Source organism: Bacillus sp. FSL K6-1338 (genome assembly GCF_038006965.1).
Classification (GTDB): domain Bacteria; phylum Bacillota; class Bacilli; order Bacillales; family Bacillaceae_G; genus Bacillus_A; species Bacillus_A thuringiensis_S.
In genome coordinates this window covers 465,515-523,185 of the sequence record NZ_JBBOWI010000001.1, presented here as the reverse complement: position 1 = coordinate 523,185, position 57,671 = coordinate 465,515, and the positions used below count along the sequence as shown (strand labels likewise).

The following is a 57,671-nucleotide window of genomic DNA, read 5'->3' as shown; positions in this document are numbered from 1 at the left end:
AAGGACACTTTCTTGTTGAAGAGCTTTCGAAACACAATTTAAAGGTTTCAGTTGGTCCCACTCTGACACGCCGTTCTAAAATCGAACTAAAAAACAAGACATGGGATACTTACCATATATTATCCAAAAATGGTGTGGAAGTTTCTATAACGACAGACCATCCTTATACACCCATTCAATATTTAAATATTTGTGCTGCTGTTGCAGTAAGAGAAGGGTTAGATGAGAAAACAGCACTAGAAGGAATCACCATATTCCCAGCGCGAAATTTGCGTTTAGAGGATAGAATTGGAAGTATCGAGGTTGGAAAAGACGCCGATCTCGTGTTATGGACTCATCATCCTTTTCATTATTTAGCCAAGCCTGTACTAACTATGATTGATGGAAAAATAATTTACAAAAAAAATAAAAAAAACTAGTTTATTTTTTTGACTAGATAAAGTATTATACGATTATAAACTGAATGAAACCATAATCAATTTGTGTCGTGATTATCATTTTCAAATTGATGAATGGGGAAGGCAAATGGTGCGCCACCAGCGTTAGAAACTGGTTCTAGTGGGTTCGATTCCCACCCCGAAATTTTTTAAAGATTGATATAAAAATTTCGAGGGTGGGGTGTTTTTTCGTCATGCTACCCTCGTGTGAGGAGGAGTTAGTATGTTGAAAAAACGCGACTTACACGACAGCCACGTTCTATACGAGTTAATGGTGGATCCAGCTGTCTTCCCTTTTGTGCGTCAAAAGGCTTATTCTTATGAAGAATATTTATTCTTAACGAAACAAACAATTGAAGCTGAAGAGCGTGGTGAATTAATTTCACGCACAATTTTAGATGAATGGGGTAACCCCATCGGAACAATTACTTTATTTGATGTGCAAGAAAAAGCTGGGTTTCTCGGGACATGGCTCGGCAAACCATATCATGGAAAAGGCTATAATAAATTAGCAAAAGATTCATTTTTTAGTGAACTTTTCTATGAATTAGATATTGAAACAATCTTCATGCGTATTCGTAAAATAAATATTCGTTCTATTAAAGCTGCAGAAAAACTGCAATATGTAAATCTAGCAAACGAAACAAGAAAAGCCGTATATGATGAAATTAACGCAAACGAAGAAGTATATAACTTATATGAAATTCCAAAAGATCAATACACACTTGCTACAATGCGAGATACAACCTTCCAAGATGCTCATCAATTAAAAGAAGCATAATCTAAATTTTCTGAAATGATAATCAATCATTAACATTTTCCATATGCGTATATCCCCTCATGTCTTTGGAAACGATAAATAGTAACTTTAAGACACGAGGTGATTTGTAATGGATAAAAAGAAACGTGATAAAGCAAAAAATACATTATCTAGTACACAAGAAGTTCTCTATCAACGAGAATTTCAAAAAGCAGATCGTGCAGCAGGATATCGCTCGAAAAGCATTTAAAGTGAAAATGAATAATTAGAAGTTTCCCCCCTAATTATTCATTTTCATTACATAATTTTCTCGACTGATAGAAGTAAGCAAAAAGGACCCTTATACATAAGGGTCCTTTTTGCTGTGGACAACTTTATCCACAAAACCAACGAAATTGTTAGTAATTTTCAAAAACATTTAATATTTTTCTATATTAAAGTATATATCAGCTGTTTTAATTGTGGATATTTTTCTAAAAATTGTGGGCAATGTGGATATAGTTGTTAATATTCCGACTTTACTGTTTAATGAAAGCGCAATCCTTTTGTGGATAACTAGCTGAATTTTCTTTGAAAATAATAAAGAACCCTCTTTACATATACAAAGAGGGTTTCATATTAAGTAAAAGATTGTGCAAGAGCAGGTGATTTAATAGGTATATGCCGCGGTTCTGCATGATTTTCTGCCAAAATTGCATCTACAATATGACCAGCTGGCTCTGGAAGATAGATGCTTTTCATTGCTTCTTTCATTTGAAGAAGCTTCACATCATCTTGTAATAATGCCTCTGTTTTTGCAAAAACCTCACTATCATCGCGAATGACAACTGCTGCTCCTTTTTTTTCAAAGTACATCGCATTTTCATTTTCTTGTCCTGGAACAGGTTTATATAAAATGACAGGTACTTGCAACGCTGCTGCTTCACTTAATGTTATTCCGCCTGGCTTCGTAATCATACACGAAGTAACTCGGAATAATTCATCAATATTTTCAACATACCCAAACACTTTTAATGCATCGGAATTTTGATTCTGTAAACTTAATAAATCCTGTTTTAAAGCTTCATTTTTCCCACAAACGACAACTACTTGTAAATTAGGCACTGACATAAATGATTGGCATAGTTCTTTTACATTTCCTAATACCCCATGAGCACCTGCTACAATTAGTAAAATCTTTTTATTCTTACATAACTGATATTTATTATATATGATGTCTGGATTTACCTTTAACTCAAAACTACTCCGAATTGGAATTCCTGTTTCAACAATTTGTTCCGCAGGTACACCGATATCAACCATCAATTCTTTCACGTGATCCGTTGCAACAAAATAACGATCTACTTCTCGATGAATCCATATTTTGTGCACGCAAAAATCAGTTAATACGTTATAGACAGGAATTGAAATCCCTGTTTGTTTCTTCAATTCTGGTACAGCGATAATTGGAAATGTATTAATTACAATATCTGGTTTCTCCACCTGTAACAGTGTTTTCAAACGTTTTCTTCCAAAGTTCGCATACCAAGATGCTATTTTCTTATCATAAATTTTTTCTACCCCGTAATAAAACAAACGATATAATTCTTTTCCTATTGTATAACTTTTTAAATATAAATATTTTGTAATGTCAGTTATAAATGGATGTGATTCTCCAAACAAGTCGCATACAATAACATCTTCAATTCCTTTTTGGCGAAATGTTTGTTCTAATGTTTTTGCTACTTGCACATGACCATTACCGTAATGTGCAGTTAATATTAAAACCTTGGGGTTTTTTATCAAACAAATCCACTCCTAGCTTTTTGTTTCTCCATATTGCATATACGACAATAGGAAAAACATTTTCCTTAAAAATTACATAAACAGATTCTAATAATTCCCTTTTCAGCTATGTACCTGTCGTGGATATGCAAAGCATATAAGATTGACCCCTTAATCCTATCTGTGCTCATATCTTTACATTATACTTTCCTATAAGAGCTTTCGCAATAACTTACAAATGTTCTCTATTCCATGATACTCACTCTTTTACTTCTTAATTCTTTTTACTATTTTGATTTCCCTTTACAATTATGTAAATTTCTCCACTTATTCCGTACAAAATTATGGATATTCTACTTTCAGTATACTCTTTTATCAATATATACTCTAGATTTTATTGTAAAGAAAGCAAAAAGCCTAATCCAATATTTGGATTAGACCGCTTGTAAAATATGTTTAGCATGTTCTACATTTTTCTCAGTAGGTGGTTCTACATTTGCGAGTGGATACTTATGTCCAAGCGCCTCCCATTTATATACACCAAGCTTGTGATATGGTAACACTTCAACTTTTTGAACATTAGACAGACTTTGAATAAAGCTAGATAGTTTTTGTAGATCCTCTTCATTATCCGTAACACCAGGAACTAATACGTGTCGTACCCAAATCGGTTTATCCTTATTCGATAAATAACGAGCGAATTGTAAAATATGTTCATTTGGTTTCCCTGTTAATTTACGATGCTTTTTGGAATCGATATGTTTCAAATCCAATAAAACTAAATCTGTATAATCCATTAAAATATCTAGCTTACTTTGGAATTCTGGTTCCTCAGAATAACAACCACCCGAAGAGTCGATTGTTGTATGGATACCAGCCTCTTTACACTTTTTAAACAACTCAATTAAAAAGTCTAGCTGTAATAATGGCTCTCCACCGCTAACTGTTATACCGCCTCCGGAGGCTTCAATAAATGGAAGGTAACATGTCACATCCTGCATCACTTCTTCAACTGTTATTTCTTTACCTTTACCGATTTCCCAAGTATCAGCATTATGACAATATTGACAACGTAATAAACACCCTTGTGTAAATATGACATAACGAATCCCTGGGCCATCAACAGTACCACAAGACTCTACAGAATGTATTCTTCCTTTTACCATGTTACTTCCTCCTTTATTGAAACAGCCTCCCTTCGCTATATATTAAGAGCGAAGGGACACTTTTTTCATTTACATGCTTTCATGCATTGTACGGTTAATTACATCAATTTGTTGTTCACGAGTTAATTTAATAAAGTTTACAGCGTAACCAGATACGCGAATTGTTAATTGTGGATATTTCTCAGGATGTTCCATTGCATCCATTAATGTTTCACGATTAAATACGTTAATATTTAAGTGATGGCCTTCTTTTACTGCATAGCCATCAAGCATAGATACTAAGTTACGTACTTGTACATCATCTTCTTTACCAAGTGCTTTTGGAATAATAGAGAATGTATTAGAAATACCATCTTGTGCATCTTCATATGGTAATTTAGCTACAGATAATAATGAAGCTAATGCACCTTTTGTATCACGTCCGTGCATTGGATTTGCACCTGGTGCAAATGGTTCTCCAGTACGGCGTCCATCTGGAGTGTTACCAGTTTTCTTACCGTATACAACGTTAGATGTAATAGTTAAAATTGACATTGTATGAACGGAATTACGATATGTTTTATGTTTACGAAGTTTATTCATAAATGTTTTCACGAGATTTACAGCGATTTCATCTACACGATCATCATTGTTACCGTATTTAGGGAAGTCTCCTTCAATTTCGAAGTCCACTGCAATACCGTTTTCATCCCGGATTGGTTTTACTTGTGCGTATTTAATTGCACTTAATGAGTCTGCTACTACAGATAGACCCGCGATACCTGTTGCCATTGTACGAAGAACATTCGTATCATGAAGTGCCATTTCAATACGTTCATAGCTATATTTATCATGCATGTAATGGATAACATTTAGTGTGTTTAAATATAGACCCGCTAACCATTCCATTGTCATATCAAACTTATGCATAACTTCTTCGTAATTTAATACTTCAGAAGTAATTGGTGCGTACTCAGGACCAACTTGTGCTTTTGATTTTTCATCTTTACCACCGTTAATCGCATATAATAATGCTTTCGCTAAGTTTGCACGAGCTCCGAAGAACTGCATTTGCTTACCGATTCTCATTGCAGATACACAACAAGCAATTCCGTAATCATCGCCGTAATCAGCACGCATAATGTCATCATTTTCATATTGAATTGCTGATGTTTTGATGGACATTTTCGCACAGTAGTTTTTAAAGTTCTCTGGTAATTGTTTAGACCAAAGAACTGTTAAATTCGGTTCTGGAGCTGGTCCTAAATTATCTAATGTATGCAAGAAACGGAATGAGTTCTTTGTTACTAATGGACGACCATCTAATGCAATACCACCGATAGATTCAGTTACCCAAGTTGGGTCACCAGAGAATAATTCATTATAATCAGGTGTTCTTGCGAATTTCACAAGACGTAATTTCATAATGAAGTGATCTACAATTTCTTGTACTTCTTCTTCTGTTAAAGTACCATTTGCTAAATCTCTTTCAATGTAAATATCTAAGAATGTAGAAGTACGTCCAAGACTCATTGCAGCTCCGTTTTGCTCTTTAATCGCCGCAAGATATGCGAAGTATAACCATTGGAACGCTTCTTGTGCATTTGTTGCTGGTTTAGAAATATCGAAACCATGAGAAGCAGCCATTTGTTTTAGTTCTTGAAGTGCACGCATTTGCTCAGATAATTCTTCGCGTAAACGCATTGTATCTTCGCTCATTACACCGCCAGTTAAATTTAAATCAGCTTTTTTCGCTTCAATTAAATGATCAATACCATATAATGCTACGCGTCGATAGTCACCGATAATGCGTCCACGACCGTATGCATCTGGAAGACCAGTAATAACGCCTGATTTACGTGCATTTCTCATTTCTGGTGTATAGGCATCGAATACACCTTGGTTATGAGTTTTTCTCCAATCTCTAAAAATACGACTAAGTTCTTTGTCCATTTCGTATCCATAAGATTCACAAGCTTGCTCCGCCATACGAATACCACCATATGGTTGTAAAGAACGTTTAAATGGTTTATCAGTTTGGAAACCGACTACCTTTTCAATATCTTTATTTAAGTATCCTGGGTCATGTGATGTAATAGAAGAAACAATTTTTGTATCCATATCAAGAACGCCACCGTTTTCACGTTCTTTTGTTGTTAAATCCATTACTTGATCCCAAAGTTGTTTCGTTGCTTCAGTTGCTTCTGCTAAGAAAGATTCGTCTCCTTCGAAAACGTTTACATTATTTAAAATGAAATCGCGAACATCAATCTCTGCTTTCCATTTTTCACCTTTAAAGTTTTCCCATGCGTTTTTAACATTTTCTAATACTTGAGTCATCCTAATCTCCTCCATTTTTGATTAGTACAGGACTAAGATTTTTTATATAACAGCTTACACACTTAGAATACTACTTTTTTAAGAAAGTGAACGAAATAGTTGTGACATGTTTGTGAAAAGTTGAGCAAACCACTATATATATAGTGGTAACTTCATTTAAAAGTCTTTAAAATTAACCCTTTCCTTAATTGTATTTTTTTGGTATTCTTATATACGAGTCCTATTTTGTAATATAAGAACAATACCCATTGTAGAGCTGTAATACTCTTATCTCCTAATCTGTTATAGTTTTTATAACAGAACAAAAAAGTGTACACATGTTGTACACTTTTTTGTTACTTCTATAAAACATCTCTTTTTCTATTGCCATCATAGAATCCGCCACGATTGTCTGTTAATGCAATTATTTGCTCTAGTCCCTCTATATGATCACCTATAATTCGAAGTACAGCTGGAGGATGACCTATTTTTGCAAAATGTTCACTGGGACGAATACGGTTCATCTTATCAACCTCAACACGATATACACACGCAATTTCAAATCCAGAAAGAAGAGCCTTCACTTGTGCTACACAAGGTGACAATAAAGATTTATACCCAATTGCTTTCAAACACTTGTGGCTAAATGCATTAGGTACCGCAATAAGTGATCCTACCCCTAAATCCTTTCTATCACAAGCTAAATTTAGTGCATACTTAAACGCAGTTACAAGATGAAGTGGTACTCTTAGATCTAAATAATGATTTAAATCATTTAATGCGACGTCCTTTCCATCTGCAATAGCTTTTGCAAAAGGATATAGCTCCCTAGCTGGAATAACAAAATCACCATCTATAAATAACACAATTTCTCCTTTTGCAAAATAAGTTCCAAGTGAACGCCCTACATCGTTTCCAAGGGCTTCTTTATATACAATTGTCGTTGCGCCCTTGTCTTTTGCAATCGTTGCTGTTTTATCTGACGAACCATTTACGACGACGATGATTTCAAAAGGTTCAATTTTACGAAGCTCTTCTATAACGTTTCCAATTGTTTTCTCTTCATCTTGTACAGGAATAACAACCGATAGTTGCTTTCCTTTATACAAATTGGATGTAACGCCCCATCCTTGATAAAAATCTTCGAAATTTAAAGTATGATAGACGCTATTCCTTTTCCTATTTCCATCATAATATCCCCCGCGTGTATCACTGCTTACTATCCGTTCCGCAACAGCTTCTATATGATCACCTATCATTCTTCTTTCAGATTGAGAAAGGCTCGTGCCATATGCAGCATGTTCAACCGGTCGAAATTTATTCGGCGTAATAACATCAATAGCACAATGACGGCTAATTCTCCATTTACTTTGTGCTATACGTAAATGAGCTACAATAGGATTAACTAAACATTCGTATCCAATACTCTGGACGACTTCTTTCGTCAACGCATGAGGTACAGATAATAAAGAATCTATTTTTAATTCTTCACGCTCTAACATTGCATTTAATATTTGACGCCACACTGTAACAGAATGGGGTTTTTGTTTCTTTAAAAACAATGCGTCCAAATTATTTAAAACGATGTCAGTCTGATCATGTAAAATCGGATTAAGAAACAATTGTAATTTTGAAGTTGGAATAGCAAAGTCCCCATCTATAAATAGTAATACATCACCTATCGCATATTTTGCGCCAACTGCACGTCCAACATCGTTTCCTAATAGTTCTGTATGCCTGATTACTTTACATCCTAACCGATTAGCAACCTCTTCTGTACCATCATTACAACCATTTGCTATTACAATAATCTCTACTGGATTTAACGGTTTTACCGATTGAATAACGTCTGAAATTGTATCCACTTCATTACTTGCAGGAATAATAACTGATAGCGACTTAGCCATTGTTTTCTTCATGAAACCACTTAATAGTTTCTTTCAATCCTTGTTCCCACGTTACTGTCGCTTGAAATTGAACAAGCTCTCTTAACTTCGTTACGTTCGGCCTTCTATTTGGAATTTCTTCAAAGCCATGTGGATATACTTCCTCAAAAGGAACTTGTATAATTTTTGAAGAAGATTTCGTTAGTTTTTTAATTGTTTCTGCTACTTCTTTTATACTCTTTTCGTTCTCGGAACCTATATTAATAATCTCACCATTTACCTTCTCATCCATTGCTCGAATCGTTGCCTCTACCGCATCACTTACATACGTAAAGCAACGTGTCTGCTTTCCATCTCCATATACGAGAATATCTTCTCCTTGCAGGGCCGCACTGATAAATCGCGGGATTACCCCTGCATACGGACCATCTTTCGCTCTTGGACCATAAATATTAAAATAACGAACAATTGTTACCGGTAAACCTTCTAATGCGTAGCCTAAACATAATGTTTCTTCTAATGTTTTACACACTGCATAACTCCAACGTATTTTAGAAGTTGCCCCGTACAATCGGTCCCCTTCTTCTGAGAAAGGCGGTTTGCCCTTGCCATATACTTCGGAAGTAGATGCAAAAACTACTTTCTTCTTTCCTTTTAATGCTGCTTGTAAAATGTTTCTCGTTCCATCAAAATTCGTTTCAATGAGCTCTATACTTTTTTCCATTGTCGTTTTAACACCTAAAATTGCTGCTAAATGAAACACTACATCATGTTGATTTACTAACTCATAAATAGAATTTTTGTCTAAAACACTTATTAGAATAACCCGCATCTCTCTCATTAGCTCATTATGATACTTATTTTTCCCTTTATAGAAGTTATCCACAATCGTGACTTCATAACCCCTTCTAACCAACTCTTCAGCTAAATGAGATCCAATAAATCCGGCCCCACCTGTAATTAAACATTTCTTACTCATACACTCACCTTCTTTATAATTCCCCTTGTATCTATTACTCGGTTCATTCCTTTAAAAAGCTTCCAATCGATATTAGAATGATCAGTTAAAATTAAAATACAACCTGCCTCTTTAACTGTTTGTTCATCCAAGGCAACGGATTGATACACCTTATCTCCAATTTCTGCAGAAGAAATATATGAATCATGGTATTTTATCTTGTATCCTTCTTTTATTAGTAATTGAATAATTGGCAAAGCCGGTGATTCCCTCAAATCATTTACATCTTTCTTATACGCGATTCCTACAATTAAAACTAGTCCGGGTGATTGCACCATGCCCTTTACTTTCCGGACAATTTTCTCTGGCATTTCTTCATTAATTACATGTGCCGCCTCAATTAATTGACTAATTGCCCCATTCTTTTTTATTCTCCATTGAAAATATAAAGGATCTACGGGAATACAGTGCCCCCCTATCCCTGGTCCTGGCCAATACGGAGTAAATCCAAACGGTTTTGTAGATGCCGCTTCAATAACCTCATAAAAATCAATCCCTAAACTTTCACATAGTGTGTTTAACTCATTTACTAAAGAAATGTTAACTAAGCGCTGAATATTTTCAAATAGCTTACACATCTCTGCTACTTTCGGAGAGCTAACAGGTACAACTAAGTCAAAAATGCTACTATATAAATCCTGTACTTTTTGTTTGCACTTTTCTGTTTGTCCACTAATAACTTTTGGAATAGCTTGAACTGAATATTGACTATTTGCTGGATCAATTCTCTCAGGAGAATATCCAATATAGAAATCTTCTCCTACCTTTTTGCCGGCTTGAGAAATAATAGGAATAATAACTTCCTCAAGTGTGCCTGGGTATGTGGAACTTTCAAAAATGAAGGTTTGTCCTTTTTGGAGATTTTGTTGTATATAATGCGAAGCTGAAATGAGGGCACTTAAATCTGGTTCTCTTCGTTCATTAATTGGAGTTGGAACAGTAACAATAACATAATCACTATTTTGGAAATCAGTAATACCTTTATCTGGTGTATTTACTATTAATTTATTTTTAGTCAATAAACTTTGTAACACTTTAGAAGAAACATCTGGAATATAACTTTCTCCTTTTATAATCGATTCTATTTTTCTAGTATCTTTATCTAATCCTAGTACGGTATATCCTCTTTCTGCAAAATGGACTGCTAAAGGAAGACCAACATACCCTAATCCAATAATAGCTACTTTACTACTAGCATTCATCTGTATTCTTTTCTTCCTTTCTCAATTGTTGAATAATGTCTCTATCGCGATCTCCATCCGTAAAACTCCCACGTTCGTCTGTATATTGTAATAGATAAGCAATCGCCTCAAGTTGATCACCGAAAATACGGTCAAATGCCGGAATACGTCCATTTACAAACCCATGTTGCTCCGGGCGTACCCGATTGGTTTTTATAACATCTACAAATTCTACTGCTGTAATAGAAAAAACCTCCAAAATAGCTTTCATTTGGGCTAATGGCGGAATAACAAGCGAGTCATATCCTATTTTCTCTATTACCCTTTTATGCATAGCATGTGGTACTGCCGTTAATGAGTTATTCCATAAATCCGGTCTTTTCGCTACTAAATTCACAAAATATTTCCCCATACTAATTGGATCTGCAGGATGAAACATATCTAATAAGCATTGTAAATCATTTAAAACCACGTCACTTCCATCTTCAACAGCTTGCAAAAATGGAGTGAGTTTTTTTGCTGGAATAACAATATCACCATCAACGAATAAACAAATATCTGCCGTAGCATGCATGGCACCTATCGCTCGTGCTACATTATGTCCAAGCGCCTTCGTAAATTCAACAACAATAACATTTTCTAGCTTTGCGTGTTTAACAGTCTCAAAATCTGCGCCATTCGCGACAACAATAATTTCATCTACCCCTGCTTTTTTCACTTCTTGTATAACAGATCTTATCGTCATTTTTTCTTCTGACACTGGTATAATCGCACTATATTTCGCTTTTTCCTTCTTTAATACAACGGGTTTATAGTTCCCTATAAACTCTCTATCCCTGTTTCCCTCCGAAAAACCGCCGCGTTTACCATATGTTTCGATTACGTATTGTAAAGCACGTAAATGATCACCCATAATACGGCTAGTCGCTTTCGGATAAGGAGAACCAGGTGATGTTCCCGTATGCACAGGACGAACCTTATTTGTGTGAATTACATCGACCGAAGCCGTATCAACAATATCTACTCCTCTAGACATCGCCATCGCTTGAAATAGTGCTGGATCTGCTAAATTCCACCACCCAAGTTTCTCGATAACTTTCCTGTTCATCGCATGTGGAATTGCGATTAAAGATCCAACAACAAGCTCCTTTTTATTCAAATAACGATTCAACATGAACTTTCCAACTGTCGTATAATGTGGTCTCATCTTTAAATAAACCGACCATGTTAAATTATTCACAACAATTTGATGCCCTTGTTGAATCCCTTTCACGAAACGTTGTAACTCTTTACTATCAATAACAATATCACCATCTAAAAACAAGACAATTTCACCTTTTGCTTCTCTAGCTCCAATAGCCCGTCCAACATCATTGCCAAGAGAATGTTTATAATAAATCATGTGACAATGATGTTGTAACGCTATTTCTTTCGTCCCATCTGTTGACCCATTATCTACCACGATAATTTCGTAAGGCTCGAGCTTCTCCACTTCTACTAAAACTTGCGATAAAGTACTCGCTTCATTGTGCGCTGGAATAACAACTGATACTCTCATACTTGTATCACGCTTACCCTTCCAATCGAACATAAGCAATAATAGGAGTACGCACAATTACATCTTCCGGTGGTCCATAAGAAGGAGAAGTACGCACAATTATCGCCCCATCTATCACAGATAAAAGAATGCCTGTAACAATTTCTACAGCTGTCACAACTTGCACTAGCTCACCAACATGGTTACGTAATTCATCAGTAAATAACATATATAACTCTCCTTTCTTACACTTCTTTAATTGATATAATGCTTGTAAATGGTAATAAAACTTCAGTTCCTATTCCTTCTTGCAATGTTAAGAAATCATCACCAACTGCTACAATAACGCCTGTTAATTGTCCAACCGTCACCGTAATTTCTACGTTTTTACCTAAATACTGCTTTGCAATTTCTTTAAAAGGTGATGTATTGCATTCTTTTAAAATATCACAAATAATAGATTGAAATTGACTTGATTTTATAAATTCTTCCGTAGCTTGCTTAGAGTTTCTTTGAATAAACCTTGCAAAGTTTTGCGAAAATAAAAGTCGTTCCACAGCAGGCAATAATTTGTCATCTAAAAAATAGCCTAATTGTCTATTAAATAATCTCGATAACTTATGCCAATATTTTCCGAACAGACACATACACTTCTCCTCCTATTATTTTTAGATTACAAAATTTTACATCCATACATCTTAATGTATACAAAACAGATATTTTTGTGATAGGTAAGACATACATTTTCTAAAAGAAATATTTGTTTAAGGGCATAAAAAAAACTATCCAAAAGGATAGTTTCTTACACTTCAATATTCCGCAACATTGTATAAATGTCGTTATTCACTTTACCAAACGATTTAATGTTGTTTTGGATGTTAGATAATAAAACGACATACACACTTCCGCTTTTACTAAATCCATTTAAGCAATTCCATCCTGGCATTACACCGTGATTCGAATAACTTCCTGGGTCTACGTACCATCCAAATCCGTAATCTTTTTTTCCGCCTGTAAACATTTGATCATAGCTCTCTTTTGAAATTAACTTTCCAGAGAAGAGTGCTTCGTTAAATAAATATAAATCATGTGCACTCGTATATATATCACCACAACCATATAGTTGTGACATGCTCGGAATATTAGGTGTTGTCATATTGTTATTTACTATTTTATAACCCGTTGATGGGAATCTTGTTTGTTCTAATTCTGTGCCAAAACCAGAATGTTTCATACCCACAGTAGCAAAAATATGTTGTTTAATATATTCTTCGAGCGGCTGTCCACTTACCTTCTCGGCAATGTATGCAAGTATAGAGTAGTTCGAATCGGAATACTTCCACTTCTCTCCTGGACCACCAATACGCTTTTGATTTCCTATTCGCTTTATCAGTTCTTCATGAGAAATATCTTCTTTTCCCTGCTCATATTCTGGAATCCCTGATGTATGTGTTAATAGATGTTTTAGCTGAATACTATTACCTTGTGGAAAATCTGGAATATACTTCGCAACAGTATCTTCTACTTGTAATTTTTTTTGATCTTTCAACTGCATAATAGCGGTTGCTACAAACGCCTTTGAAATAGAACCAATATAAAAAGTCGTCTCTGAATTATTGGGTACTTGCTGCTCTTTATTTGCCATACCGTACCCTTTATTCAGAAGAACTTTTCCGTTCTTCACAATAACAGCTGTCCCGCTAAATCCTGCGTTTTGTAAATACTGGTCCAATTGAGCGTTTTCATTAATTTCTTGAGGTGGTCCTTCAGTAGGCTGTTCCGCAGCTTGCGCTTGCTTCACTTGTTCTTCCTGCTCTTTTTGTTTTTGTTCTTCTTGCTTCTTTTTTTCTTCTTCTTTCTTTTTTAGCTCTTCTTGTTTCTTCATTTCTGCTGCCGCTTTTAAAGTTTCTTCTTTCTTATTATGCTCAACAATTTTTGTATACATGAAATATACAAGTGATAATAGTAAGACGAGAATGATTGTCCTTTTTATGTATACAATCGGCCGATGTGCTTTCCCATTCGCATTATTTTTTTCCTGATCCATAATTGCTTTTTTCCCCTTACTCACCAATAATTTAATTCCTCTACTAAAGATTTATTTTAGTAGATTATGGATAATCCATTCTATATCATCCCTACTTTATCACGCACTGCAGATATTACCAACCCATATGTACAAAAAAGAAAAAGAAAATTTACAAAAGTAAGATTCCCTTTAAATTATAAAAAAAAAAAGAGGATATCCTGTAAAAAATTGATGTTATCAATCTTTTTGGACATCCTCTTATCTCATTATTTATACGTGTTTTTTCATATCATCGGCAACAGATTCAACATTTGTACCTACGATAACTTGTACACTTGTGTCACTTAATTTCATAACGCCTTTTGCACCGGCACGTTTTAATGCTGCTTCGTTTACTTGACTAGCATCTTTTACTTGTAAGCGTAGACGTGTTGCACAGTTATCAATAACTGTTAAGTTTTCTTTTCCACCTAGAGCTGCTACGTAAGTTTCACCAATTGAACCTGCAACTGGTGCATCCACATCTTCAACTAACTCATCGTCATCTTCACGACCTGGAGTTTTTAAGTTGAACTTCTTAATTAAGAAGTAGAATACTGCAAAGTAAATTGCTGCATAAATTAAACCGATACCTGCTAATAATACAGGTTTTGTTGCAATACCAAAGTTAATAACATAATCAATAGCACCTGCGCTAAATGTGAAACCATCACGAATGCCAAGTGATGTTGTTATGAATAAAGAAAGACCTGTTAATACTGCATGCACACCATATAATACTGGTGATAAGAACATGAATGAGAATTCGATTGGCTCTGTAATACCAGTTAAGAATGAAGTTAATGCTAAACCAGCTAACATACCAGTAACTGCTTTGCGTTTTTCTGGTTTAGCAGCCGCAATCATTGCGAAACACGCTGCTGGTAAACCAAACATCATAACTGGGAAGAAACCAGTCATAAACATACCTGCTGATGGATCTTTTGCAAAGAAACGAGCAATATCACCATGAACAAGATCACCAGCTGCATTTGTAAAGTCACCAAGTACAAACCAGAAATAAGTGTTCATTACGTGATGTAAACCGATTGGAATTAATAAACGGTTTAATAATCCGAATAACCCTGCACCGATTGAACCTAGGTTTACAATACCGTGTGACACTGCATCAATACCAGTTTGGATTGTTGGCCAAATTTGACCAAATAATAATCCTAAAAGAAGCATTACAATAGACGTAATGATCGGTACGAAACGTTTTCCAGCGAAGAATCCTAACCATTCTGGTAGTTTAATCTTATGGAATTTGTTGTATAGTAATCCAGCGATAACCCCGGCAATAATACCACCGAGTATAGCCATATTTATTTTTGGTGTCAAAGCTGCTGCTTTAGAAACTTTATTCATCGTATCTGCTAATTTAGTTGGATCTACTGAACCGACTAAATCTTGAACACTTTTTAATTTATCATTTAATTCTGCTGTTGAGTAAGTAACACTTAAAGCATTAGTTGTATTCTTCATAACTAAATAACCAATTGCACCTGCAAGACCAGCTGCACCACTACCGTCAACAGATAAGCCGATTGCAACACCAATTGCAAAAATAAGTGCTAAATTATCAAAAATTGCTGCACCGGCCTGTGCCATAACAGGAATGTTTAATACGTCTTCTTGTCCTAGACGAAGCAATAATCCTGCTGCTGGTAGTACTGCGATCGGAAGCATTAAAGCTTTACCAATACGTTGTAAAAACTGCAACATTTTAATTCCCCCTAATTCAATTTATGAAATCGTTATCATTATAAGTACGCCTTAGAAAACGCTTTCTATTTACATAACCATAATAACATATAGTTGTATAGATGTGTAGTTTTTATTTTTGGATTTTTTATGGATAAATCTCCTATTTCCAAACTGTTATATAAAAGGGAAATTCTCCTTTTTTAATACAGAGGACGCGAAACGAACGACCTGCTATAGAACATGTAACTTTCGTTTTATCATTCCACTTTTTCATGTTATTATTTATTTCCGAGCATATCGGGAAAAGTAAACTTAGTTAATTCGAAATAGGAGCGTTGGTACTATGCAGTGCATTGAAACAAACAACTTACAACAGTTGTTAGAACAAGTAAAACCATATACAAAAAAAGGAAAACTTGCTACTTATATCCCCGAACTAGGAAATGCAAATCCAGACGATTTAGGGATTGCCATTTTCCATAAAGAATCAGAATATATCCATGCAGGCAACTCACAAACACTATTTACTCTTCAAAGTATTTCCAAAGTAATTACACTTGCCCTTGCCCTTTTAGACCGTGGCGAAGAATATGTATTTTCTAAAGTTGGAATGGAACCAACGGGTGACCCATTTAATTCTATTATTAAGTTAGAAACGACAAGTCCGTCCAAACCCCTTAATCCAATGATTAATGCAGGAGCATTAGCTATTACAAGCATGTTAGCAGGAAAAGATAACGAGGAAAAAACGGAGCGTATCCTTCATTTTGTACGTGAAATAACAGATAATCCTACTATTAATTATTCTTCTAAAGTTGCCAATTCAGAATTAGAGACAGCTTACTTAAATCGTTCACTTTGTTACTATATGAAACAAAACGGAATTATCGATTGTGACATCGAAGAACTTATGGATTTATACACTCGTCAATGTGCAGTTGAAGTAAACTGTATTGATTTAGCACGTATTGGCTTAATTTTTGCAATGGATGGATATGATCCATATAAAAAGAAACAGATTATCCCTAAACATATTACAAAAATTTGCAAAACATTTATGGTCACATGTGGTATGTATAACGAATCTGGTGAATTTGCAATCCGTGTTGGTATCCCTGCAAAAAGTGGTGTAGCCGGTGGCATTTTCGGCTGCGTAAAAGGTGAAATGGGAATCGGTATTTTCGGGCCAGCTTTAGATGCAAACGGAAATAGTATCGCTGGTTTTAAAATTCTTGAACTTCTTTCTGCTCAAGAAGGCTGGAGTATTTTTTAATGGAAAGTTATCCTGCTAGTATAGCGGGATTTTTTTATTTGATCTGTTATCAATATCCATACAAAAACGGTATTGAAAGTTTCTCTTTATTATGCATATTTGCTCCCCCCTCCCGAATAATATAGTACAACCTAGCGCTATATGTGGAGGTGTGAAAGATGAAACTAATATTTCAAATGGGAAAACAACCTGTTCTTGAAAAAACAATTCTTCTTTTTATATTGAGTATTGTAGAAAGCTTAAAGCTAAAAGTTGTTTCACTCGACGAAGCTCACCGATACATATTCAATTTAGAAGTACTTGAACTATTAATGGACCGGAACATCGATGATCAAGTACTTGAACTTATTCATTTCGGAATGGGACTTGAAGACATTCACCATGTGCTTCCTGAAGAACTTGAGCATACGATCGAAGAATTAAAGTGGCTTTGCATTCAAGTATTAAGTGAGTACAGTATGCATGAAGAATCCGAACAATTAATTGAAGATATACGGTAAAAAAAGCACCTATGTAGGTGCTTTTAATGTTTTTTCAAACTATTTTTATACGCCTCAATATTTACTGGTAGCTCTTCCTCTTCCAAAGTATGTTCATTTACATCTTTATGAATGAACGCACCTTTAGGTGGTTGATGATCATGCCCTTTTTTCTTATGATCAAATGCTTTCCCGCGTCCCATACAAATCCCCCTTTCTTAAAAGAAATCCGTATTAGTATGGAGAAAAGTACGTCGATATATGCAATCCCTTGCTGTATTTCCAAGGAAATACTCGAACCTTGTTTTCTACTCTCCTTACAACAACTGATCGATCCCAATAAGAATTAATAACACTCCTGCAATAACCGTCGCCCATTTCCCTAAGTATTCTGCTAAATATCGTTTTCCTACATACCCAAAACCACTTATGCAAATAAAACTAAACACCCCAGAAATAGTCGCTGTAAGCCAAAGGTTTAAATTTGTTACTCCAGCATCGAACCCACCTGCGATATTATTAATAGACAATGCAACCCCTAAAACAAGTGCTTCAGAAAAACTAATTGTTTTAGATCCATCGAAATCTGCTTTTTCTGGATCACGTAAAATTCCCATAAGTACATTATCATCTTTAGAACCTGCTGTATTTTTTTGACTCAAGAAAGGCTGGCATAAAATAAACACCCCGATTATCCCTAAAACGATTGCTCCAATCAAGTTTGCTGTAAACTCTGAAATAAATAACGCAATCCAGTTCCCAAAAAATCCCGCTAATAAAGTAAATAAAAATCCAAAGAATGCGATGATAAAATTGTTAAACCACGAAATACGAATTTTACGAATGCCATACGCAATTCCAACACCTGCATTATCTAAATTAGAAGCGATCCCGATTAAAAAAATTGAAAATAAGCCTGCCGTACTCATAAATAGTCACCCCTTTTTCTCACTTTTCAATGCATATTATGAAAATGTTGAGCAACTGTGCCTGTCTGTTTCATATACTTGTAATAAATGCTCAACATTTTTTCAACACTAAAAAAGGAGTGCCTACACTATGGCTAATGAAAACCCGAATGATCGGCTTGGTAAATTAATAAAAAAACTTTTAAAAGAACGCGCCCTATCTATGCGCCAACTAGGAATACTTACAAATATTGATCCTGCAACGGTCTCAAGAATTATTAATGGCAAACAACCGCCGAAACAAAAACATCTACAAAAATTTGCAGAATGTCTTCAAGTTCCACCCCAATTGTTATTTGATGAAATGTACCCTGATTCTCCTCACATAAATAAAGAAAAAACGGATATGTACACATCTCTTGATACCATTCAGCAAACTTTACAATCCTCTAACTTATTCGATTTCGATTACACTACAACTCGCGTAAAACAAGAACTCGAAAATTACGAACGCTATGCCCAGACAACAGAAGGCGAAAATCGTATTCGTGACAGTTTCGCAAGCAAATTAGAGCAAATTGATAGTGCTGGTCCTTTTATTGAACAATTAACAGATATGTATCAACAATTTTGCAATGAAACCATTTCAAAAGAAGAACGTGCAGTTCTTGGGAGCGCATTACTTTATTTCATTTTATCGACAGATATTATTCCCGACTATCTCTTTCCAATTGGCTATTTAGATGATGCGATTGCCGTTGAATTAGCAAAAGAGAAATTACTTGAAATGAAACGAAAGACATAGCAAAATAAAGAACTATTTCAGTTGTTTCTATTTAACTCTGAAATAGTTCACTAAAAAATAGTACAAGTATACATACCTGTACTATTTCAACATACTAATCTATTTTTTCATATGACACCATTCATATATAAATGCTGTTATTACTTTTGTAAATTCAATTAACTGCTCTACTTCTACTTTCTCATTTATTGAATGAGCTTCCTCTAATGTGCCTGGTCCGTAAATAACAGCCGGAATATGAAATTCACTAAACCAACCACCATCCGTTACCGTTGCAGACATATCTAAAATTGCGTTTTTAGAAAGAATTGATTCATGTACTGAGCTAAGCGTTTTTACAGCTGTATGTTCACTATCTATTTCTAAAGAAGGAAAAATTTCACCACGATCTACAATCATTGATTCTCCGCCCCACTTAAATTGTGGCGGATTTTCACTTAACCATGGATCGGCAGCTGCCACCTTTCCAATATACTCTTCAATTTCGTTTATTATTTGTTCATGTGTTTCATTCGGATAGAAGTGCACTGTTATCCACAATCGGCACTCATCCGCAATGAACGCCGCATGCCTTCCTCCCTCAATAACAGCTGGATTAATTGTTGTTGTTCCAGATGGATAGCCTTCATATGTTTTCATGACTGCCCAGTGGCGCTCTAATTCTTGTAAGCTTTGCACAATTTTCAGCATTTTTTCAATCGCACTCGCTCCAAATAAACGTCCTCCAGCATGGATCATTTGTCTACGCGTTGCATCATGAAACGTTTGCGGACTTTTCACTGTAATCCATCCAGTAATGACACCGCCTTGCCCTTGCATATGTAAATCACTCGTATCCACTACGACTGCAAAATCAGCATCGTAACCCCTTTTGCAGCATTGAAGTGTACCTGCTTCTCCAACTTCTTCTCCAATTACTGATTGAAAAGTTAAATCTCCAGGTAATTCAATACCAGCTTCTTGTAAAAGTTGAATGGCAAATAGCGCTCCAGCCAACCCACCTTTCATATCTGCTGCGCCACGTCCAACTAACCAGCCATCTTTTATAAATGGATTAAATGGATTTGTTTCCCACGCCTCATCTGCTGAAAATTCAGCTACATCCATATGCCCATTAATAATAAGACTTTTATATGAGTCACTTTTTATTCCTTTTTTTACTCCAACAACGTTCGGATCATTCCGATATACATCCCATTTATCAATACTAAAATTTCGTTTTCTTAAAAACTCTGCAATAAATTCTTGCGCTTCATTTGTATTTCTCGCTGGTGGTGCTGGTGTTTCAAAACGAATTAAAGTTTTTGTAAGTTCTAGTAATTCCTCTTTCCTTGAATCTATTTGTTTTAACAACTGCGAAACTTCTGGATTCATCGCTAATTCCCCTTTGCATACATAGTATGTTTCCAGCTTTATTTTCACAAAAAAAGAGACTGTTTACAATTTTACAGTCTCCTAATTAATCACTATTATAAATTCTCTACTTCCGTTGTATTTGTCTTTTCAATATGCTCCACATTACTTCCCTTATTTCTTGTAGCACGATAAAACAGTAAACAAACAATCATAAATGGAATACCACAATACAATGCCATTCTTTGTTCTGGAATAAAGGCCATGCCAACGATTACTGTTAAATTTAATACTAACGCAAGAAGTGGTACAAATGGATACAATGGTGTTTTAAATTTCAAGTCCTTAACATCCCCGCCCCGCTTCATGTATGACCTTCTAGCTAATAAATTTGATAAAGCAATAGATGCCCAAACTAGTATCGCTCCGAACCCAGCGATAGAAAGCAGCCATAAATAAACTGTATCTTCCGCATAAATACCTGATAGTAGTGAGAGACACCCTACAATTGTGCTTACGATTAATGCATAAATAGGAACACCGTTTTTAGATAACTTGCCAAAAATTGGACTAATCATTCCTTGATTAGACATAGACCATAGCATACGCGAAGTTGCATATAATCCTGAATTCGCAACGGATAGTACTGCTGTAATAATAACGAAATTTATAATATCTGCTGCATAAGGAATACCAATTTTATCAAATACAACTACGAATGGACTTTCTATTACTCCTGCTTGCTGCCAAGGGAATAGTCCAGCAAGAATAAAAATAGATAGTACAAAGAAAACAAGTATACGCCAAACTGTATTGTTAATTGCCTTCGGGATCGTTTTCTCTGGATTTTCACTCTCACCTGCTGCAATACCAACTAATTCTGTTCCTTGGAAAGAAAAATTAACTGCAATCATTGTAATTAAAATGGCTGATAATCCATTTGGAAACAATCCACCATAATCAGTAAAGCTAGAGAACATTGGCGCTGGTTCATTTCCTTTCATATCTAGAAAACCAAACATTGCTGCCCCGCCCAAAATAATAAATGCAATAATTGTAATTACTTTAATACTTGCAAACCAAAATTCCACTTCCGCAAAACTTCTTGAAGATAACGCATTAATAGCAAAGAGCAGTACTGCGAACACTACACACCAAATCCATGACGGTACATCGGGAAACCAGCGTTTCATCAAAATACTAACTGCAATTAATTCAATGCCTATCGTAGCAGACCAGTTTAACCACGACATCCATCCCACTACATAACCCGCTGCAGGGGAAATGTGCTTTGTCGCATACGTTTGATAAGACCCTGCGTCAGGCATCGCAACAGCTAATTCTCCTAAACAGAGCATCGTTAAATACATTACAAATCCACCGACAAGATACGCTACAATTGCTCCTCCAGGTCCAGCTTCATGAATCGTATAACCTGACCCTAAAAAAAGTCCTGTACCAATAACTCCACCGAGTGCAATCATAAATATGTGCCTGCTTTTCAATTCTCTTTTTAATCCTTGGTTTTGATCCATCATATAAATCCCCCTTTTCACTTTGCCAACCCATTTAATGTAAGCGTTTTTAAAATTATTCACCGTAAAAATAATGAGTTAAAAGAGCAAAATTACACGTCACTTACATTAATCACTGCCTGTTACTAAAAGGTCATCCCTTACTGTTATTAATAACTTTTGATCAGCAATAGCTTGTCCTTCTACTACTTCTAATGATTCAATATAACCACTGATCCCTATCTTAATTTCTACTTTCTGTTTATCTATTGTTTCAATTAACGCTAATTTCTCCCACTCGTATACGTAAGAACTTTCCGTAACAAATAACTTCTCTACTTTTCCATAACAAGGACTATACACACCTTCTATAACTGTCTTCACTTTATAAATTCCCCCTCTTATTAATTGACACCGCAACGTTGTATATCCTATAAAAATTCATATTCTCCCCTCTAGAGATTTCGAATATTATTTATGCAAAATACGTACCAAGTCTCTGATTCATATATTAAATGAGAGTTTCACACAAAAAAGCGTGCACAACCGCAAAATTTTTCTATCATTTGAGAAGTTTTAAAAGGAAAATAGCAAAAAAATTTTGCGGTTTTATAAGAATTTTAATAAAATTATAAAAAGTCAGTCTTCATAGGGTGAAATGAGGAGAAGATAATCTATGCGTACAGAAGACATTAATTTTAAACAGATCATTGAAATGAATATGCTATATGAAACTTTACTCAATGAACTCGATATCGGGATTCATATTATTAATGAGGAAAGTAAAACGATTGTCTATAACCGCAAAATGATGGAAATTGAATCAATGGATCGCTTAGATGTGCTATATAAAAGTCCTTTAGAGGTATTTGCATTTGAAGAAAATAAAAATAGTACTCTTATAGAGGCATTAAAATTTGGAAAAACAAAGAAAAATATAAAACAAACGTATTTTAACAATAAAGGACAAGAAATTACAACGATTAACGATACTTTCCCTATAATAGAAAATGGAAAAATTAAAGGTGCCATTGAAATATCAAAAGAGATCAGTCACTTAAAGCAAACAATAAGAATAGGCCCTTCTCGAAAACAAAGCACTAAATTTACCTTTGATCACATAATTGGTGATTCTGAAGCAATTCAATCCATCATTACAGAAGGAAAAAGAGTAATTCGTACATCTTCCTCCATACTTCTCGTAGGAGAAACAGGTACTGGTAAGGAACTATTTGCACAAAGCATCCATAATGAAAGTCAGCGTTCAACAAAACCTTTTATTTCACAAAACTGTGCCGCTATACCTGATACCTTAATGGAAAGCCTATTATTTGGTACAAATCGAGGTGCCTTTACAGGAGCAATAGATAAACCAGGTTTATTCGAAGAATCAAACGGAGGAACTTTGTTATTAGATGAAATCAATTCATTAAGCCCAATTCTTCAAGCTAAGTTGCTACGGGCTATACAAGAAAAAACAATAAGAAGAATCGGAGGTACACACGAAAAAGAAATTGATGTTCGTATTATAGCAACTATTAATGAAGATCCCTTCGAAGCCATCGCACATGATCGATTAAGAGAAGACTTATATTACCGATTAAGCGTCGTTACTTTATGTCTTCCGCCTTTACGGGAAAGAAAAGAAGATATTCCAGCTCTTGTTCAGCACTTTATTAAAAAATATAATACTCAATTCGTGCTCAACGTAACCGATGTAGATGTAAATGTAAGTGAATTTTTCTATGCATACGATTGGCCTGGAAACGTACGGGAATTGGAACATATAATTGAAGGTTCCATGAACTTGATAGAAGATGAAACCATCATTACAGCTTTTCATCTTCCTACTCGCTTTCGCGAACAAATAAAAAAAGAATTCAACATGCAGCATACACTAACTAATCACAATACTGATGCACCTAAAACTTTAAAACACACAATAGAAAAAATGGAAAAAAACTACATCAATCAAATTCTTAAAGAGAATCACGGTAACATCTCACAAGCTGCAAAATTTTTAGGATTAAGTAGACAAAATTTACAATATCGAATTAAAAAACTGCATTTACACATATGAAATGAACATTTCTCCAAATGCAAAAATAATTTGGTAAAACATGTTAAAATGAACATATAACATGCTAGAAAGGGGTTATATATATGAGTAATGATAAAAAATTAAAGTTATTACAATACTTATACTTTTTCCCTGCCATGCTCTGTATGATGTTATTCATTAATTCCGATGTAAGCAGCTCTCCTTATGCAAAGCTATTAGGAACAATTTCGGGCTCCTTTGCAGCTATTATGCTTGCTGCTTTTTGGAATTTGAAGCTACATATAAAAAACGAGAAATCTTCGTAATACTAAAAAAATCGAGCTACTTAGCCCGATTTTTTTATTTGCCATTAAAACTCAACATTCTCTAAATACAACCCACTTGCCTCAGCAAGACAATTAATTTGATTGCGCTGCTTTTCTTCTAAAATGTTTGGAATTGCTTCAGCATCTAATTGTCCTAATCCAACTTCAATTAATGCCCCAACAATTTTTCTTACCATGTTATGAAGGAATCCGTTCCCACTTACTCTAATTTGTACAAATCCTGCCTCTTCCATCACATCAAGTGTATATACTTCTCGAACCATAGATTTTTTCTTTGATTTCGCATTTGAAAAAGCAGTAAAGTCATGTGAACCAACTAAATGTTTTGCAGCTGCTTTCATGCTTTTCACATTTAATTTTTTATTCACATGCATGCTGTATTTACGCATAAATGGATTTGTATGCTCTTCATTCCAAATTTTATACAGATATGTTTTTGCTTTAGAATTGTAACGAGCATGGAAACGATCATGTACTTCTTCCACATTGGTAATGCTAATATCATTAGGTAAATATTGATTTAAATATTTTTTCACTTTATGTTCCACTAACTTCTCATCACTTTGAAAGTTAGCAACTTGATTCAAAGCATGTACACCAGCGTCTGTTCTACTACAACCGATAATTTCAATTTCTTTTCCGATCATTTCAGATATGACACTTTCGATTTTTCCTTGAATCGTATTATCGTTATTACCAAGACGTTGCCATCCTTTAAAACGTGCACCATCGTACTGAATCGTTAATTTATAATTATTCATCGTATTCTCCTTGTCTTAATGGGCTAAAAATATAATCCCTCATACAGCTTTTCCATATGAGGGAACTATAACATATTGTTACTTCATTCTAAAAGGAATAAAGTAATCTATTTACTAATTACGATTCGTTCGAATCCAGGAATCTCCTAAGTATGTTCTAATTTTTAACCAACCAAATGATGTTGTAGATTCTTCAACTACAAATACAGTTTGTGGTGCAAAAGTACCGATTGCTCTACCGAAAGGTTGATCAAATGCCGTAAATACATTTGGGACATGGTAATAAGATCCTTGTGGTGCAATCCATTTTTCTCCAACCTCAACCTTAATTTTCTTCCAACCATTTTCTCCTTGTTGAAGTACTCTTACAGATTGGGCTGAGAATTTCACACCGTGATGCATGTACTTAGGTTCATTGTATGCATAAAAATCACGATTAATATGTTCCACGTGTGGATAACGAACAATCCACTTTGGCCCTAAATACGTGTTAATTAAAGACCAACCGTTTTCTTTTGTCTGCAAAATATTAACCGTTTGTGGAGCGAACCAAGCATCTGGATTTTTAGCTTCAGGGCTACTGTATGCTGCAAAATTCTGCTTCATTATTTGTGGCATTCCATTTACACTTGTCCACTTCTGCCCCAAATATGTATCAATCAAAATTTCACCTCTTAGTGTACCATCACGTGCAATAACAGTTTGAGGACCAAATACGTACTTCGCACTGTCCATATTAATCCAATCAAAAGCTTCAAAAGTTCGATTAATTTCTACTTTAGCGCCCTCTGGTGCGATAAATCCACCACTTATCTTCCACCATCCACTAGGATGTTGATTTGTAACATAAACCCTTTCTCCTGGCTGCAGTTCTTTTTTCACAGGCGAATTAAAACTACGACTTTCATATACTTTTAATGTTTTTGTTGTTTCATATGATTCCGCATGTGCAGAAGTTGCAAATAAAGAAACCATCCCAAAAACAAACAATGCCAACCATTTTTTCATAAATCTTCTCCCTTTCAGCTTATTTTCTATAGCAAAATTGCTATGTTACATCCATATTGTAATTTATTAATACAAAGTGGTCTATACAATCTGAATACTGTATATTTTTACAAATTCTTTTCAAATGCAGAAAATAATTTCATATACTTCATACAGAAAGTATGTATATTGATTACGTAACGTGATTTAGCTGCCAGCATAACAAAAAATGTTGATGTAGTTAACTACATCAACATTTTTAATCCTTCTTATTTCAACTTTAATCTAACTACATTTTCTACATGCGCAGTATGCGGGAACATATCAACTGGTTGCACATACTCCACTTCATAACTCTTCATTAATGCTTGTACATCACGTGCTAATGAAGAAGGATTACAAGACACGTACACAACTTGTTTCGGTTTCACCTTTAAAATCGTTTCCAGTAATTTATCATCGCAACCTGTACGTGGTGGATCGACAACAATTACATCTGGACGCCATCCTTCTTTTACCCATTTCGGTAACCATTGTTCAGCTTTACCTGCTTCATATTTCGTATTTGTAAATCCGTGACGCTTCGCATTTTTTCTTGCATCTGCAATCGCTTCTGGAATTACATCCATACCACGTACTTCCGCTGCATCGTTCGCAAGCCAAAGTCCGATTGTACCAACACCACAATACGCATCTACAATTTTCTCATCGCCTGTTAACGCAGCTGCTTTTTTCGCTTCATCATATAAAACAATTGTTTGTTCTGGATTTAACTGGAAGAATGCACGTGCTGATAATTCAAATGATAAATCGCCAAGTGTTTCTTGAATTACTTCTTTTCCAGCTAATTTAAATGTTTTATCTCCAAAAATAACAGATGTTTTACGCCAGTTTACATTTTGCATAATTGATTTAACCGCTGGCATCTGTTTTTGTACTTCTGCAACAAATTGTTCTTTATTTGGTAATTCTTCTTTTGTTGTAATAAGTGTAACTTGTACTTCCCCTGTTTGAACTGCAGTACGTGTTACAATTGTGCGTACTAAACCTTTTTGTTTTTTCTCATTGTAAATAGAAACATTTAATTTTTCTAAAATACGTCTTACAACTTTTGTCGCTTCATTCGTTGCTTTATGTTGAATCATACAGTGAGCAATATCAATTAACTGATGTGAGTTTTGTTTATATAGCCCTGTAATAACCTTTTCGTCTTTACGCCCCACTTGTAATTGACTCTTATTACGGTAATGCCATGGATTTTCCATGCCAAGCGTTGGACGAATTTTCTCTTCCATACTGTTTTTCATGTACTTCTCAAATGCTTGTACAACGATATCACGCTTTTGATTCAATTGTTCTTTATAATCTAAATGTTGCAGCTGACAACCGCCACACTCCTCATATACTGGACACGGTGCTTTCACACGATGCGGTGAAGCTTTACGAACTTTTTTCACTTTCGCTTCAGCGAAGCCACGCTGAATTTTCGTTGTTTCTGCAACAACTTCTTCTCCTGGTAATGCCCCTGGAATGAAAACAACTTGTCTCTTAAAATAACCAACGCCTTCTCCGTTAATCCCAAGACGTTTAATTGTCACAGGAAACGTTTGACCAACTTCCAACTTACTCTCATGTTGCTTTTGTATCATTATTACACCTCTACTCTATACTTTTCCATAAATATAACGCTGCATAACTGCAGTATGGTTCACACTCTTGTTTCACTTTTTCTAAAAATGCATCATCAGGTTTATCATCTAATTGAAATATACCTTGCACTGCACGCTGAATCCCAATGTCCGCTTTCGGAAACATATTTTTCCGTCCAATCCCAAACATTAAAAAGTTTTGCACTGTCCATGCACCAATTCCCCTAATTGGCAACAATTGTGCTGAAACTTCTTCTTCCGTCCCAGTTTCTATACTCGCTAAATTTAATGTACCACTGACAATACTTCGACCTAATCCTACTATATATTCAGCCTTTCGCTGACTAAACTTCTGCTCTCTCAATTCTTCTATTGAAATATTTGCTACTATTTCCGGAGTGGGGAAAAAGAATACACCGTTCTTCTCTGTTCCATACCGTTTCACAAATTGTTCTGTTAACACAGTAGCAAATTTCAAATTTATTTGTTGGTGAATGATACAGCGAAGAAGACAAGCAAAATAATCAAATTCTAAAATAATTGGAGTATAAGCATATGTTTCAAATAGTGGACGTAATGATGTGTTTAAAAAATGATTTTGTATATCTTGAAACGGTTCATTCCAATGAAAAATGGCCCTCATTCGTTTCATGACTTTCTCCGGATCTCCTGTCTGACTAGAAATCCAAAACTGTGGATTTTGAACAGTACCAATCCCTTGTAAGCGAACAACAACCTGTTCCTCTTCTATGCAAAGCGGGATATAAATGACTTTCTCATCTAATTGAATGACGTTAAGAGGATCAAAAGATAAACGTTTTAATACTTCTTCAAAATGATACGGATACTCTAACGTAACATGTTCGCTCCACATACGTTTCCCCATCCTTTTTACACATCATTATAGCATGAGAAAACCGTAAGCATACATGCTTACGGTTGATTGCTTTTTACTAAGTCATCTAGACTTTTAAAATGATACCCTTTCTCGCGCAAATCATCAATGATTTTCGCAAGTGCTTCTGCATTATCTTTTGATATTGCATGAAGTAATAAAATAGATCCTGGGTGAATCATCGTCATAACATTATTATGCGCATATTGCCATCCTCTTTGCTGATCCACTTTCCAATCCAAAAATGCAAGTGACCAAAATACATTATAGTAGCCCATTTCTTTCGTAAGAGCTAACGTTCTTTCACTAAATACGCCGCGCGGAGGACGTACATATTTCACTTCTTTTTGCCCAGTTACTTTTTTAATTTCTTCCGTTACACTCGTTAATTCTTCACGAAGCTTCTCATCATTTACCGCTGTAAAATCAGGATGACTCCAAGAATGATTTCCAATAATGTGTCCTTCATCCTTCATTCTTAACAATAAATCTTTTTGTGTTTTAATGTAATGCCCCGTTACAAAGAAAGTTGCTGGTACTTTTTTCTCTTTTAATACATCTAAGATTTTCCCTGTGTATCCATTCTCATATCCATTATCAAATGTTAAATAAATATCTTTTTTCTTCGTATCTCCTAAATAAAACCCGCCATTTTTTTGCAGTAAATCCGTATATAACTTTCCTGCATCTGGTACTGTTTCATTTTTAGGACGCGGGATTCCCCAGTTATGTGGAGTATTTGTATAAGCCAATGTTGAAACTGGAACAAGTGCCATCATAATTGAAAAAATGAGACCGATATATAACCATTTATATTTCATAAATAGTCTCCTTTCCATATATAATCGTACCTGTAGTTTCTGTTTCCTTACTTACTTTCATGCTGTGCATGTTTTTCTATATATACCAAAAAATGCATCTCGAAAGATTCGAGATGCATTTTTGTTTATTTAAATACCGGCTCTTTAAAGCTCGCTAATTTTTCAAGTGATGTTTTATCAACATCTGCATGTAAACTATTACCATGAGAGTCCATCGTTACAACTGCTTTAAAACCTTCAATGCGTAAATGCCACATTGCTTCTGGAATACCAAATTGTAAGAAATCAACATCTTCCACTTCTTTAATACATTCAGCATAATATTGCGCGGCACCGCCGATTGCGTTTAAGTACACGCCACCGTGTTCTTCTAAAGCCGCTAATGTTTTCGCACCCATACCGCCTTTTCCAATAACAGCGCGAATACCAAATTTCTTCATAATATCGCCTTGGTACGGTTCTTCACGAATACTTGTCGTTGGACCTGCTGCTTTAATTTGCCAATTGTCATTGTCATCTTTCACAACAACTGGACCACAGTGGTAAATAATTTGTCCATTTAAATCTACTGGACAATCATTATCCATTAAATGCTTATGGATTGCGTCACGACCTGTATACATCATGCCATTAATTGTTACAACATCACCAACGCGAAGTCCACGAATTTGCTCTTCTGTAATTGGTGCTTGTAATACAATCTCACGTTGCTCTGTTTTTTCTTGTGCTTCATGCTGAAGTGTATCTTCACCTTCTTGATATAACCAATCCATAATTTCACCTGTTTCAGGATGGATTGTTACACCTAGGCGGCGATATGCCCAGCAATTATACGCCACAGATACGTAGAAGCTAGCTGGCAGGCGGTTATACACGCCAATTTTACAGCCCAGTAAAGTTGTTTCTCCACCAAATCCCATCGTACCAATGCCAAGCTTATTCGCATTTTCTAATACGTACTCTTCAAGTTGTTGTAACTCTGGTACTGGATTGACATCATCTAATGTACGGAATAATTGATTTTTTGCTAATTCATAACCTGATGTGCGGTCTCCCCCGATACCAACACCAATTACACCAGCACTACATCCTTGACCTTGTGCTTGGTATACTGCATGAAGAAGGCATTTACGAATTCCTTCTAAATCACGGCCAGCTCGTCCAAGTCCTTCTAGTTCACACGGTAAGCTATATTGAATATTTTTATTCTCACAGCCACCACCTTTTAGGATTAAACGTGCATCAATATAATCTTTTTCCCATTGTTCAAACTTAATAACCGGTGTACCTGGTCCTAAATTATTTCCACTATTGTCTCCAAAAAGAGAGTCAACAGAATTTGGACGAAGTTTACCATCTTTTGTCGCCCGCTCAAGCGCATTATAGATAGCTTCCTTCAACTTTAATTGATTCACACCAACTGGTGTATAAATTTTAAACGTTGGCATCCCTGTATCTTGGCAAATCGGTGAGATGTTATCATCAGCCATTTTAATATTATTTGTAATTGTGCCAAGTGCCATCGCAGAACGAGTCCCTGCATTTTCTCGCTCTTTCGCTTGTTGAATCGCACGACGAACATCTTTCGGTAAGTTCGTTGACGTTTCAACAATTAGTTGATACATGCTTTCTTGAAGCTTTTCCATTGTTACTTCCCCCTCAATTGTGAACGCTACCAAAACGTTATGAGCTGAAAATTCCATTGTTATGCTCTTTAGCTTTTTATTTGTTTCACGCTATTAAAGCATAAATGAAATTTTTCACAACTTGATTATACCTCTTTTTCTATCGTCCTTCTATTATCCGCACAGAAAAAGGCTACCAAATTGGAATTGGCAGCCTTTTTAATATATTATTCGTCTTTTTTAAATTGCTCACATTTTAATTCTAATTCATCTAACATTGCAAGAAGACGATCTACATCTTCTAATTCTACTTCTTCAGGTTCAATTGTATCAATTACTTCAATGAACATATTTAAACGCTCTTTTAAATATACTAATTGTGTATCTTTATCTTGAATTGCTTTTCCCATGAAGGCACTCTCCTTTTAATTCGAGTTGCTTTTATTATACCGCAAAAATGATTGCTATGGGCATGAAATTTCACCAATTTTGTCACAGTCATCCACTATAATGTAAGCCCTCTCTCTTTTCATGCTAAAAAGTTTCACTTTATAAAAAGCACATATTCTTCTATTATAGAGAATGGACAAATTGTTATTTCAATAGTCAAAGGAGTATTTCATATGACGATATCACAAAAAATGAAGCCGATTACTCCTTCTTACGATCCATGGGAAGCGTATATGGACCTTGAAGAGTACGGCAAACTACTATTAACAAATGTTGAATTTACAACGACGACGTTATGCAATATGCGCTGTGAGCATTGCGCTGTTGGTTACACGTTACAGCCGAAAGACCCAAATCCGCTTCCGATGGATCTTTTATTAAAACGATTAGATGAGATTCCTCATTTACGTTCTTTAAGTATTACTGGCGGAGAACCTATGCTTTCAAAAAAATCCGTCGACAACTATGTAACACCACTCTTAAAATACGCCCATGAACGAGGCGTTCGCACTCAAATCAACTCTAACTTAACTATAGATTTAGCACGTTACGAACAAATTATTCCTTATTTAGACGTGTTGCATATCTCTCATAACTGGGGAACAATTGATGACTTCGTTGAAGGCGGATTTGCAATGATGGAGCGTAAACCTACTTACGAACAACGTGCAAAATTATTCGAAAGAATGATTACAAATAGTAAGGCTCTATCAGATGCAGGTGTACTTGTATCTGCCGAAACAATGTTAAACAAAAGAACTCTACCACATATTGAACATATTCACCGCCAAATCGTCGAAGAGATGGGCTGTAAACGTCATGAAGTTCACCCAATGTATCCAAGTGACTTCGCGAGTAATCTAGAGATTTTAACAAAAGCTGAAATTCGTGATGCGATTGAGCATTTACTAGAAATTCGCGATGAAAATGTATGGATGTTATTTGGAACTTTACCTTTCTATGCTTGTAGCGATGACGAGCGAGACATTGCCACATTTAAAAAATTACAAGAGAGCAAAAATGTAACCGTTCGTAACGATCCAGATGGCCGTTCTCGTTTAAATGTAAATATTTTCGATGGAAATATTATTGTGACGGACTTTGGTGATGTTCCACTTCTAGGAAACATACAAACAAACACATTACAAGAAGCATATGACAAATGGAGTGCTTCAAAAACAGCAAAATCATTAAGCTGTCACTGTCCTGCAGTAAAATGTCTTGGACCAAATGTTCTTGTAAAAAACAGCTACTATCCGACAGAAGATTTCTTATCAAAAACAGCAAACATTACATTATAAAAAAACGTCAGCTTATAAGCTGACGTTTTTTTATGTTATTGCGAGTGGGAAGAAGAAATGAATTTAAAAAATAAATGATCATGAATTGGAATCGCCGCTCCAATTCCTTGAGAAGTAATATTTTTCACAACAAGTCTTTTTTGATTTCCCTTTAATACAAGATACACTTCTCCAAATGTTACTTTTCCCTTTTCATTTACTGCTGGTGTATAAGCGTATAAATATCCGAGTTGACTCGGACTAATATTATACACACGCTCATGTCCAGTACCATAACCAATAGTTGTTTTAAACGAAAGGGGCAATTGTACTTTTTCAAGCGCTTTGAGAAGCATCATTTTTTTCACGTCTGCAGCATCTTTCATATCTGCTGTTAAATCGCCTTCAACCGTCTTTTGTGTTTCTTGCTTATAGCGAAGTGGATATAAACGGTCTCCTCCGCGATTATCATACACATTTCGATTCACTTGTTTATATTCCCAATTAATCGATGTGTCTACTGATTCATAATGTAAAGCCCATTGACCTAAATAAATTTTTGCCCGGTACCCTACTGCAAGCGGCGCATTTGAAATTGTCGTTTCATTAAACATCCGAATTAAGTCTGGATTTTCAATTTTAATATTAGCTGTTTTCAATAGTTCTTGAGCAAACTTACTTGGCTGTAAACGTGGCAAATCTTGCGCATCATTTGGAAATGTATTGTCTTTTGAAATATTTAAAACAGATGAAGGCATTTTTGTTCCTACTGTTGTCTTTGCAAAACTCATGTTAGGAAATAATAAAATAAACGAGACCATAGTTGAAAGACATATGCTGTATACTCGTTTCACCTGTCTGGCTCCTTCCTATGTAAAGGTATATATACTACTTTGTTTATTGTTTTCTCTGAGCACAATTGTTATGCCTATTTTTCATAATAAATAAAAACCAATTCCCATAATGACATACGCCGCTAGTAAAGTGCCGCCTTCAAACCAGTTTGTATCTCCATCATTTGAAATCGCAATCGTTAAGAAAACGGCTGTAATCATAGATACAAGTTCTGGTATGGTAAATACTAAAGGCATCCTCTGCGCGAAGAACATAGATAGCAATACTAGTACAGGAGCAACAAACATGGCGATTTGTAATGTAGAACCTATTGCAATTTCGACTGCAATATTTACTTTATTTTTATAAGCCATAATAATTGCAGATGCATGTTCCGCTGCATTTCCAACAATTGCAACGATAATAACCCCTATAAATAATTCTGACCAACCAAATGATTTTGCAACAGTTTCAAAAGTATGCACGAGCGCCTCTGATACATAAGCTACCGCCAGTGTTGCTATCGCTAAAATAAGGAGTGCCTTCCCTTTCGACCACTCTGGCTCTTCTTCATGCGCTACTTCGTCACTTTTATGTTGATATACACCACGGTGCGTAACTAACTTAAATAGTAATGCAGCAATGTACATGATAATCATAATAATAGAAACACCTATACTTAATTGATACGTCTTGCCAGCGTCCATCTTCATTGAAAAAATCTCTGGAATAACAAAGGCCACGACAACAGCAAATATTAATAAAGCTGAATTATGCCTTGCATCGTAAACGTTAAAGCTTTGCCTTTTATATTTAAGTCCACCTACAAAGAAGGATAGTCCTCCTACTAATAATAAATTTCCAAGTACAGAACCCGTTAAAGAAGCTAACACCACTTCAATTAACCCTGCTTGAAGTGCAAAAATTGAAATGATAAGTTCAACAGCATTACCGAAAGTAGCATTTAATAATCCGCCTATTCTAGGACCAGATACAATTGCTAAACTCTCTGTTGCTCTCCCCATAAAACCAGCTAACGCGATAATCGTAATACAATACACAGCGAACATAATTGTTTCTGGCCAATGAAGTGTTTTTCCAAGTACAGATAGTGGTACACCTATAAGTGCTACTATAAGAAATATTTTATTAAACATGCTTTTCACCCTTCCATCGTATGTATTTCTCCTCAATATTATTATTATTCTTCTCCTAACTTGTCCGATTTCATCACAATTACGTTTAAAAAATCGACTTGAAGAAAACAGTATGAAAGATATTTAAATTATCTTGTTTAAACAGAGAAAATATAAATTAGGAAAAGAGGTAAAGAATATGCACTTAAAAGAGAAAATTGCAACTATTATTCAAGGACAACGTACCGGTGTATTATCCACAGTACGTAACGAGAAACCGCATAGTGCCTTTATGATGTTTTTCCATGAAGATTTTGTACTATATGTTGCAACAGATCGACAATCAAAAAAGATAACAGATATTGAACAAAATCCTAATGTCCATGTACTACTCGGACGAGAAGGAAAAAAATTAGATGAAGATTATATTGAAGTTGAAGGGTTAGCTTCAATCGAGGAAGACTCAACATTAAAAAACAAGTTTTGGAATAATAGCTTAAAACGTTGGTTACTCGGTCCTGAAGACCCTAATTACGTATTGATAAAAATCAATCCCGACACAATTTATTACATCGATGGTGCCGGTACGACGGAGCCTGAGTTTTTACGACTATAAAATAAAACAAGCCCCCTTTAGGTGGGCTTGTTTTGTCGAAAAGTTCTTTTGAAAAAAACAATAAAATAGGTGGAACTTTCTAAAGATTCTGTTATATAATAGCAGTAACTTAAATAAACTGTATTAAAACAGATTGAGAGGAGAAATAAAATTGATGAAGAGAGAAGAACGCAAAAATATGATTGAGTTTATTGAAAAGAAGAAAGGGATTGAGCGTGACGAATTACTGTTTATGACAGACGATGAAGTAGAGCATATTTATAATGTAACGTACTTTTTATATGAGGAAATTGCAGAGTAGCATAATAATCCCACCTTATTAAAAATATAAGGTGGGGATTATTTCGTTATTTAGCCCACTATTTGCGGGCAGTAAAACTCCCACCTTAAAATTCAAGTGGAGCAAGAAGTTAAGTTGGAGTCATGCTTCCTATAAACCTTAATTACTTCAACTTTATACATGAGAATCATTTTCATGTATAATACTGTAAGATTGGAGGGATTTTACTATGAGTTCGTGGCTCTTATTTGCACTATTATCAGCAATTGCTGCTGCCCTTGTATCGATTTTTGGAAAGTTTGGTTTAGACGGAATCGATGCAAACGTTGCAACAACAATTCGATCTATTATTATGGCATTATTTATGATAGGCGTTATTATCATACAAGGTAAATTTCAAAATATCGGCGACGTACTGCTAAATAAAAAAGCACTGCTATTTATCACATTAAGTGGGATTGCAGGTGCTTCTTCATGGCTATTTTATTTTCTTGCCCTCAAAACAGGAAAGGTTTCACAAGTAGCTCCTGTCGATAAATTAAGCGTCGTATTTTCTATCATTCTCGCTATGATTATCCTCGGTGAAAAGTTAAACTTTATGACCGGTGTTGGTGTAGTCTTTATTACAGCTGGTGTATTATTTATTGCTTTCAGCTAAAAAAACCGCTATTAGCGGTTTTTCTTTTTCTTTATGTAAAACCATACAACACATGTAACAACTGCTGAAATTAATAAAATCCATATTCCATAATGATGTAAACTATACTCAACGAAGCGCCACTTCTCGCCTAACTTCCAGCCAAGCCCAATAAAAACACTTATCCAAATGAGCGCACCACCGTAAGCGTACAAACAAAAACGCCAAAGTGTCAAATTTGATACCCCAGCAAAATATGCCGTTAAATGACGTACTCCCGGTATAAAATAACCAATCATTAAAAGAAATGGCCCATATTTTTCAAATAAAATATGTGTTTTTTCAATGTGATGTTCTTTAATTCTAATTTTCGGCCCATATTTCTTTAAAACAGGGAGCCCAAGTTTTAAACCTAATATGTAGCTTAACGTAATCCCTAACATCGCACCAGCCATCCCACTTAAAAAAGCAGCAGTTCCTGACATAACTCCTTTTGAAACATTATAACCAATAAAGGTCAATAAAAACTCGTCTGGTATCGGTAATCCGACAATCCCACCAGCCAAAGCTATAACAATTCCAAAATAGCCATAATGCGCGATTAACTCGCCAATATGTTGTTCCATTCGGAAGACACATCCTATGCACGATCGTTATTCCACATTGTACCCTTTCTATCTTTAAGGCAAACATGGTATACATATTCACTATACATTGTTTTTATAATGAACTCTACTTCTATTCTTTCCTTTAACAGAGATAAAGTGAAACTTTAATCAGTGGGGCTTTTCTTCATCCTCTACTAATTATTAATCTACGCCAATCTTGCTTCTACAGACATCCCGACTCCCACATAACTCACTTACATTCACCAATTTTGAGAGTAGATTCTTACTGCCCGCAAATGACCCGATAAAAAATAAAAATTCATATGCGTGTTTTTTTGTTACAATAAAGGAAAGTTACTTTTCGCAACGGTTTAACTCTCAAGAAAAATGATATATCTAGCAAAAACATAGTTTGGTCTATATAATGCAACTTCTACCTATTAAAAGAACATGAACCCTTTTACATACAACATCATTTTTCTAAATTATACAGGGGGGAACGAACATGACCATTGAAAATCAATTTATTCAAAAAGTTTACTATAAAACATTTTTAACAGAAGAAACTTCTACTCCTGCATCGGAAGTACTCGGTGAAGCATATATAAATGAATCTAAAAATGAATTCTCCAACATTTCTAATATTCGATTTGCTCAAGGTGAATTTTATTATCAAAATAAAGATTTTGAAGCAGCTATATTTAAATGGGAAAAAGTAAATAATGCTCTTGCACTTTGGGCAACAAAAAATATTGCAGATGCTTATTTTGAACTAGGATTTTTACCAAAGGCAGAAGAAATTTATCAATCCATTCAAACAGAAGATACAACTCTTACGATGGAGGTTTCCTTACAACTTCTTTCTCTTTATATCGAACAAGATCGTTTAGGACTTGCTTTTAAGACGATTAGTGAAGCTGTTGCATTCCAACCGGATTACCCAAATATTACTGCAATTGCACGTTCTTTCTATGAAAAACAAGAAGATTGGAACAACGCTATCGAACTAGCTGTTCAAGAAGGTATTCGAACACAATCTTTACACTGGTTTGATACGTTAATAAATTACATAAATAAAGGATTTACAAAAAATATTAAGCCTGAATATTTCTATGAGTCTTTAAAAGCTCTATATGCTGTTGATCAAGCTCAATTTAAAGAACTTGTTATTGCTCTTTGGAATAGCTATCAACATGAATCCTTATACCTTCCTTGGATTCAAAGTATTAATCATTTATTCTTGCATATTGAAACAGACAATAATGACGATTGGAATGAAATTTCTACTCGCTATCAAGAAACATACTTTGCATTAATTACCGGAAATCATTTTATGCATGAATTAAACGGACTTGTACCAAATTTATTAACAAATTGGTTCAGTTTAACGAAAGCAAAAGATTCTCTAGTTGTCTCTGCAGCAGTGTTAGCATGGAATGAAGTCTCACCTACAACTTTAGAATCATTACTCGTAAAAAGTGCTGGATCCTTACTTTCTAATACATCTGCTGAAGCAGATGTAAATATGGAAACAGTTTCTCATTTATTCGAAACAATCGCTGTGTGGGCTGAGAAAAATGATGTAGATTTAAGTCATCAATTTACGCTACTCGTCCATGAACTATGCGATTTAAATGTCACGCCACTACTAATAGCTGGAACTAGTGACCATGATAAAACATCATTTGTTAATTCAATATTAGGAGAGAACATCTTAAATGAAACTTTAACAACTCCTATTCTATTTAAAGACGCTAGTCAAACTGAAATAACAGAATTTACCGCGTTAGATATACGAAGTATCCCTAACCTTAATGAATTCCATCAAATAACGGCTACATCTGCTCAGTCGGAACTTGAGAAAAGATGTATAGAAATTAAGCTACCAAGTAGGTTTTTAAGAAAAAATAAGTTTACATTTCTTATTACACCATCCATTCAAGGACAATTGGATAAAAACAATGCATACTTTGAATACTTACAAGCAGCAGATAGTCTTGTTTACGTATTAAATTCTTCTTCACCATTGCATAGTGAAGAAATTGATACGTTAATTTATTTACGTGAACAAGTATCAAACTTACAAATTCACTTCGTATTACACACAAATAATACGACTACTAATGAAAAACTAATTAGTAAACTTAAAGTGCATTTTCCAGATGCACAATTCTTCCCATACTCTCCTTCGCAAGAGAGTAGCCAGCAACTTGGAGATGTAACAGAATCTATTCTCTCTAATCTTGCAAAACGCGATATAGAAAAAGAACGTATAGAAAAGCTAATATGGTTTACGCAAAAGACGATTGCTTATCTCATAAACGAACGTGTGGAATTAGAAAATACATTAGTAAAATCCGTACGCTGGAATAAACACATCTCAGTGAAACTTACTGGATTTATTAATAACCTTACTGCTCTTGAAAAAGATAAAATTCGCTCTATTACCGAATCCTATCTTTTAACGAAAGAAGAAATTACACGAGATATACATTCTCAAATTCCTGAATTATTACAGAGCTGCTCTGATCTTGTTCAAGAAGATAGTGATTTCAAACTAGTTCATGAAGAATTAAATGCTGCAATGAATGAACGAGTTCAAAAGCATGTACAACAGGTACTTCTTCCTAAATTTACTGGGTCTATTCAAGAATGGATTGAAACAGCACATAATGAATTTATTCAAGCTCAAGCTTATTTAGATGAAATGAGTGAAACATTTAATAAATTATATAAAGAAGAACGTATGAAACTTCCTTGCGATTTCAAATTATTAGATGATTGGAATCGAGATGTTGTACGAATGACAAATCGAATTACAGTAACAAACATCAATATTTTATTACGCTTTACACCGACACAGTTTTTCTTAAAAAGTGCCGGAAAATTATTTGGTAATATGCAAAAAAACCAATCTATGCTCGCCAACAAATATAAACAATATATTGAAACAGAAGACTATACAGAAATTGCTCACACAATTTCAAAACAATTCTTCCTACAATTTGAAGTATTTGAAGGGGCATTAGAACGCGATATCATGATGTTCTTTAAAGATCCACTTAGCATATTGAAACAAAATGTGGATGCAGCTCAACTTGAGATACAGGAAGATGAACAAACATTAGCAACGCTAAGAAGCAATCCAGAAACATATCATGATCCTTTAGCGTTATTTAAACTACAATTGCTACAACATAAATTCGTTTTAAGTACTACAAAGAAACATGAAGATATCTTTGTATCTAACGAATCTCCTACTGTTTAACAGAAAAACCAAGCAAACTAAAATTTGCTTGGTTTTTTTACTTTATTATTTTCATATGTTCAAACGGATAATAAATGCCTGCTAACTTTCCTAACACATCTTCTCTATCAATAAAACCTAAACCATTTCTACTATCTTTACTTATTAAGCGATTATCTCCCATAACAAAAATCTTATTTTTAGGAATTGTAATCGGTCCAAAGTCCTCTGTTAAATTCATAAGTTTTTTTTCTGCTTGTTTTTTATTACTATCCAAATACTCTTCATCTTTCACTTCAGAATTTACATATAATTGATTATTTCTCATCTCAATAATATCTCCTGGCAATCCAATCACTCTTTTGACATAAAAATTATCTGTTTTCACAACAATAATGTCTTCTCTCCCATAGCTTTCAAATTGTTTTGCTAACTTATTAACAATCACCTTATCTCCATCTTGCAACGTCGGCCTCATGGATGCTCCTTTTACAGTCGTAGGGAAAAACACAAAAATTTTCGCCAAAAACACCAATAAACATGCAATTGCAATCGTTCCAAAAAATTCACGCCAACATTTTTTCCTTTGCATCATTTCACCATCTCATCATCTTTTTACTTTTATTATAAATAATACGACTGATATTTTTCTACAAAATTCTGAATTATTAAATTATAATATTAGAAATTTCAAAATAACAATACTAATCAAATTAAACAAGCAAAAAAGATACTCTCAAAATAGTCTATCCACTATTTTTGAGAGTATCTTTTTATAATCCCACATATACAATACACATTTGAGCAGCTACATATGTAAACCAAATCCAAAGTGGCTCATACTTCAATTTGCGCCCTCCGATATCTGTCACGCCAATAATAAAATCAGAAATCACAAACAGTAAACCACCAAACGCTGGTATCCACCATATTCCTGTATTTTCATAATATAAGGCGAATGCAAAGCACGCCATTCCCCCAACCCACAATCCATAAATTAGAGCTCCTATCGTAAACAATTTATCCTGTTTATCATTTCGGATAAAGAAGAACCATCCTACAATTAGAAAGAGCCCATATACAAGTAAGCCAATCCAAAAACCATTCCATGAAATTCCTGTTTGCAAAAATGCTTTTACATAAAAACAATGAGCAAGGGCGAAAGTAACCATCCCACCAATTAATCGATGACCAATTGGAATCAACCCAGCCATAAACAAATCTCCCACAGTCGATAAAGTCATACCAAGTGCAACCCACGTACTATACTCTACAGATGGATCTTGTAACCATATCCAAATTGCACTACCTGTTAAAGAAAAACTAAGAATAAGACGGATTGCTAAAGGTAACGGCATATTAACTTTCGTTCTTTTTGTCTGCCCTATTGCATAAATTGCACCAATAAAAAAAAGAAGTATTTGCCCAATTAACACCACGTAAAGTAGATTCATAATATGTTCTCCTCAATAAATGCTTTTTGTATCTTTTTTCGTTACACTTAGTCTATTATCCTTTTTCTAAAAAAGAAGAACAGCACTGTTCTTCCATTGTAATCGCTTTTCTGCTCTCTATGCCACTTGTTTTTCTTGCTCTATTTTTTGCTTAGCTGGCGTCCGATTTACCACAATAATTCCCGCGGCTACACATGCTAAACCAAGTAGCACAAATGAATGAATTGCTTCACCTAAAATCATGCTCGATAATAACACACCAAATACGGGTATAAAGAACATATACATAGATACTTTTCCAACCTTGTTGTATTTCATAATTGTATTCCAAATGCAAAAACCAGCTGCAGATAAGAAAGATAAATAAATCAGCATAAGTAGTGCGTGTAGACTAAATGTAAATGGCATTACTCCAACTTGTAAAGCCCCTATACATAATAATCCTATAGAACCAAAAATCATTTGGTATGCTGTCATATAGCCAACATCTAATGTTTTACTACCTTCTTTTGCTAATATGTTTCCATATGAATACAGCATTGCTGCACTAAGAAGTAATAAGCTTCCGATTCCAAAATGAAATGATAAGCTACCATCACTCGGCACATTTACTAAAATGACGCCACAAAAACCAATCGATACCCCAATTAATTTTCTCATATTGAGAGCATCATCTTTATATACAAAATGGGCGAGTAAAATTTGAAAGAATGATGATGTCCCTGAAATGATAGCTCCTTCAATCCCCGAACTATAACTCATTCCAATATAAAAACAGATATATTGAAGAAACGTTTGGAATAAACCAATTTGTATTAACTGTTTCCCCGTTCCTTTTTTGAAGCTCATATTTTTCCCTAACACTTTAAAAAAGAATAAAAGCATTACCCCAGATAACAAGAAACGATAACCAGCAAATAATATTTGCTCTCCAACTTCTTGTGGTTGAATTCCAAGTTCAACATAACTTAATTTAATAAAAGGAAATGCGCTTCCCCATAAAAAAGTTGCTACTATTGCAGCAATAAATACGCCAATCGGATGGGTAAAAAATTTCTCTGTCTTCACTTGTTGTCTTCCTTTCCGATCTTTTATGAACAATATTCATATATACCAGAGGAATTGCGAAAACACAAGTTTTCCGTTTATACTTGAAACAAAACCGTACCATCTCATAAAAACATATGATATACTATAGAATAATTACAATATAATAACGATTAAAAACAGATTCAACAGAAATGCTGCTATCCATTATGGATGGCAGCTTTCGTCGTTTTATAGGGGTTTCGATTTTGATTATTTTTCTCAATAAGAATTCGGAAGGAGCGAGTAGTAATGAACTCAGAAGTAAAAACGTTACAGGCAAAAGAAGCAATTTCCCATCCCTCTTTATGGGACACATTAAAAAAACATTATGAACTTGTATTTGCAGTAGCATCTGGTATTTTTATTTTAGTTGGCTGGTTATTCACAAAGAACGATGCAATGAATGTAGGTATTACTTGCTATATCCTTGCTTATATAGTTGGTGGATATGCAAAAGCGAAAGAAGGCATTGAAGATACGATTGAAGAAAAAGAGCTAAATGTTGAAATGCTAATGCTCTTTGCAGCTATTGGTGCTGCAATTATTGGCTACTGGGCAGAAGGGGCTATCTTAATCTTTATCTTTGCGCTCAGCGGTGCTATGGAATCTTATACGTTAAGTAAAAGCCAAAAAGAAATTTCCGCTCTTCTTGACTTACAACCTGAAGAAGCATTACGTATTTCCAACGGAACTGAAGAACGTGTTCCTGTTGGAGAGTTACAAATTAACGACATTATTTTAATTAAACCTGGTGAACGTGTTCCTGCTGACGGTACGATTCATAACGGTGAAACAAATATCGATGAGGCAGCAATCACAGGAGAACCTATTCCAAATGAGAAAAGACATGGCGATGAAGTATTTGCCGGTACTGTAAATTTACGTGGTGCTATCGAAGTTAAAATTACGAAGCCGAGCGATCAAACATTATTCCAAAAAATTATCCGTCTCGTCCAAAGTGCACAAAGTGAAAAATCACCATCACAACTATTCATCGAAAAGTTTGAAGGAACATACGTAAAAGGTGTACTACTCGTTGTTGCGCTTATGATGTTCGTTCCTCATTTCTTACTTGACTGGAGCTGGAATGAAACGTTTTATCGCGCTATGATCTTACTTGTAGTCGCATCTCCTTGTGCGCTCGTAGCTGCCATTACACCAGCTACGTTATCAGCCATTTCTAACGGAGCGAGAAACGGTATTCTCTTTAAAGGCGGTATACATTTAGAACGCCTTGCTTCTGTGAAAGCAATCGCGTTTGATAAAACAGGAACATTAACAGAAGGTAAACCTACCGTAACAGATGTATATGTTCGAGAAAATATAACAGAAAAAGAAGTACTTTCTATTACAGCATCAATTGAAAGTCACTCTACACATCCTTTAGCTGAATCCATTGTTAAATATGCACAACATGCGTACGACATTACATTAAAAAAACCAGAAAAGGTTGAAGATGTAACTGGTTTTGGTCTAAAAGGAAGATTGGAAAACATCGCTTATAAAATAGGTAAAGCTGACTTTATCGGTGAAGAAACAAAGACATTTCATAATGGTATTTCTGCCTCACTTGAAAAAGAAGGTAAAACTGTCGTTTATATTAGTGATGAGGGAGGCATTCTTGGACTTATCGCTTTAAAAGATACGCTTCGCCAAGAAACAATAGCTGCTATTCGTGATTTACAAAGCATTGGTGTCGAAGCAATTATGATTACTGGAGATAATGAAGAAACGGCAAAAGCAATTGCCTCTGAAAGTAATATAAAGGAATATTACGCATCATGCTTACCAGAAACAAAAGTTGAAACGATTAAAAAGTTAAAAGAAAAATACGGTACAGTAGCAATGGTCGGAGACGGTATAAATGATGCCCCTGCACTAGCTACTGCTAGCATTGGTGTCGCAATGGGAGAAGGAACAGATGTAGCTTTAGAAACTGCAGATGTTGTACTGATGAAGAACGAACTATCTCGCCTTTCCCAAGCAATTCGTTTATCAAAACGAATGAACCGTATTGTGAAGCAAAACGTAATCTTTTCGCTAGCCGTTATTGCCATGCTAACTTGTTCAAACTTCTTGCAATTTTTAGCTCTTCCATTCGGTGTTATTGGCCATGAAGGAAGTACGATTCTTGTCATTTTGAATGGCTTACGATTACTAAAAGGAAGCAAATAAAACGGGTCCCTCATAGAGGACCCGTTTTTTTTTAATGATAGCTATTATGACCGTTCGCACTGCTACTCGTTTTATGCTTTGGATGCGAACTGCTCTTTTGTTTATTATTACTTTTATTATTATGGTTCTTTTTATTATTACTCATGAAATATCCCCCCTGTTCCTTTTTATTATGGAACAAGAGCTCATTATTCATTACGGGAATTATTGTCACCGGTTCTATAATGGTGGAGTAAACCATTAATTTCACCGCCAAGTAAAATTACCCATCCAGTTAAATAAAACCATAACATTAAAATAATGATACCACCGAGACCACCATATGTATTGGCGTAATTCGCAAACTTATCTACATAATAAGCAAATGAGTAAGACACCACAATCCATCCTACAGTAGCAAATAACGCCCCTGAAATAACTTCTCTTCTTTTTAACTTTCGATCTGGTGCAAATGTATATAAGAAACTAAACAAAGCAAATAGTACGAAGAAACTCGCTACTAATCGTGTAATGCTCCATACGAAAGAAAAACTATCTGATAAACCGAGTGCTTTAAACACTGCTGCTCCAATAACTTGTCCGAATACCGGAACAATTAACGCAAAGACAATCATAAAAATAATAGCTAATGTAAACACAATTGATAACGCTCTTGTTGTAATAAAAGAACGTGTTTCCTTCACGTCATAAGCTCGGTTAAAAGCATTCATAACCGCATTAACACCATTTGAGGCAAACCATAACATGGATAATAAACCAAATGATAATAAACCACCATTTTGCTGGTTTACAACTTTATCTACATTTACCTCAATTAAGTTCATTGCATCATCTGGTACATAAACCTCTAATAAACTAAGCACATCCTCTGTTTGAATGGGAATAAATCCAAGAAGCGTAATTAAGAAAACGAGCCCAGGAAAAATTGCAAGCAAGAAGAAATAAGCGAGCTGTGCTGCCAAGCCCGCTACATCATCGCGCATCGTCCGGTCATATAAATCTTTACCAAACGAATAAGTACGATTTCTTCTCACCTTTTCTAAAATTTTTCTCATATATGTTTAAACGCTTTTCTTCTCTTCTTTATCTTGCTTTAACTCAATGTACGCTTCAGTTTTTTTTTCCACTGCATTTGAGTCTTTTATAAATAATTCACGCGCTTCTTTCATACCACCATCTTCAGCAACTACTGGCTCTTCTTCTGCTTTCAGCTCATCTACCTTTGGAGATACAGCTTGAATTTCAATCGTTTCTGGCTTTTCTTCTGGCTCAACTTTTTTCTTACTAAAAATTTCTTTCGTTTCTTTTAACGTCTCTACAACAGATGGCGTTAATTTTTTAATTTCTGCTACTTTCGCTTTTACCACATTGAAATCAGCAAGTTCGCGTCCTTTATCTGTAACAGTTTGCACTTTTTCTTTGATCTTTGCATTTTCACCAATTTCAATCATCTTTGTTTTTGCTTTTTCTGCTGTATTTTTTACTTTTTCACGGTTTTCTTTCTTTAACATGGATACAGCTACACCTGCCGCTACACCAATCGCAATGTTTCGAGCAATATTATTTTTCTTTGCCATATTCCTTCACCCTTTCATTTCTTATGTTAGAAAGTATTTCTTTCTAAGCTTCCTCATATTCCTTGTTCATTTCGAATGAAAGCTAATAGCTTTGCACACCCTTCTGTTACAAGGTCATATACTTCTTGGAAATTCCCTGTATAGTAAGGGTCAGGAACGTCTGTCCAGCCACCGTCTGGAACAAAGTCGGACAGTCTACCAATATAGCCTCCAGTTTTACCTAAACTTTTTAAATCTGCTATATTCTTGTTGTCCATGGCAATAATATAATCAAACTTTGTTAAGTCTTCTTTTTCTACTTGCCTTGCTTTAATTCCTTCAAAAGTGACTGCATTTTCTTTTAAAATTTTTTGTGTTCCTTTATGTGGCGGATGGCCAACATGCCAATCTCCAGTTCCTGCAGAATCAATGACAATTTTCTCTTCGAGTCCCTCTTTTACGACAAGATCTCGAAAAATCGCTTCTGCCATTGGAGAACGGCAAATGTTCCCAAGACAAACAAACAATACTTGAACCATGTTTTTGTTTCTTCCCTTCTTGGTGCATTTCTTCATATATACTTATAGTATAAACAACCAATTATTAAATATAAAGGAAATCCCTACTAATTTAATAGGATTGAAAAGATTCATTAACGAAAATGATAAAAAATGTTAAGATAGCCTTATGTTATTTTAAAGGGGGACACTTCGGTGGATTTATCCGTAAAGTCAGAAGAAAACGTTGAATATATGGTCGAAGCTATTAAAGAAAAATTACGTATGGTTAATGCTGGAGCGATGAGAGCTGCTAGTTTTAACGAAGAAATGTACGAAGATTTACGTGACATTTATGATCATGTTATGAAACGTGAAACTTTCAGCATTAGTGAAATGCAAGCTATTACAGAAGAATTAGGTACATTAATTAAAAAGTAAAAAAGCCTCTCTTATATGAGGCTCTTTTTTATTTCCAACAAATTCATGACAACTCTTCTCTTTCCCTCAACCAACTGTAAAATATTGTACAATAGAAGTAGAACCTCATCTTAGATTTTTTCTCCATACATACTACTCACAAATAATAGCAACACTACCATTGCTAACTGTTTTTACTGGAGGTGCTTACTTATGAGCAATTGGTACAGTAAGACGAAAGATCAAACATTAATTGACCTAGAAACAAACGAACAACACGGTTTAACAGATGAGATTGTAAGTGACCGTTTAAAGCAATACGGTTCTAATGAATTAGCTACAAAACAAAAACGCACTTTATGGCAGCGTATTTTCGCCCAAATTAATGACGTCCTCGTATATGTCCTTATTATTGCTGCCCTTATTTCTGCCTTTGTAGGTGAATGGGCGGATGCCAGTATTATCGCGCTTGTTGTAGTTTTAAATGCTGTTATCGGTGTTGTCCAAGAATCGAAAGCAGAACAAGCTTTAGAGGCATTGAAAAAGATGGCAACACCTAAAGCTATCGTCAAGAGAAATGGTGAACTAAAAGAAATTCCATCTGAGCACGTCGTTCCAGGGGATATCGTTATGCTCGACGCCGGACGATATATCCCATGCGATTTACGCCTTATTGAAACCGCAAATTTAAAAGTTGAAGAATCTGCTCTAACTGGTGAATCTGTCCCTGTTGATAAAGATGCAATCTACCACCCTTCCATGCAAAGTGATGAGCAAGTACCACTCGGCGATCAAGAAAACATGGCATTTATGTCCACTCTTGTAACATACGGAAGAGGCGTCGGTGTTGCTGTTGAAACTGGAATGAACTCACAAATTGGTAAGATTGCTACCCTTTTACATGAAGCAGACGATGATATGACACCACTTCAAAAAAGCTTAGCACAAGTCGGAAAATATTTAGGCTTTGTCGCTGTAGCTATTTGTATCGTTATGTTCCTCATCGGTTTTTTACAAGGCCGGGATACGTTAGAAATGTTTATGACTGCTATTAGTTTAGCCGTTGCAGCTATTCCAGAAGGCTTGCCAGCTATTGTTTCCATCGTTCTTGCAATTGGTGTGCAACGTATGATTAAACAAAACGTTATCATTCGGAAACTACCAGCTGTTGAAGCCCTCGGTTCTGTCACAATTATTTGTTCAGATAAAACAGGTACGTTAACGCAAAATAAAATGACCGTTACTCACTTTTATAGTGATAACACATACGATCGCTTAGAACATTTGAATGTAAATAATGATACGCAACGTCTATTGTTAGAGAATATGGTGCTATGTAATGATGCGTCTTACAATAACGAATCACAAACCGGGGACCCGACTGAAATTGCTCTTCTGGTGGCCGGAAACACTTTTAACATGCAAAAAGATCATTTAGAAAAAATACATGAACGTGTTAACGAGCTACCTTTCGACTCAGATCGTAAAATGATGTCAACCGTGCATACATACGATGAAAACTGCTATAGCATGACGAAAGGTGCTATCGATAAGCTCTTACCTCGATGTAACCATATTTTTAAAAACGGGAAAATCGAGATTTTAACTGATTCTGATAAAAATCAAATATTAGAATCTGCCGGAGCAATGTCTCAAGAAGCTTTAAGAGTACTTTCATTCGCATTTAAAAAATACAATTCAAACGATGTGGATATAAATCATCTTGAAGAAAATCTTATCTTTATCGGTCTTGTCGGTATGATTGATCCACCGCGAACTGAAGTGAAAGATTCAATTACAGAATGTAAAAAAGCCGGTATTCGCACAGTTATGATTACCGGTGACCATAAAGATACCGCCTTTGCAATTGCCAAAGAACTTGGCATTGCTGAAGAAATATCTGAAATTATGATTGGAACTGAATTAAATAACATTTCAGATACAGAACTAGCTAGCAAAATTAATCATTTAAATGTATTCGCTAGAGTCTCTCCAGAGCATAAAGTGAAAATTGTAAAGGCATTACGCGCAAAAGGAAATATCGTTTCTATGACTGGTGATGGTGTCAATGATGCACCGTCTTTAAAGCAAGCTGATGTTGGCGTAGCGATGGGCATTACAGGAACAGATGTCGCAAAAGGAGCAGCTGATGTCGTGTTAACAGATGATAATTTCTCATCTATCGTGAAAGCTGTTGAGGAAGGTAGAAATATTTATCGTAACATAAAAAAATCAATTCTCTTCCTACTCTCTTGTAACTTTGGAGAAATTATCGCTTTATTTTTAGCGATTTTACTTGGCTGGGCAACACCCCTACGACCTATTCATATTTTGTGGGTAAATTTAATTACAGATACACTGCCTGCATTATCACTTGGGATTGATCCTGAAGATCCAGATGTGATGAAGGAAAAACCACGACATGCGAAAGAAAGCCTATTTAGTGGTAGCGTTCCTTTTCTTATTTTCAATGGGGCTGTCATTGGGATTTTAACGTTAATAGCCTTTATCGCCGGAGCAAAATTCTATACTGGAGATACAAATTTATTCCCTCTTTTCCCAGAGCGAATTGATGAGGATGCTCTATTACATGCCCAAACGATGGCATTTGTCGTTCTTAGTTTTTCTCAGCTTGTTCATTCATTTAACTTGCGTTCAAGAACGAAATCGATTTTTTCAATTGGGATCTTTACAAATAAATATTTAGTCTTCTCCCTTCTTATCGGTGTTCTTATGCAAGTTTGTATCATCTCCATCCCGCCCCTTGCAAATATATTCGGTGTACATGCATTAACGATGCGAGATTGGGGATTTGTTCTCTTAATAAGTATCATTCCACTTGTTGTGAATGAAATTATTAAATTAGTGAAGAGAAACTAAAAGGCAATGAGGACTATTCCTCATTGCCTTTTCATTTATCCTTGTAATTCTTTTTTGATATTCTCTGTTAATGTAGCCATACGCTTGCGACTTTCTTCACGCTCACGTTTATTTTGTTCTTCAATTTGTTGTGTTTCTTGCATACCTCTTGAAATAATGTTCCAAGTTTCCTCAAGTGTTTCCATTTTAATACTAGAAGAACCTGATAATCTCGCTACTTCTACACTTTGCGTTGCGATATTTTGTGCATTTTTCTTAAGTAATTCATTTGTACGGCGATCAAGTTCAGCCATAGAATCTGCAACAAGCTTTTGACGTTTCGCATTTACTGCTTGAATGATACCATTTTTAAAGATAGGAATCGTCGTAATAAATGCTGTATTGATTTTACCAATTAATTTATTATTACCACGTTGAATCATGCGAATTTGTGGTGCTGTAAGTAGCGCAACCATACGAGCTTTTTCTAAATCATCAATACGTTGCTCTAAAATTTCAACCGAGTTTTTAAGCGACTCTAATTCAATACCTGCTAATTGATCATTATTACGCACGCGCTCTTCATACATCGGAACTAATTCTGTATTTAAACGCTCTAATAACATTTCTCCTGCTACTACATACTTCTCTAAGTCTAAATAATATTTTAAGTTTTGCTCATACAAGCCATCTAACGTACCAATTGATTTTTTCATCTCATCTTGGTACTTCGTAATTTCCACATAAACTTTATCAATTTCGCGGCCCATCGTTTGATATTTACTAAAGATTTGTTCTATCATTTTATCCGCTTTTTTGAACATGCGCGAGAAGAAACCACTTTTTTCTTCCGCAAAGTCTTTACTATCAAATCTGTCCATAATTTTACCAAGTTGCTTTAACAATTCACCAGAATCTTCTATCTTTGATAGAGACATTGTATGTAAAATTTGATCAGCGAAACGTGAAATTTCCATAGAAGGTTCTTTTCCAAGTTCAATTAATTCCAGTTGATCTTTAATATCTACTGCGTTATAAATACGTTGCACATCTGCATCTTGTCTAAGTTGCAAGCGAACATCTTGTGCGGTTTGCTCATTCAATTCAGTTTTCGAATCTAGTACGACTGGGTTATTCATATGGTATTCTCCCTTTCCTTATAAAAATGGACGAAATAGTCCTTTTATTGTTTGTGATAAATTTTTATAGGCTGATGAACCATGAAACTCAAGATCGAAATTAACTTCTTCAAGCCAATGGGAATCGAATGCTCCTGCTTCAACATACGGTTCAATATCGTTTCTGCCCGTGGGATTGAAATGGAATACATCTACTCCAATTTGATTCAAAAATAGTAATAAAACAGCGTCAGAACGAGTTAATTCTCCACTCTTCTCATTATTAAATATAACAATTTTCGGTACATCTTGTGAATAATCAAATTTCTCAAGCTGTTCTAAAATATTAGGTGGTATTTGAGAAAGTTGTGCGAAAACATACAGTGCTACATCTTGTTTCGTTTCTTTCGCAATTGGTTTGCATATTTCACTTTCGCACGTATGGATAATCGCCTCTGCAATCCCATGTTGTAAACCTTCCGGTAAACGCTTATGCGGCCACCAATGGCTATTCATAATTAGATCAGGATGTAATTTCCCAGCTCGGTCCAATGCATCTCGATAATGATATTGGAAATTTGCTTTTTGCTCTTTCGTAAATGGGAATGTATTAATTAATAAACTGTTATCAAATGATGTAACAACCTTTAATCGTTGAAAATATTCTTTATCATTCTTTGAAACGCCTGATATTTTCGCAAATAAAGAAGGAATATAAATATGTTTATTTTCAACAAAGAATGTTGGACGTACAAATGCCTTTTCTTTCGTAATTAAAAAGAGTTCATCATATGTCGTTTTTAACGTACGTGCTACAGGTGTATACGAACGAAATTGCCACGGTTTATATAATAGTGAATTATCGTGGTGAAGTACTTGTTCAATTTCTTTCGAAGCTTGATACGCTACTGTTGCAACACGCTCACGTCGACGATCAGGGAATGGTTCAAGCGAAATGCGACCCGGATGAGATACAACAAAAGTTCTTCCCTCTTCATCAATATTTTCAAATCCATCTTTTCCTTCGGGGTGATAATAAAGCACATCACAACCGAGCATAATAAGAAAATATAAGAAATATATACGGCTTTCCTGTGCATCACCATACCAAACGATACGCGGCATTTGTTTCTTATAATTAATCGTAGAGAACCACTTCGCTACGTAATTTTCGCTTAGTTTAATTATGTCGATTAAGAAACGACGGAAACCTTCTGTCTTTAACGACTGATTATGTTGTTTCTCATATAATTTCAATACTGAAATGAACGTCGCATGTATGTAATGCTGTAAATCAGGATTGTCTACTTTCGGTAAAAGTTGTTTCCCAGATAAATGTGCAACTAGCCTATTTACTGTCAGACCATTTGGTGCTTCTTGATGTAATCCGAACACTTCTTGAATATGACGAAGCTTTTCCGAATCAATCACTTTGTTTAAATTTTGTTCGTGTAAAACTTCGATTCCTTTCGCTTCACTATAATCAAACAGTTCATTAAAATATTCATCTACATCATTAGGAACGCCAAGGATTCGACATGCTATATAACTAAATTTCATTTCATTCTCTGTCAGCTCATATTGTGGGCGTTTTTCTAAAAGTGTTTCAAATTGCTTTAAATCTGATTCATCTTTTAATGCATATGGTTGAAGTGTAAAACGTGAAAACACAACAGTTCACCTCCAAAAACATTTACGTTTTTTCTAAATCTTTCTTCTATTATAAACTATTTTTGGTTATAAAAAATGGGCGCTCGTAAAACGAGCAAACCCATTTCAATTATTTATTGTCTTCTTTAGTAGCTGCAACTTCTTCTTTAGCTTGTCCAGAATTCTTCATGTAGTGAATTATAAATGTTGCTCCAAATGCTACAACTAAAATAATGAAGAACAGTGTATGACTAATATGAATATCAATTAGAGACAATAGCATTTTCGATGCGATAATTAAGATTAAAATATATGCTGTCGTTTCAAGCTCTGGAATACGCTCTAACAATTTTAAGAATACACCAGCGATACCACGCATCATTAAAATACCGAGCATTCCGCCTAATAATAAAATCCAAACTTCATTAGATACACCAAATGCAGCAAGTACGCTATCTACAGAGAACGCGATATCCATTAATTCAACCATCGCAACTGTTCCCCAGAAGACACCGAACATTCTAAAGAAAATACTGTTTTGATTCATACCGTGAGCTTCGTCTTCTTCACTTGCACCTTTACGCTTATCAATAAAGTATTTTACTGATAACCAAGCAAGGTAAAGTGCACCAAGAAGTTTTACCCACCATAATTTAATTAAGAACATTCCAATTCCAATCGCAATAAAGCGGAACACATAAGCTCCAATAAGTCCATAGAATAATGCTTTTTTACGTTTTTCTTCCGGAAGGTGTTTTACCATTACTGCTAACACAAGTGCGTTATCGGCAGATAACAAACCTTCAAGTACAACAAGTGTACCTATTAATCCCCAAGATACTGGATCTTGCAACACTTTAATCCACATGTCCAAGTCGAAAAACTGAGCATACGTATCAAGGATTCCTTGCAAAATACTCATCTTACCTTTATCCCCTATTCTTTGCTAGATTTATAGAAAGGTCAAAAAAAGGAAACGAATATCGTTTCCTTTCTATGCATCCAAGCCATACGCTCTTACAAGCGCACCTAAACCACCTTGGAATCCACTTCCTACTGCATTAAACTTCCACTGTCCATTATGACGGTATAATTCACAAAAGACAACTGCTGTTTCGATGGAGAAATCTTCCCCTAAATCAAAACGAAGAACTTCTTCATTCGTCTCTTCATTTGCTAAACGAACAAACGCATTTCCTACTTGTCCAAAGTTTTGACTACGGCCTTCTGCATCATAAATCGTAACTGTAATAGCAATTCTGTGCACATCTGCTGGAACTTTCTTTAAGTCCACAACAAGTTGCTCATCGTCACCTTCACCTTCACCTGTACGGTTATCTCCTGTATGTAAAACAGATCCACAAGGAGACTGTAAATTATTATAGAAGATAAAATCAGTTTCCTTCGTACATTTTCCGTTTGCATCTAATAAAAAGGCAGATGCATCTAAATCGAAATCTGATCCACCGTCATAAGATTTAATATCCCATCCAAGACCAATTACTGCTTTTGTTAAACCAGGGCTTGTCTTACCCAAATCAATTTTCTGTCCTTTTTGTAATTGAATAACCATCTATATTCACCTCTATATTTTTATCTTTAAAAATATATCCATCGGTAAACATACATTTCACCGATGGATATATAAATTAAATCTATTACTCTACGTCTAAACCAAAGTTATTACATAGAGACGCTAATCCACCTTGGAATCCACTTCCGATTGCATTGAATTTCCAGTCACCTGCATGACGGTATAATTCACCTACTACTACGGCTGTTTCAATAGAGAAATCTTCTCCTAAATCGTAACGAATTAATTCTGCATTCTTTTCTTCATCTAAAATACGTACGAAAGAGTTAGAAACTTGTCCGAAGTTTTGGCTACGACCTTCTCCATCGTAGATTGTAATTGTGAAACAAATACGTTCGATATGTGCAGGTACATTTTTCAAATCTACTTTGATCGATTCGTCATCGCCTTCACCTTCGCCAGTTCGGTTATCTCCTAAATGCTCGACAGCACCATTCGCACCTTTTGGGTTATTATAGAAGACGAAATCCTCTGCACCTGAAACTTTACCGTTAGCGCCTACTAAGAAAATACTAACATCTAAATCGAAATCGTTTTGTCCGTCATAACGATTCGTATCCCAACCTAGTCCTACAAGAACTTTTGAAAGACCCGGATTCGTTTTTGTTAAGTCTACCTTTTGTCCTTTTTTCAATGAAATTGATGCCATATTCAATTCCTCCTCGGTTTATTTTATTGATAACGTGATACAATCTCACTTAAGTTTTTATCTTGTGTGCCTTCTCCAACAGCTGAAAACTTCCATTCACTTCCGTGACGATACATTTCACCTGCAATTAGAGTCGTTTTGCCAGCATAATTATCCGATAAATTATAGCGTGCTAATTCTTCACCAGTTTGCGGGTTTTGAATACGAATATATGCATTACGAATCATCCCGAAATCTTGACGACGATTTACACAGTCATAAATATTTACAACGAATACTAAACGATTAATACGGCTCGGAACTTTATGTAATTCTACGAAAATTGTTTCGTCATCACCAGCGCCTTCACCTGTTAAATTATCTCCTGAATGAATAATACTACCACAAGTAGAAAGTTTATTTCCGAAGTAAACTAAATCATTTTTGTTTAAAAAACGATCTCCTTCTAACATAACAACAGATGCATCACAATCTACATTTGGTTTACTTCCAAATAATGAAGACAGAAATCCACCTGATTGCCCAATTGGATCCCAGCCTAAGCCAACCTGTAGTTTTGCTACTTTTGGTTGTCCTTTCGTTAAATCGATCTTTTGACCTTTTTCTAAAATAATAGGCATGAAGTTTCTCCCTTTCTACAAAGCATTTTCCAAATCGGAAAATATTGTATTCTTCTCTTATATTGTAGCATTATTTACCTAGCGATAAAAAGGATAAATTCTCAGTTATATGAAAACATTCATATAATTTACTTATGATGATGTAAGAAGTGGTAAATAGCACCAATCATTCCTGCACAATTACCGTTTTGTGCAAGTTCAATCTCACAATTATTATAAATCTCTTGATTTAAGTATTTACTGACCTCTTCTTTTACTTCTTTTAAAAACTCATTTCCTCTATCGGTAATTCCTCCACCAATAATAATCTTTTCTGGATTGAAAATATAAGCAAGATTACTAATTCCGATTGCCAAATGTTTAAAGAAGATCCTAACTGCTTGAGCAACTTCCCGATCTCCTTTATCATACAACTCGAAAATTAATCTCCCATTCCACTCACCTTTGCCTTTATATTTTCTGACAAGACGAATTAATCCTGAAATCGAGGCAACCTCTTCAAACGGTTTTCCTTCTATTAACATATTCCCCCATTCACCAGCACTAAATGAATGCCCTCGGTACAATTCTCCGTCTATAAAAATCGCTCCCCCAATCCCTGTTCCAAGGGTGAGCATAATAAAGTTCTCTTTCTCTCTTCCACTACCATTCCATTTTTCTCCAAACGCTGCACAATTCACATCATTGTCAATCGATACTGGAACTTTTAATATCTCTTGCAATCTATCAATAATAGGAATAGTACGATATCCCGGAATATGCTCCGCACCTCCCGTCACAATTCCTTTACTAATATCAACAATCCCCGTGGTGCTAATACCAATTCCTGCAATAGTATGTTCATTCATTATTTTTTTTGATACATATATAAGTTTTTGAATAGTTTGTTCTCCGCCTAAATGAATTTCTGTTGCAACTGTTTTACGCTTTAATACTCTCCCTATTTCTGAAACAATGCCATACTTAATTTGCGTACCGCCAATATCAAACGCTATATACTCTTTCATCTACTGCCACTTCCTCTACCGTTCTGAATGTAAATTCTCCGCCTCTACTATTTGTAGGAAATCTACATTAACTCTTTTCTGCTTTGAGAAATACACCACCTTTTTCTATATATAGTTTTTTTTGCATAAAACTCTTTTTCCTAAGAAATATTACAAAGGGATGTATTTTAGATGGAATATTAATTTCTTAGGAGGAAAACCATGACGAAAATCTTCATTTTAGCATCAACACTCTCTTTATCTTTTTTTAGCGGTTTAAATATTGGTAATGCTGCAACTGAAAACTTCCGCCCATTAACAAACGCTATTGTACAAAATAGTGATCATTTTGCAGAAGGAAACTCAAAGGATAATAATAAACCTCCAGGAAATAACGGTTCTCAGAACGATAGTGGTTCTGGTGACAACGGTTCTGGCGGCAATGGTTCTGGTGGCAGTGGCTCTGGCGACAACGGCTCTGGTGGCAGTGGCTCTGGCGACAATGGTTCCGGCGGTAACGGCTCTGGCGGCAATGGTTCCGGCGGTAACGGTTCTGGTGGCAGTGGCTCTGGTGGCAATGGTTCCGGCGGTAACGGCTCTGGTGGCAGTAGCTCTGGTGACAACGGTTCTGGTGGC

At 35.2% G+C, this 57,671-nt stretch carries 57 protein-coding genes and 1 pseudogene (2 of these 58 running past the window's edge); 17 read left to right on the top strand and 41 right to left on the bottom strand.

Features of this window, described 5'->3' with window-relative positions:
* The 3 genes from NZ044_RS02785 to NZ044_RS02775 form a co-directional block, all read left to right on the top strand.
* Positions 1-419: the 3' end of an amidohydrolase gene (locus NZ044_RS02785; RefSeq protein ID WP_000698293.1), read on the top strand. It extends 712 nt beyond the left edge of the window; the window shows 419 of its 1,131 coding nt (coding positions 713-1,131); the start codon falls outside the window, past its left edge; its stop codon occupies positions 417-419.
* A 241-nt stretch (positions 420-660) separates the two neighbouring features.
* Positions 661-1,218, top strand: coding sequence for a GNAT family N-acetyltransferase (locus tag NZ044_RS02780; RefSeq protein WP_000914737.1), 558 nt, complete (start codon positions 661-663; stop codon positions 1,216-1,218).
* A 109-nt stretch (positions 1,219-1,327) separates the two neighbouring features.
* Positions 1,328-1,447, top strand: coding sequence for a YfhE family protein (locus tag NZ044_RS02775; protein ID WP_000358482.1), 120 nt, complete (start codon positions 1,328-1,330; stop codon positions 1,445-1,447).
* Between the two features lie 368 nt (positions 1,448-1,815).
* Here NZ044_RS02775 and NZ044_RS02770 read toward each other — a convergent pair whose 3' ends face one another.
* From NZ044_RS02770 to NZ044_RS02710, 13 genes and pseudogenes are all read right to left on the bottom strand, one after another.
* Entirely contained in the window at positions 1,816-2,982 is a 1,167-nt protein-coding gene (locus tag NZ044_RS02770; RefSeq protein ID WP_000594686.1) for a diglucosyl diacylglycerol synthase, read from the bottom strand.
* 413 nt (positions 2,983-3,395) lie between these two features.
* A complete protein-coding gene (gene pflA, locus NZ044_RS02765; protein ID WP_000238468.1) occupies positions 3,396-4,127 on the bottom strand; it encodes a pyruvate formate-lyase-activating protein in 732 nt (243 codons plus the stop codon).
* Positions 4,128-4,196: 69 nt separating this feature from the next.
* Positions 4,197-6,446 carry a formate C-acetyltransferase gene (gene pflB, locus NZ044_RS02760; RefSeq protein ID WP_000195467.1) on the bottom strand — a complete coding sequence of 750 codons (2,250 nt, stop codon included), beginning with the start codon at positions 6,444-6,446 and terminating at the stop codon, positions 4,197-4,199.
* A 152-nt stretch (positions 6,447-6,598) separates the two neighbouring features.
* A pseudogene (locus tag NZ044_RS02755) lies at positions 6,599-6,819 on the bottom strand (hypothetical protein).
* Positions 6,788-8,332, bottom strand: a complete 1,545-nt coding sequence (locus tag NZ044_RS02750) for a glycosyltransferase family 2 protein (protein ID WP_012614731.1) — start codon at positions 8,330-8,332, stop codon at positions 6,788-6,790. Before NZ044_RS02750 ends, NZ044_RS02755 begins: the two are co-directional and overlap by 32 nt.
* The gene (locus NZ044_RS02745) at positions 8,325-9,290 is read right to left on the bottom strand and encodes an NAD-dependent epimerase/dehydratase family protein (protein ID WP_000037051.1); all 966 of its coding nucleotides are present in this window, start codon (positions 9,288-9,290) and stop codon (positions 8,325-8,327) included. Before NZ044_RS02745 ends, NZ044_RS02750 begins: the two co-directional genes overlap by 8 nt.
* On the bottom strand, positions 9,287-10,531 hold the full coding sequence (locus NZ044_RS02740) for a nucleotide sugar dehydrogenase (protein WP_000994265.1): 1,245 nt from the start codon (positions 10,529-10,531) through the stop codon (positions 9,287-9,289). Before NZ044_RS02740 ends, NZ044_RS02745 begins: the two co-directional genes overlap by 4 nt.
* Positions 10,521-12,068, bottom strand: coding sequence for a glycosyltransferase family 2 protein (locus NZ044_RS02735; protein ID WP_098506768.1), 1,548 nt, complete (start codon positions 12,066-12,068; stop codon positions 10,521-10,523). Before NZ044_RS02735 ends, NZ044_RS02740 begins: the two co-directional genes overlap by 11 nt.
* A 13-nt stretch (positions 12,069-12,081) precedes the next feature.
* Positions 12,082-12,276, bottom strand: coding sequence for a hypothetical protein (locus NZ044_RS02730; RefSeq protein WP_098506749.1), 195 nt, complete (start codon positions 12,274-12,276; stop codon positions 12,082-12,084).
* Between the two features lie 16 nt (positions 12,277-12,292).
* Positions 12,293-12,694: a DUF2642 domain-containing protein gene (locus tag NZ044_RS02725; protein ID WP_098506750.1), complete on the bottom strand. Its 402-nt coding sequence runs from the start codon at positions 12,692-12,694 to the stop codon at positions 12,293-12,295.
* Between the two features lie 155 nt (positions 12,695-12,849).
* Positions 12,850-14,094: a serine hydrolase domain-containing protein gene (locus NZ044_RS02720; RefSeq protein WP_000371815.1), complete on the bottom strand. Its 1,245-nt coding sequence runs from the start codon at positions 14,092-14,094 to the stop codon at positions 12,850-12,852.
* A gap of 252 nt (positions 14,095-14,346) precedes the next feature.
* Entirely contained in the window at positions 14,347-15,840 is a 1,494-nt protein-coding gene (gene nagE, locus NZ044_RS02715; RefSeq protein WP_000938888.1) for an N-acetylglucosamine-specific PTS transporter subunit IIBC, read from the bottom strand.
* Between the two features lie 142 nt (positions 15,841-15,982).
* Entirely contained in the window at positions 15,983-16,096 is a 114-nt protein-coding gene (locus NZ044_RS02710) for a transcriptional regulator (protein ID WP_079245029.1), read from the bottom strand.
* Positions 16,097-16,165: 69 nt separating this feature from the next.
* Between NZ044_RS02710 and glsA the strand changes: the two genes are divergently transcribed.
* The gene (gene glsA / locus NZ044_RS02705) at positions 16,166-17,095 is read left to right on the top strand and encodes a glutaminase A (RefSeq protein ID WP_001149847.1); all 930 of its coding nucleotides are present in this window, start codon (positions 16,166-16,168) and stop codon (positions 17,093-17,095) included.
* A 158-nt stretch (positions 17,096-17,253) separates the two neighbouring features.
* Positions 17,254-17,595 (top strand): DUF3969 family protein, encoded by a 342-nt coding sequence (locus NZ044_RS02700; RefSeq protein WP_000766603.1) that lies wholly within the window; start codon positions 17,254-17,256, stop codon positions 17,593-17,595.
* 23 nt (positions 17,596-17,618) lie between these two features.
* Here the strand turns inward: NZ044_RS02700 and NZ044_RS02695 are convergent, their stop codons facing one another.
* Both NZ044_RS02695 and ytaF read right to left on the bottom strand, forming a co-directional pair.
* On the bottom strand, positions 17,619-17,777 hold the full coding sequence (locus tag NZ044_RS02695; RefSeq protein ID WP_000532409.1) for a hypothetical protein: 159 nt from the start codon (positions 17,775-17,777) through the stop codon (positions 17,619-17,621).
* Positions 17,778-17,891: 114 nt separating this feature from the next.
* Positions 17,892-18,503: a sporulation membrane protein YtaF gene (ytaF, locus tag NZ044_RS02690; protein ID WP_000100730.1), complete on the bottom strand. Its 612-nt coding sequence runs from the start codon at positions 18,501-18,503 to the stop codon at positions 17,892-17,894.
* A gap of 130 nt (positions 18,504-18,633) precedes the next feature.
* Here ytaF and NZ044_RS02685 point away from each other — a divergent pair, with 130 nt between their 5' ends.
* Positions 18,634-19,287: a DUF1232 domain-containing protein gene (locus NZ044_RS02685; protein ID WP_001262777.1), complete on the top strand. Its 654-nt coding sequence runs from the start codon at positions 18,634-18,636 to the stop codon at positions 19,285-19,287.
* 99 nt (positions 19,288-19,386) lie between these two features.
* Here NZ044_RS02685 and NZ044_RS02680 read toward each other — a convergent pair whose 3' ends face one another.
* The 3 genes from NZ044_RS02680 to NZ044_RS02670 all read right to left on the bottom strand — a co-directional run bounded on the left by NZ044_RS02680 (position 19,387) and on the right by NZ044_RS02670 (position 22,538).
* Positions 19,387-20,661 (bottom strand): acetylornithine deacetylase, encoded by a 1,275-nt coding sequence (locus NZ044_RS02680; RefSeq protein WP_086402980.1) that lies wholly within the window; start codon positions 20,659-20,661, stop codon positions 19,387-19,389.
* Between the two features lie 95 nt (positions 20,662-20,756).
* Complete coding sequence (locus NZ044_RS02675; RefSeq protein ID WP_000969252.1) at positions 20,757-22,178, bottom strand: amino acid permease; 1,422 nt, start codon at positions 22,176-22,178, stop codon at positions 20,757-20,759.
* A gap of 105 nt (positions 22,179-22,283) precedes the next feature.
* Positions 22,284-22,538 carry a biotin/lipoyl-containing protein gene (locus NZ044_RS02670; protein ID WP_000859489.1) on the bottom strand — a complete coding sequence of 85 codons (255 nt, stop codon included), beginning with the start codon at positions 22,536-22,538 and terminating at the stop codon, positions 22,284-22,286.
* Positions 22,539-22,830: 292 nt separating this feature from the next.
* On the opposite strand from NZ044_RS02670, the gene NZ044_RS02665 reads away from it, so the two are divergent.
* Together NZ044_RS02665 and NZ044_RS02660 are read left to right on the top strand one after the other, a co-directional pair.
* Positions 22,831-24,234 carry a sigma-54 interaction domain-containing protein gene (locus NZ044_RS02665; RefSeq protein ID WP_001258425.1) on the top strand — a complete coding sequence of 468 codons (1,404 nt, stop codon included), beginning with the start codon at positions 22,831-22,833 and terminating at the stop codon, positions 24,232-24,234.
* Between the two features lie 83 nt (positions 24,235-24,317).
* The gene (locus tag NZ044_RS02660; RefSeq protein WP_000063865.1) at positions 24,318-24,521 is read left to right on the top strand and encodes a hypothetical protein; all 204 of its coding nucleotides are present in this window, start codon (positions 24,318-24,320) and stop codon (positions 24,519-24,521) included.
* Between the two features lie 44 nt (positions 24,522-24,565).
* Here the strand turns inward: NZ044_RS02660 and truA are convergent, their stop codons facing one another.
* From truA to NZ044_RS02625, 7 genes are all read right to left on the bottom strand, one after another.
* On the bottom strand, positions 24,566-25,303 hold the full coding sequence (truA, locus tag NZ044_RS02655; protein WP_001067298.1) for a tRNA pseudouridine(38-40) synthase TruA: 738 nt from the start codon (positions 25,301-25,303) through the stop codon (positions 24,566-24,568).
* Between the two features lie 114 nt (positions 25,304-25,417).
* Positions 25,418-26,311, bottom strand: coding sequence for a hypothetical protein (locus NZ044_RS02650; protein WP_000758929.1), 894 nt, complete (start codon positions 26,309-26,311; stop codon positions 25,418-25,420).
* Between the two features lie 248 nt (positions 26,312-26,559).
* Complete coding sequence (gene rlmD / locus NZ044_RS02645) at positions 26,560-27,939, bottom strand: 23S rRNA (uracil(1939)-C(5))-methyltransferase RlmD (protein ID WP_000615212.1); 1,380 nt, start codon at positions 27,937-27,939, stop codon at positions 26,560-26,562.
* 10 nt (positions 27,940-27,949) lie between these two features.
* Entirely contained in the window at positions 27,950-28,813 is an 864-nt protein-coding gene (locus NZ044_RS02640) for a DNA-3-methyladenine glycosylase family protein (protein WP_000269427.1), read from the bottom strand.
* A gap of 59 nt (positions 28,814-28,872) precedes the next feature.
* The gene (gene pdaA / locus NZ044_RS02635) at positions 28,873-29,655 is read right to left on the bottom strand and encodes a delta-lactam-biosynthetic de-N-acetylase (protein WP_000875970.1); all 783 of its coding nucleotides are present in this window, start codon (positions 29,653-29,655) and stop codon (positions 28,873-28,875) included.
* Between the two features lie 125 nt (positions 29,656-29,780).
* Positions 29,781-31,301, bottom strand: a complete 1,521-nt coding sequence (gene fumA, locus NZ044_RS02630) for a class I fumarate hydratase (RefSeq protein WP_000413529.1) — start codon at positions 31,299-31,301, stop codon at positions 29,781-29,783.
* A 206-nt stretch (positions 31,302-31,507) separates the two neighbouring features.
* Positions 31,508-31,690: an SE1561 family protein gene (locus tag NZ044_RS02625; RefSeq protein ID WP_000513558.1), complete on the bottom strand. Its 183-nt coding sequence runs from the start codon at positions 31,688-31,690 to the stop codon at positions 31,508-31,510.
* A 213-nt stretch (positions 31,691-31,903) separates the two neighbouring features.
* Between NZ044_RS02625 and yfkAB the strand changes: the two genes are divergently transcribed.
* Entirely contained in the window at positions 31,904-33,031 is a 1,128-nt protein-coding gene (gene yfkAB, locus NZ044_RS02620) for a radical SAM/CxCxxxxC motif protein YfkAB (RefSeq protein WP_000156022.1), read from the top strand.
* Between the two features lie 35 nt (positions 33,032-33,066).
* On the opposite strand, the gene NZ044_RS02615 is transcribed toward yfkAB, so the two are convergent.
* Both NZ044_RS02615 and cax read right to left on the bottom strand, forming a co-directional pair.
* The gene (locus tag NZ044_RS02615) at positions 33,067-33,864 is read right to left on the bottom strand and encodes a YfkD famly protein (protein WP_002083605.1); all 798 of its coding nucleotides are present in this window, start codon (positions 33,862-33,864) and stop codon (positions 33,067-33,069) included.
* Positions 33,865-33,945: 81 nt separating this feature from the next.
* Complete coding sequence (gene cax / locus NZ044_RS02610) at positions 33,946-35,001, bottom strand: calcium/proton exchanger (RefSeq protein ID WP_000482131.1); 1,056 nt, start codon at positions 34,999-35,001, stop codon at positions 33,946-33,948.
* Positions 35,002-35,179: 178 nt separating this feature from the next.
* Between cax and NZ044_RS02605 the strand changes: the two genes are divergently transcribed.
* From NZ044_RS02605 to NZ044_RS02595, 3 genes are all read left to right on the top strand, one after another.
* Complete coding sequence (locus tag NZ044_RS02605; protein WP_000550220.1) at positions 35,180-35,596, top strand: pyridoxamine 5'-phosphate oxidase family protein; 417 nt, start codon at positions 35,180-35,182, stop codon at positions 35,594-35,596.
* 154 nt (positions 35,597-35,750) lie between these two features.
* Positions 35,751-35,897 carry a BH0509 family protein gene (locus NZ044_RS02600; RefSeq protein WP_000817786.1) on the top strand — a complete coding sequence of 49 codons (147 nt, stop codon included), beginning with the start codon at positions 35,751-35,753 and terminating at the stop codon, positions 35,895-35,897.
* Between the two features lie 208 nt (positions 35,898-36,105).
* A complete protein-coding gene (locus tag NZ044_RS02595) occupies positions 36,106-36,534 on the top strand; it encodes an EamA family transporter (protein ID WP_000100295.1) in 429 nt (142 codons plus the stop codon).
* Positions 36,535-36,545: 11 nt separating this feature from the next.
* Here the strand turns inward: NZ044_RS02595 and NZ044_RS02590 are convergent, their stop codons facing one another.
* Positions 36,546-37,139, bottom strand: coding sequence for a DedA family protein (locus tag NZ044_RS02590; protein WP_000434870.1), 594 nt, complete (start codon positions 37,137-37,139; stop codon positions 36,546-36,548).
* Positions 37,140-37,626: 487 nt separating this feature from the next.
* Between NZ044_RS02590 and NZ044_RS02585 the strand changes: the two genes are divergently transcribed.
* Entirely contained in the window at positions 37,627-40,389 is a 2,763-nt protein-coding gene (locus NZ044_RS02585; protein WP_000151407.1) for a tetratricopeptide repeat protein, read from the top strand.
* Between the two features lie 37 nt (positions 40,390-40,426).
* Here NZ044_RS02585 and lepB read toward each other — a convergent pair whose 3' ends face one another.
* The 3 genes from lepB to NZ044_RS02570 form a co-directional block, all read right to left on the bottom strand.
* Positions 40,427-40,963 (bottom strand): signal peptidase I, encoded by a 537-nt coding sequence (lepB, locus tag NZ044_RS02580; RefSeq protein WP_098506753.1) that lies wholly within the window; start codon positions 40,961-40,963, stop codon positions 40,427-40,429.
* Positions 40,964-41,141: 178 nt separating this feature from the next.
* On the bottom strand, positions 41,142-41,822 hold the full coding sequence (locus tag NZ044_RS02575; RefSeq protein WP_001051075.1) for a lysoplasmalogenase: 681 nt from the start codon (positions 41,820-41,822) through the stop codon (positions 41,142-41,144).
* 117 nt (positions 41,823-41,939) lie between these two features.
* On the bottom strand, positions 41,940-42,890 hold the full coding sequence (locus tag NZ044_RS02570) for a DMT family transporter (RefSeq protein ID WP_000845710.1): 951 nt from the start codon (positions 42,888-42,890) through the stop codon (positions 41,940-41,942).
* Positions 42,891-43,160: 270 nt separating this feature from the next.
* On the opposite strand from NZ044_RS02570, the gene NZ044_RS02565 reads away from it, so the two are divergent.
* A complete protein-coding gene (locus NZ044_RS02565; RefSeq protein ID WP_098506754.1) occupies positions 43,161-45,086 on the top strand; it encodes a heavy metal translocating P-type ATPase in 1,926 nt (641 codons plus the stop codon).
* 188 nt (positions 45,087-45,274) lie between these two features.
* Here NZ044_RS02565 and NZ044_RS02560 read toward each other — a convergent pair whose 3' ends face one another.
* The 3 genes from NZ044_RS02560 to NZ044_RS02550 are packed head-to-tail and all read right to left on the bottom strand — an operon-like array spanning position 45,275 to position 47,181.
* Positions 45,275-46,141 (bottom strand): YihY/virulence factor BrkB family protein, encoded by an 867-nt coding sequence (locus tag NZ044_RS02560; RefSeq protein WP_001226536.1) that lies wholly within the window; start codon positions 46,139-46,141, stop codon positions 45,275-45,277.
* Between the two features lie 6 nt (positions 46,142-46,147).
* Positions 46,148-46,663 (bottom strand): DUF4075 domain-containing protein, encoded by a 516-nt coding sequence (locus NZ044_RS02555; protein WP_001085387.1) that lies wholly within the window; start codon positions 46,661-46,663, stop codon positions 46,148-46,150.
* Between the two features lie 53 nt (positions 46,664-46,716).
* The gene (locus NZ044_RS02550) at positions 46,717-47,181 is read right to left on the bottom strand and encodes a low molecular weight protein-tyrosine-phosphatase (RefSeq protein ID WP_000250910.1); all 465 of its coding nucleotides are present in this window, start codon (positions 47,179-47,181) and stop codon (positions 46,717-46,719) included.
* 174 nt (positions 47,182-47,355) lie between these two features.
* Between NZ044_RS02550 and NZ044_RS02545 the strand changes: the two genes are divergently transcribed.
* Together NZ044_RS02545 and NZ044_RS02540 are read left to right on the top strand one after the other, a co-directional pair.
* On the top strand, positions 47,356-47,580 hold the full coding sequence (locus tag NZ044_RS02545; RefSeq protein ID WP_000366196.1) for a DUF1128 domain-containing protein: 225 nt from the start codon (positions 47,356-47,358) through the stop codon (positions 47,578-47,580).
* A 192-nt stretch (positions 47,581-47,772) separates the two neighbouring features.
* Positions 47,773-50,439: a cation-translocating P-type ATPase gene (locus NZ044_RS02540; RefSeq protein ID WP_340949536.1), complete on the top strand. Its 2,667-nt coding sequence runs from the start codon at positions 47,773-47,775 to the stop codon at positions 50,437-50,439.
* A 35-nt stretch (positions 50,440-50,474) separates the two neighbouring features.
* Here NZ044_RS02540 and NZ044_RS02535 read toward each other — a convergent pair whose 3' ends face one another.
* The 7 genes from NZ044_RS02535 to NZ044_RS02505 all read right to left on the bottom strand — a co-directional run bounded on the left by NZ044_RS02535 (position 50,475) and on the right by NZ044_RS02505 (position 57,056).
* A complete protein-coding gene (locus NZ044_RS02535; RefSeq protein ID WP_001064413.1) occupies positions 50,475-51,557 on the bottom strand; it encodes a toxic anion resistance protein in 1,083 nt (360 codons plus the stop codon).
* Positions 51,558-51,575: 18 nt separating this feature from the next.
* Entirely contained in the window at positions 51,576-53,207 is a 1,632-nt protein-coding gene (locus NZ044_RS02530) for a YceG family protein (protein ID WP_000492853.1), read from the bottom strand.
* A gap of 109 nt (positions 53,208-53,316) precedes the next feature.
* Positions 53,317-54,108 carry a TerC family protein gene (locus tag NZ044_RS02525; RefSeq protein WP_000025702.1) on the bottom strand — a complete coding sequence of 264 codons (792 nt, stop codon included), beginning with the start codon at positions 54,106-54,108 and terminating at the stop codon, positions 53,317-53,319.
* A gap of 72 nt (positions 54,109-54,180) precedes the next feature.
* On the bottom strand, positions 54,181-54,759 hold the full coding sequence (locus tag NZ044_RS02520; RefSeq protein WP_000236653.1) for a TerD family protein: 579 nt from the start codon (positions 54,757-54,759) through the stop codon (positions 54,181-54,183).
* An 85-nt stretch (positions 54,760-54,844) separates the two neighbouring features.
* On the bottom strand, positions 54,845-55,429 hold the full coding sequence (locus tag NZ044_RS02515) for a TerD family protein (RefSeq protein WP_000146729.1): 585 nt from the start codon (positions 55,427-55,429) through the stop codon (positions 54,845-54,847).
* 23 nt (positions 55,430-55,452) lie between these two features.
* Positions 55,453-56,049 carry a TerD family protein gene (locus NZ044_RS02510; protein WP_001121586.1) on the bottom strand — a complete coding sequence of 199 codons (597 nt, stop codon included), beginning with the start codon at positions 56,047-56,049 and terminating at the stop codon, positions 55,453-55,455.
* 128 nt (positions 56,050-56,177) lie between these two features.
* The gene (locus tag NZ044_RS02505) at positions 56,178-57,056 is read right to left on the bottom strand and encodes an ROK family protein (RefSeq protein ID WP_098506756.1); all 879 of its coding nucleotides are present in this window, start codon (positions 57,054-57,056) and stop codon (positions 56,178-56,180) included.
* A 201-nt stretch (positions 57,057-57,257) separates the two neighbouring features.
* Here NZ044_RS02505 and NZ044_RS02500 point away from each other — a divergent pair, with 201 nt between their 5' ends.
* A protein-coding gene (locus NZ044_RS02500) for an LPXTG cell wall anchor domain-containing protein (protein ID WP_340949534.1) crosses the window boundary here: on the top strand, positions 57,258-57,671 show its start. Its footprint extends 645 nt past the window's final position; 414 of the gene's 1,059 nt are visible here — the first part of the coding sequence; the start codon lies at positions 57,258-57,260; the stop codon falls past the right edge of the window.

Excerpts from the sequence above, each read along its gene's own strand:
- NZ044_RS02600 (WP_000817786.1), top strand. The coding sequence starts at position 35,751 with ATGAAGAGAGAAGAACGCAAAAATATGATTGAGTTTATTGAAAAGAAG.
- cax (WP_000482131.1), bottom strand. The coding sequence starts at position 35,001 with ATGTTTAATAAAATATTTCTTATAGTAGCACTTATAGGTGTACCACTA.
- NZ044_RS02525 (WP_000025702.1), bottom strand. The coding sequence starts at position 54,108 with ATGAGTATTTTGCAAGGAATCCTTGATACGTATGCTCAGTTTTTCGAC.
- NZ044_RS02680 (WP_086402980.1), bottom strand. The coding sequence starts at position 20,661 with ATGAATCCAGAAGTTTCGCAGTTGTTAAAACAAATAGATTCAAGGAAA.
- NZ044_RS02660 (WP_000063865.1), top strand. The coding sequence starts at position 24,318 with ATGAGTAATGATAAAAAATTAAAGTTATTACAATACTTATACTTTTTC.
- NZ044_RS02745 (WP_000037051.1), bottom strand. The coding sequence starts at position 9,290 with ATGAGTAAGAAATGTTTAATTACAGGTGGGGCCGGATTTATTGGATCT.
- NZ044_RS02550 (WP_000250910.1), bottom strand. The coding sequence starts at position 47,181 with ATGGTTCAAGTATTGTTTGTTTGTCTTGGGAACATTTGCCGTTCTCCA.
- NZ044_RS02665 (WP_001258425.1), top strand. The coding sequence starts at position 22,831 with ATGCGTACAGAAGACATTAATTTTAAACAGATCATTGAAATGAATATG.
- ytaF (WP_000100730.1), bottom strand. The coding sequence starts at position 18,503 with ATGAGTACGGCAGGCTTATTTTCAATTTTTTTAATCGGGATCGCTTCT.
- NZ044_RS02590 (WP_000434870.1), bottom strand. The coding sequence starts at position 37,139 with ATGGAACAACATATTGGCGAGTTAATCGCGCATTATGGCTATTTTGGA.
- rlmD (WP_000615212.1), bottom strand. The coding sequence starts at position 27,939 with ATGATACAAAAGCAACATGAGAGTAAGTTGGAAGTTGGTCAAACGTTT.
- NZ044_RS02695 (WP_000532409.1), bottom strand. The coding sequence starts at position 17,777 with ATGGGACGCGGGAAAGCATTTGATCATAAGAAAAAAGGGCATGATCAT.
- NZ044_RS02730 (WP_098506749.1), bottom strand. The coding sequence starts at position 12,276 with ATGTTATTTACTGATGAATTACGTAACCATGTTGGTGAGCTAGTGCAA.
- NZ044_RS02605 (WP_000550220.1), top strand. The coding sequence starts at position 35,180 with ATGCACTTAAAAGAGAAAATTGCAACTATTATTCAAGGACAACGTACC.
- NZ044_RS02595 (WP_000100295.1), top strand. The coding sequence starts at position 36,106 with ATGAGTTCGTGGCTCTTATTTGCACTATTATCAGCAATTGCTGCTGCC.
- NZ044_RS02700 (WP_000766603.1), top strand. The coding sequence starts at position 17,254 with ATGAAACTAATATTTCAAATGGGAAAACAACCTGTTCTTGAAAAAACA.
- NZ044_RS02780 (WP_000914737.1), top strand. The coding sequence starts at position 661 with ATGTTGAAAAAACGCGACTTACACGACAGCCACGTTCTATACGAGTTA.
- NZ044_RS02505 (WP_098506756.1), bottom strand. The coding sequence starts at position 57,056 with ATGAAAGAGTATATAGCGTTTGATATTGGCGGTACGCAAATTAAGTAT.
- NZ044_RS02575 (WP_001051075.1), bottom strand. The coding sequence starts at position 41,822 with ATGAATCTACTTTACGTGGTGTTAATTGGGCAAATACTTCTTTTTTTT.
- NZ044_RS02565 (WP_098506754.1), top strand. The coding sequence starts at position 43,161 with ATGAACTCAGAAGTAAAAACGTTACAGGCAAAAGAAGCAATTTCCCAT.
- lepB (WP_098506753.1), bottom strand. The coding sequence starts at position 40,963 with ATGATGCAAAGGAAAAAATGTTGGCGTGAATTTTTTGGAACGATTGCA.
- NZ044_RS02535 (WP_001064413.1), bottom strand. The coding sequence starts at position 51,557 with ATGAATAACCCAGTCGTACTAGATTCGAAAACTGAATTGAATGAGCAA.
- pflA (WP_000238468.1), bottom strand. The coding sequence starts at position 4,127 with ATGGTAAAAGGAAGAATACATTCTGTAGAGTCTTGTGGTACTGTTGAT.
- fumA (WP_000413529.1), bottom strand. The coding sequence starts at position 31,301 with ATGGAAAAGCTTCAAGAAAGCATGTATCAACTAATTGTTGAAACGTCA.
- nagE (WP_000938888.1), bottom strand. The coding sequence starts at position 15,840 with ATGTTGCAGTTTTTACAACGTATTGGTAAAGCTTTAATGCTTCCGATC.
- NZ044_RS02515 (WP_000146729.1), bottom strand. The coding sequence starts at position 55,429 with ATGGCATCAATTTCATTGAAAAAAGGACAAAAGGTAGACTTAACAAAA.
- NZ044_RS02740 (WP_000994265.1), bottom strand. The coding sequence starts at position 10,531 with ATGAATGCTAGTAGTAAAGTAGCTATTATTGGATTAGGGTATGTTGGT.
- yfkAB (WP_000156022.1), top strand. The coding sequence starts at position 31,904 with ATGACGATATCACAAAAAATGAAGCCGATTACTCCTTCTTACGATCCA.
- truA (WP_001067298.1), bottom strand. The coding sequence starts at position 25,303 with ATGAATAATTATAAATTAACGATTCAGTACGATGGTGCACGTTTTAAA.
- glsA (WP_001149847.1), top strand. The coding sequence starts at position 16,166 with ATGCAGTGCATTGAAACAAACAACTTACAACAGTTGTTAGAACAAGTA.
- NZ044_RS02720 (WP_000371815.1), bottom strand. The coding sequence starts at position 14,094 with ATGGATCAGGAAAAAAATAATGCGAATGGGAAAGCACATCGGCCGATT.
- NZ044_RS02625 (WP_000513558.1), bottom strand. The coding sequence starts at position 31,690 with ATGGGAAAAGCAATTCAAGATAAAGATACACAATTAGTATATTTAAAA.
- NZ044_RS02510 (WP_001121586.1), bottom strand. The coding sequence starts at position 56,049 with ATGCCTATTATTTTAGAAAAAGGTCAAAAGATCGATTTAACGAAAGGA.
- NZ044_RS02685 (WP_001262777.1), top strand. The coding sequence starts at position 18,634 with ATGGCTAATGAAAACCCGAATGATCGGCTTGGTAAATTAATAAAAAAA.
- NZ044_RS02560 (WP_001226536.1), bottom strand. The coding sequence starts at position 46,141 with ATGAGAAAAATTTTAGAAAAGGTGAGAAGAAATCGTACTTATTCGTTT.
- NZ044_RS02555 (WP_001085387.1), bottom strand. The coding sequence starts at position 46,663 with ATGGCAAAGAAAAATAATATTGCTCGAAACATTGCGATTGGTGTAGCG.
- NZ044_RS02675 (WP_000969252.1), bottom strand. The coding sequence starts at position 22,178 with ATGATGGATCAAAACCAAGGATTAAAAAGAGAATTGAAAAGCAGGCAC.
- NZ044_RS02540 (WP_340949536.1), top strand. The coding sequence starts at position 47,773 with ATGAGCAATTGGTACAGTAAGACGAAAGATCAAACATTAATTGACCTA.
- NZ044_RS02710 (WP_079245029.1), bottom strand. The coding sequence starts at position 16,096 with ATGAAAAAGTGGAATGATAAAACGAAAGTTACATGTTCTATAGCAGGT.
- NZ044_RS02520 (WP_000236653.1), bottom strand. The coding sequence starts at position 54,759 with ATGGTTATTCAATTACAAAAAGGACAGAAAATTGATTTGGGTAAGACA.
- NZ044_RS02725 (WP_098506750.1), bottom strand. The coding sequence starts at position 12,694 with ATGTGTCTGTTCGGAAAATATTGGCATAAGTTATCGAGATTATTTAAT.
- NZ044_RS02775 (WP_000358482.1), top strand. The coding sequence starts at position 1,328 with ATGGATAAAAAGAAACGTGATAAAGCAAAAAATACATTATCTAGTACA.
- NZ044_RS02640 (WP_000269427.1), bottom strand. The coding sequence starts at position 28,813 with ATGTGGAGCGAACATGTTACGTTAGAGTATCCGTATCATTTTGAAGAA.
- pflB (WP_000195467.1), bottom strand. The coding sequence starts at position 6,446 with ATGACTCAAGTATTAGAAAATGTTAAAAACGCATGGGAAAACTTTAAA.
- pdaA (WP_000875970.1), bottom strand. The coding sequence starts at position 29,655 with ATGAAATATAAATGGTTATATATCGGTCTCATTTTTTCAATTATGATG.
- NZ044_RS02750 (WP_012614731.1), bottom strand. The coding sequence starts at position 8,332 with ATGGCTAAGTCGCTATCAGTTATTATTCCTGCAAGTAATGAAGTGGAT.
- NZ044_RS02585 (WP_000151407.1), top strand. The coding sequence starts at position 37,627 with ATGACCATTGAAAATCAATTTATTCAAAAAGTTTACTATAAAACATTT.
- NZ044_RS02735 (WP_098506768.1), bottom strand. The coding sequence starts at position 12,068 with ATGAGAGTATCAGTTGTTATTCCAGCGCACAATGAAGCGAGTACTTTA.
- NZ044_RS02650 (WP_000758929.1), bottom strand. The coding sequence starts at position 26,311 with ATGAAAAAATGGTTGGCATTGTTTGTTTTTGGGATGGTTTCTTTATTT.